This is a genomic window from Kitasatospora griseola (genome assembly GCF_014648555.1).
GTDB classification, from domain to species: domain Bacteria; phylum Actinomycetota; class Actinomycetes; order Streptomycetales; family Streptomycetaceae; genus Kitasatospora; species Kitasatospora griseola.
The window spans coordinates 90,345-132,847 of record NZ_BMRI01000008.1 but is presented as its reverse complement, the minus strand read 5'-3'; the positions used below and the strand labels follow the sequence as shown (position 1 = coordinate 132,847).

General features: G+C 74.1%; 33 protein-coding genes, 1 pseudogene and 1 riboswitch. Of the genes and pseudogenes, 13 read left to right on the top strand and 21 right to left on the bottom strand.

Annotation, left to right across the window (positions count from 1 at the left end):
* Positions 1 to 1,961: pseudogene (locus IEZ12_RS12975) on the top strand (hypothetical protein); the annotation flags it as partial.
* Positions 1,962 to 1,968: 7 nt separating this feature from the next.
* Here the strand turns inward: IEZ12_RS12975 and IEZ12_RS12970 are convergent.
* Entirely contained in the window at positions 1,969 to 2,358 is a 390-nt protein-coding gene (locus tag IEZ12_RS12970; protein ID WP_189272178.1) for an Imm1 family immunity protein, read from the bottom strand.
* Positions 2,359 to 2,424: 66 nt separating this feature from the next.
* The gene (locus tag IEZ12_RS12965; RefSeq protein WP_189272177.1) at positions 2,425 to 2,832 is read right to left on the bottom strand and encodes a carboxymuconolactone decarboxylase family protein; all 408 of its coding nucleotides are present in this window, start codon (positions 2,830 to 2,832) and stop codon (positions 2,425 to 2,427) included.
* Between the two features lie 431 nt (positions 2,833 to 3,263).
* Here IEZ12_RS12965 and IEZ12_RS12960 point away from each other — a divergent pair, with 431 nt between their 5' ends.
* On the top strand, positions 3,264 to 4,898 hold the full coding sequence (locus IEZ12_RS12960) for an ABC-F family ATP-binding cassette domain-containing protein (RefSeq protein WP_189272176.1): 1,635 nt from the start codon (positions 3,264 to 3,266) through the stop codon (positions 4,896 to 4,898).
* A gap of 492 nt (positions 4,899 to 5,390) precedes the next feature.
* Positions 5,391 to 7,037 (top strand): ABC-F family ATP-binding cassette domain-containing protein, encoded by a 1,647-nt coding sequence (locus IEZ12_RS12955; RefSeq protein WP_189272175.1) that lies wholly within the window; start codon positions 5,391 to 5,393, stop codon positions 7,035 to 7,037.
* A gap of 62 nt (positions 7,038 to 7,099) precedes the next feature.
* Here IEZ12_RS12955 and fabG read toward each other — a convergent pair whose 3' ends face one another.
* The 3 genes from fabG to IEZ12_RS12940 are packed head-to-tail and all read right to left on the bottom strand — an operon-like array spanning position 7,100 to position 10,285.
* The gene (gene fabG / locus IEZ12_RS12950; protein WP_189272174.1) at positions 7,100 to 7,858 is read right to left on the bottom strand and encodes a 3-oxoacyl-ACP reductase FabG; all 759 of its coding nucleotides are present in this window, start codon (positions 7,856 to 7,858) and stop codon (positions 7,100 to 7,102) included.
* A 35-nt stretch (positions 7,859 to 7,893) separates the two neighbouring features.
* The gene (locus IEZ12_RS12945; protein WP_100584816.1) at positions 7,894 to 9,081 is read right to left on the bottom strand and encodes a thiolase family protein; all 1,188 of its coding nucleotides are present in this window, start codon (positions 9,079 to 9,081) and stop codon (positions 7,894 to 7,896) included.
* 55 nt (positions 9,082 to 9,136) lie between these two features.
* Positions 9,137 to 10,285, bottom strand: a complete 1,149-nt coding sequence (locus tag IEZ12_RS12940) for an acyl-CoA dehydrogenase family protein (RefSeq protein ID WP_189272173.1) — start codon at positions 10,283 to 10,285, stop codon at positions 9,137 to 9,139.
* Positions 10,286 to 10,421: 136 nt separating this feature from the next.
* Between IEZ12_RS12940 and IEZ12_RS12935 the strand changes: the two genes are divergently transcribed.
* Positions 10,422 to 11,051, top strand: coding sequence for a TetR/AcrR family transcriptional regulator (locus tag IEZ12_RS12935; RefSeq protein WP_189272299.1), 630 nt, complete (start codon positions 10,422 to 10,424; stop codon positions 11,049 to 11,051).
* Between the two features lie 298 nt (positions 11,052 to 11,349).
* Complete coding sequence (locus tag IEZ12_RS12930) at positions 11,350 to 12,081, top strand: MIP family channel protein (protein WP_043911319.1); 732 nt, start codon at positions 11,350 to 11,352, stop codon at positions 12,079 to 12,081.
* A gap of 146 nt (positions 12,082 to 12,227) precedes the next feature.
* Here IEZ12_RS12930 and IEZ12_RS12925 read toward each other — a convergent pair whose 3' ends face one another.
* From IEZ12_RS12925 to IEZ12_RS12880, 10 genes are all read right to left on the bottom strand, one after another.
* Positions 12,228 to 13,415 carry an aminoglycoside phosphotransferase family protein gene (locus IEZ12_RS12925; protein ID WP_229847490.1) on the bottom strand — a complete coding sequence of 396 codons (1,188 nt, stop codon included), beginning with the start codon at positions 13,413 to 13,415 and terminating at the stop codon, positions 12,228 to 12,230.
* Positions 13,416 to 13,488: 73 nt separating this feature from the next.
* Positions 13,489 to 14,478: an L-histidine N(alpha)-methyltransferase gene (egtD, locus tag IEZ12_RS12920; protein WP_189272172.1), complete on the bottom strand. Its 990-nt coding sequence runs from the start codon at positions 14,476 to 14,478 to the stop codon at positions 13,489 to 13,491.
* Entirely contained in the window at positions 14,475 to 15,251 is a 777-nt protein-coding gene (gene egtC / locus IEZ12_RS12915) for an ergothioneine biosynthesis protein EgtC (RefSeq protein WP_189272171.1), read from the bottom strand. The genes egtD and egtC overlap by 4 nt, the downstream gene beginning before the upstream one ends.
* Positions 15,251 to 16,579 carry an ergothioneine biosynthesis protein EgtB gene (gene egtB / locus IEZ12_RS12910; protein WP_189272170.1) on the bottom strand — a complete coding sequence of 443 codons (1,329 nt, stop codon included), beginning with the start codon at positions 16,577 to 16,579 and terminating at the stop codon, positions 15,251 to 15,253. Before egtB ends, egtC begins: the two co-directional genes overlap by 1 nt.
* Complete coding sequence (gene egtA / locus IEZ12_RS12905) at positions 16,573 to 17,835, bottom strand: ergothioneine biosynthesis glutamate--cysteine ligase EgtA (protein ID WP_229847489.1); 1,263 nt, start codon at positions 17,833 to 17,835, stop codon at positions 16,573 to 16,575. The genes egtB and egtA overlap by 7 nt, the downstream gene beginning before the upstream one ends.
* Before the next feature lie 359 nt (positions 17,836 to 18,194).
* Positions 18,195 to 18,443, bottom strand: a complete 249-nt coding sequence (locus IEZ12_RS12900) for a hypothetical protein (protein WP_189272168.1) — start codon at positions 18,441 to 18,443, stop codon at positions 18,195 to 18,197.
* Between the two features lie 137 nt (positions 18,444 to 18,580).
* Positions 18,581 to 19,123 (bottom strand): HEAT repeat domain-containing protein, encoded by a 543-nt coding sequence (locus tag IEZ12_RS12895; RefSeq protein ID WP_189272167.1) that lies wholly within the window; start codon positions 19,121 to 19,123, stop codon positions 18,581 to 18,583.
* Between the two features lie 67 nt (positions 19,124 to 19,190).
* Complete coding sequence (locus tag IEZ12_RS12890) at positions 19,191 to 19,841, bottom strand: hypothetical protein (RefSeq protein ID WP_229847488.1); 651 nt, start codon at positions 19,839 to 19,841, stop codon at positions 19,191 to 19,193.
* Positions 19,842 to 20,059: 218 nt separating this feature from the next.
* On the bottom strand, positions 20,060 to 21,310 hold the full coding sequence (locus IEZ12_RS12885; RefSeq protein WP_229847487.1) for an MFS transporter: 1,251 nt from the start codon (positions 21,308 to 21,310) through the stop codon (positions 20,060 to 20,062).
* A gap of 162 nt (positions 21,311 to 21,472) precedes the next feature.
* On the bottom strand, positions 21,473 to 22,654 hold the full coding sequence (locus IEZ12_RS12880) for a winged helix DNA-binding domain-containing protein (RefSeq protein ID WP_189272165.1): 1,182 nt from the start codon (positions 22,652 to 22,654) through the stop codon (positions 21,473 to 21,475).
* Positions 22,655 to 23,169: 515 nt separating this feature from the next.
* On the opposite strand from IEZ12_RS12880, the gene IEZ12_RS12875 reads away from it, so the two are divergent.
* The 5 genes from IEZ12_RS12875 to IEZ12_RS12855 all read left to right on the top strand — a co-directional run bounded on the left by IEZ12_RS12875 (position 23,170) and on the right by IEZ12_RS12855 (position 30,113).
* On the top strand, positions 23,170 to 25,053 hold the full coding sequence (locus IEZ12_RS12875) for a glycoside hydrolase family 6 protein (protein ID WP_189272164.1): 1,884 nt from the start codon (positions 23,170 to 23,172) through the stop codon (positions 25,051 to 25,053).
* A 217-nt stretch (positions 25,054 to 25,270) separates the two neighbouring features.
* Positions 25,271 to 26,077 carry an SAM-dependent methyltransferase gene (locus IEZ12_RS12870; RefSeq protein ID WP_189272163.1) on the top strand — a complete coding sequence of 269 codons (807 nt, stop codon included), beginning with the start codon at positions 25,271 to 25,273 and terminating at the stop codon, positions 26,075 to 26,077.
* Entirely contained in the window at positions 26,074 to 28,395 is a 2,322-nt protein-coding gene (locus IEZ12_RS12865; protein ID WP_229847486.1) for a putative bifunctional diguanylate cyclase/phosphodiesterase, read from the top strand. Before IEZ12_RS12870 ends, IEZ12_RS12865 begins: the two co-directional genes overlap by 4 nt.
* Before the next feature lie 42 nt (positions 28,396 to 28,437).
* Complete coding sequence (locus IEZ12_RS12860) at positions 28,438 to 29,352, top strand: NADP-dependent oxidoreductase (RefSeq protein WP_189272162.1); 915 nt, start codon at positions 28,438 to 28,440, stop codon at positions 29,350 to 29,352.
* Positions 29,349 to 30,113 carry a VOC family protein gene (locus IEZ12_RS12855; protein WP_189272161.1) on the top strand — a complete coding sequence of 255 codons (765 nt, stop codon included), beginning with the start codon at positions 29,349 to 29,351 and terminating at the stop codon, positions 30,111 to 30,113. The genes IEZ12_RS12860 and IEZ12_RS12855 overlap by 4 nt, the downstream gene beginning before the upstream one ends.
* Before the next feature lie 204 nt (positions 30,114 to 30,317).
* On the opposite strand, the gene lnt is transcribed toward IEZ12_RS12855, so the two are convergent.
* Together lnt and cobN are read right to left on the bottom strand one after the other, a co-directional pair.
* The gene (lnt, locus tag IEZ12_RS12850; RefSeq protein ID WP_189272160.1) at positions 30,318 to 31,877 is read right to left on the bottom strand and encodes an apolipoprotein N-acyltransferase; all 1,560 of its coding nucleotides are present in this window, start codon (positions 31,875 to 31,877) and stop codon (positions 30,318 to 30,320) included.
* A gap of 199 nt (positions 31,878 to 32,076) precedes the next feature.
* The gene (gene cobN / locus IEZ12_RS12845) at positions 32,077 to 35,685 is read right to left on the bottom strand and encodes a cobaltochelatase subunit CobN (protein ID WP_189272159.1); all 3,609 of its coding nucleotides are present in this window, start codon (positions 35,683 to 35,685) and stop codon (positions 32,077 to 32,079) included.
* A gap of 177 nt (positions 35,686 to 35,862) precedes the next feature.
* Positions 35,863 to 35,993: riboswitch (cobalamin riboswitch) on the bottom strand.
* A 193-nt stretch (positions 35,994 to 36,186) separates the two neighbouring features.
* Between cobN and IEZ12_RS12840 the strand changes: the two genes are divergently transcribed.
* Genes IEZ12_RS12840 through IEZ12_RS12830 form a run of 3 tightly spaced genes read left to right on the top strand, consistent with a single transcriptional unit; the run spans position 36,187 to position 39,706 of the window.
* The gene (locus IEZ12_RS12840; RefSeq protein ID WP_229847485.1) at positions 36,187 to 37,527 is read left to right on the top strand and encodes a ferredoxin-like domain-containing protein; all 1,341 of its coding nucleotides are present in this window, start codon (positions 36,187 to 36,189) and stop codon (positions 37,525 to 37,527) included.
* A complete protein-coding gene (locus IEZ12_RS12835) occupies positions 37,524 to 38,150 on the top strand; it encodes a precorrin-8X methylmutase (RefSeq protein WP_100584798.1) in 627 nt (208 codons plus the stop codon). The genes IEZ12_RS12840 and IEZ12_RS12835 overlap by 4 nt, the downstream gene beginning before the upstream one ends.
* Entirely contained in the window at positions 38,147 to 39,706 is a 1,560-nt protein-coding gene (locus IEZ12_RS12830) for a precorrin-2 C(20)-methyltransferase (RefSeq protein WP_189272158.1), read from the top strand. The genes IEZ12_RS12835 and IEZ12_RS12830 overlap by 4 nt, the downstream gene beginning before the upstream one ends.
* A 25-nt stretch (positions 39,707 to 39,731) precedes the next feature.
* Here the strand turns inward: IEZ12_RS12830 and IEZ12_RS12825 are convergent, their stop codons facing one another.
* The 4 genes from IEZ12_RS12825 to IEZ12_RS38320 form a co-directional block, all read right to left on the bottom strand.
* Complete coding sequence (locus IEZ12_RS12825) at positions 39,732 to 40,472, bottom strand: cobalt-precorrin-6A reductase (RefSeq protein ID WP_189272157.1); 741 nt, start codon at positions 40,470 to 40,472, stop codon at positions 39,732 to 39,734.
* A 141-nt stretch (positions 40,473 to 40,613) separates the two neighbouring features.
* Positions 40,614 to 41,024: a RidA family protein gene (locus IEZ12_RS12820; RefSeq protein WP_043911358.1), complete on the bottom strand. Its 411-nt coding sequence runs from the start codon at positions 41,022 to 41,024 to the stop codon at positions 40,614 to 40,616.
* 32 nt (positions 41,025 to 41,056) lie between these two features.
* Positions 41,057 to 41,815, bottom strand: coding sequence for an IclR family transcriptional regulator (locus IEZ12_RS12815; protein WP_189272156.1), 759 nt, complete (start codon positions 41,813 to 41,815; stop codon positions 41,057 to 41,059).
* Positions 41,812 to 42,503: PfkB family carbohydrate kinase (locus tag IEZ12_RS38320; RefSeq protein WP_229847484.1), on the bottom strand; the 692-nt coding region annotated here is incomplete at its 5' end. The genes IEZ12_RS38320 and IEZ12_RS12815, both read right to left, overlap by 4 nt.

Sequence of the window (42,503 nt, the reverse complement as noted above, 5' to 3'; positions counted from 1 at the left end):
GCACCGGCTGGACGGGCATGATCCCGGTGATCACCGCCGACATGCCGCCGCCCGGCACGGCCGTCCCGGCACCCGTCGCGGCGTCAACTCCCGCACCCGCGCCGGTACCCGCGCCCGCGCCCGCCCGCGGCATCGGCCAGGGCCTGCGCGGCCGGATCCTGGTGATCGAGGGCGGCTACGGCGGCGGCCGCCGCTGGGGACGCGGCGGCACCGCGCACGCCTCCGTGCTGTCCGCCGCGCTGGCCGGCGTCGCCCCGCAGATCCTGCTCTCCGCCGACCAGGTGGACGCCGTCCACCTGCCCGGGGCCAACGACCCGCAGACCGTGCTCGCCCACCTGCGCGCCGCCGCCCGCCACCCCGGGCCGCTGCTGATCCACCTCGGCGGCCACCTGGTCACCGACCGGCGCGGCGACCAGATGTACCTCTCGCTGCGCGAGAACAAGGCCTCCGAGAGCCTGCCCTGGTCCGCCCTCGCCACCGAACTGCGGCACCGCGGAACCGAGTTCGACACCCTGGTGATCGGCGACCTGAGCGCCGACCCGGTGCTGTGGCCGCACCTGGTCTCCGCCGCCGGCCAGCAGCTGAGCGAAGGCGTGCCGCTGTGGGCCGTCGTCAACCACGACCCCGACCAGCTCGGCACCTTCACCCGCGCGCTGATCGAGACCCTGCACCGCGGCCGCCCCGGCGCCGACCAGTTGCTCACCCCCGAACTGGTCCGCCAGCAGGTCCACTCGGTGCTGCGCGCCGACACCGTGGTGATCGCCGCGCACCCCGGCGACCGGCCGTGGTTCCGCAACACCTCCCGGCAGATCGGCCCCACCGACCCCGCCGCCGGCCGGCCGACCGCACCCCCCGCCGCGACCCCGGCCGCCCCGCCCGCCGCGCGCCCCGCCGAACCGGCCCGGCCCCGGCTCGCCCCCGGCTGGACGCCGCGCGCCCTGGTCTCGCTGCGCAAGCCCGGCGTGCCCGCCACGCCCGCCCGCCGCCGAATGATCGTCTCGCTGGTGCGCGGCGTCCCGATGGTCCCGGTGGACACGCCGCTGGTCGACCTCGGCAAGGACCGCCCCGCACCGGACGCGGCACCCGAGCCCACCGTCCGGCTCGGCAAGGACCTCCCGGCGGCGGCCGCCGCACCGGCGGTCGAATCCGCCGAGTCCGCGCCCGCCCCGGCCGAGTGGTACGCCGTGGACTTCGCCAAGGCCGCACCCGCGCCCGCACCGGCCGGACTGCTCGAACGGTCCGAACCCGCCGCGGCGGAACCCCGGTTCGACCCGCTGGCCGCGACCGTCCCGATCACCGGCGACGCCCTGGCCGCCACCCTGCCGCTGCCCGACCCCGGCGCGACCGTCCCGACCGTGCCGCTCGACAAGCCCCAACCACCGCTCCGGCACGACCCGTTGGCGGCGACCGTGCCACTGGACAAGCCGTCGGTCCGGCACGACCCGCGGGTGGCCGCCGTCCCGCTGGAGAAGAACGCCGCCGCTGCCCCGTCCGGCCCGGCCGAACAGGCCCCGCCGACCCACTACTTGGAGGCCATCGGCGAGATCGTCCGGGCCGCCGAGGCAGGCGACCACGACACCGCCGCGACGCTCGCACTCGCCCTGGAGAACAAGGCGGTCGCCGCGCACGGCACCCTCGCCCCGGTGGTGCTCCAGGTCCGGCAGGTCCGCGCACACGTCTCCCGGGTGGCCGGACTGCCCCTGCTGGCCGCCGAGTTGTACCGCCAGGTGGCCGCCGCGCTGCTGCAGGTCGAAGGCCCCGAGCACCCCGAGACCCAGCGCGCCGCCACCAACGCCGAAGCCTGCTGGCGCGCCGTCAAGGACCCGACCGAGGCGATCCGGATCGCGCCCGAGATCATAGAGCTCCGCGCCCACCTGCCCGGCCCCGACGGCCGCAAGCTGCGCGCCTCCGAACGCTACCTCCAGCAGCTCGTCAACGCGAAGGCGGCGGCGGGCAGTTGATGTCCACTCACTGATCCATGGACCACGGCGCGTCCGGCGGCGGCGCGCCGGTGTCCAACAGGTGCCGGACGAGGCGCAGCGCCCGGTCGAGCGGGACGGTGTCCTCGTCCGGGTACTCGTCGTGCTGGCCGTTGGCGAGCAGGTAGCCGTCGCTCCAGCCGTCCGCGCCCGGGTCGACGGCGTGCCCGCCCGGGTCGCCCGGCCCGTCCAGCAGCATCACCATCGCCCGCTCGCCGTTGCAGACCACCGCCAACTGCCGCCCGCGCGAACTGTGCAGCCAGTTCTCCAGCCGGCCCGCGCCGATCCGTCGCCGCAGCTCGGCGACGGCGTCCTGCCGGTCGGCCGCGGTGGACGCGTGATCGGCGAACTCCCAGCGCTCGGCGTGCTGATGGGTCATGCGGGCGGTCTCCCTCCGGGCGCGGCGGCGCGGTCCCGAACCGCCCACGCTACCGGGAGGCCGGGCTCAGTCCGCGTCGACGGGCAGCAGGCCGCGCTCGGCGAAGACCCGCTTCGCCGCGAGGGTGGCGTTGACGGCCCGGGGGAAGCCGCAGTACGCGGCGGCGTGCAGCAGGGCCTCGACGATCTGACGCGGGGTCAGGCCGACGTTCAGCGCGGCGTTCACGTGGACCTCGACCTCGGGCTCGCAGCCGCCGAGCGCGGTCAGCATGCCGAGCGTGACGAGTTGCCGGTCGCGTGGCTCCAGCGCCGGACGGGAGTAGATCTCGGCGAACCCCCAGGCCGCGATCTGGTGCGCCAGCTCGGGGGAGACGTCCGTCAGCGCCGCCACCATCCGCTCGCCCGCCTCGCCGTCGATCCGCCCGAGGACCCGCATGCCCCGCTCGAAACGCTCACGGCGGTCGTCCGTGGTCATGGCCCGGCTCCCTGCGTGGTTCGACGATCGGGCGGCTCGACGGCCCGAAGGCCACCGTAGGGTCCGGCCGGGCCGCACCGGGCGGGCCGCGCCGACGCGACCCCCGGCCGGCCCAGCGGAGGACCGGCCCTGCGGGGCCCGGTCGGGTCGACACCTGCCCGAATCAAATGCTGCGACGTCCGGCGCAAGGAGGCGCTACACTCGCCGCGACACCGTTGGTACGCGATGCGCGGGTACGCGATTCGCGTGAGCAGAGGGACAGAGACGTGGCGGGTGACGACGACATCTCCGGGTGAGATCCGGATCTGACGGCCACCGGGCCGGCGCACAGGAGCGCTGCCGGAGTGGTCCGTTTCGTCGTCCCCTTTTTCGCCCGTCCCCCGGGGCAGTGGCTGTTCCCTGCCCTCCAGCACCTTCGAGGTCTCTTCACCATGTCCGACGCTGCCGTCGTCTGCTCCAACCTGTCCTTCTCCTGGCCGGACGACACCCCCGTCTTCCACGACCTGTCGTTCAGCGTGCCCACCGGCCGCACCGGCCTGGTCGCCCCGAACGGCTCCGGCAAGTCCACCCTGCTCCGCCTGATCGCCGGCCAACTCAAGCCCACCGCAGGGTCGGTGACCGTCTCCGGCACCCTCGGCTACCTGCCGCAGACCCTGCCGCTGACCGGGAACCTCACGGTCGCCGAGGTGCTCGGCATCGCCGAGGTGATCCGCGCCCTGGACGCCGTCGAGTCCGGCGACGTCGCCGAGGCGCACTTCGCCACCATCGGCGACGACTGGGACATCGAGGAGCGCACCCGCGCCCAACTCGACCGCCTCGGCCTCGGCCACCTCGCCATGGACCGCAGCCTGAGCACGCTCAGCGGCGGCCAGGTGATCTCCCTCGGCCTCGCCGCCCAACTCCTGCGCCGCCCGGACGTGCTGCTGCTCGACGAGCCCACCAACAACCTCGACCTGACGTCCCGCCACCGGCTCTACGACGTGCTGTCCGATTTCAACGGCTGCCTGCTGCTGGTCAGCCACGACCGTGCGCTGCTCGACCGGATGGAGCGGATCGCCGAACTCGGAAACGGCGAACTGCGCCTGTACGGAGGCGACTTCACCGCCTACGAGGAGGCCGTCCGGGGCGAGCGGGAGGTCGCCGAGCGCAACGTCCGCAACGCCGAGCAGACGCTGAAGCGGGAGAAGCGCGAGGCCCAGCAGGCCCGGGAGCGCGCCGACCGGCGGGCCAGCAACGCCGCGAAGAACCTGAAGAACGCCGGCCTGCCGAAGATCTTCGCCGGAAACATGAAGCGCGGCGCGCAGGAAGCCGCCGGCCGCTCGGGCCAGGTGCACGCCGCCCGGGTCGACGAGGCCAAGGCCCGCCTCGACGAGGCCGGGCGGGCGGTGCGCGAGGAGCAGCGCCTCAGCCTGGAACTGCCCGACACCCAGGTGCCCGCCGGCCGCACCCTGTTCCACGGCACCGGCCTGCAGGCGCGCCTCGACGGCAGCGAGGTGTTCGCCCCCGGCGGCGTCGACCTGGTCGTCCGCGGCCCCGAACGGATCGCGCTGACCGGCCCCAACGGCGCCGGCAAGACCACCCTGATGCGGCTGATCACCGGCGCGCTCACCCCGGACGGCGGCGAACTGCGGCGCGGCGAAGGCCGGATCGCGTACCTGTCGCAGCGCCTGGACCTGTTGGACGAGAACCGCACCGTCGCGGAGAACTTCGCCGAGTTCGCGCCCGAGCGCCCCGAGGCCGAGCGGATGAACCTGCTCGCCCGGTTCCTGTTCCGCGGCCCCCGCGCGCACCTCCCGGTCGGCGTGCTGTCCGGCGGCGAGCGGCTGCGCGCCACCCTGGCCTGCGTGCTGTGCGCCGAACCCGCACCGCACCTGCTGCTGCTCGACGAGCCCACCAACAACCTCGACCTGGTCGGCGTGGGCCAGTTGGAGAGCGCCCTGAACGCCTACAAGGGCGCGTTCGTGGTGGTCAGCCACGACGAACGGTTCCTCGCCGAGATCGGCGTCGACCGCCGCCTGCGCCTGGCCGACGGCGTTCTCGCCGAAGCGGCGGCCCCCGCGATCTGACCGACCGGCCCGCGACACCTGCCCGGGCAGGCCACCGGCCGTCCGGGCAGGTGTCGCGAGCGGGCCGCGGGGAGGCTGCCCTGCCGGTTCCCGTGGATTGCGGCAGCGTGCCCGGCGGGCTGCACGTCGCGGACCACGGGGGAGTTCGGCGGGGCTCGACCAGCCGAGGGTGTGGGCGAGGTCGAGCCACCTGGGCGGGGTCGGACCGGCGAGCTGCTCGGCGTGGCTCCGTGATCGATGGGGTGCTTCAACCCTGCTTCAACCACGGGCGTCCGCACCCCAGTTGACGATCCCGGGGCGGCGGTGGGCCGCACCGTGCGGCCGTCCCGCCGCGTCCCGCGGCCCGGGTGGCGGCTCGCCGCCGACCGCGCCGCCGCCGACCGCGCCGTGCCCCAACGAGCCCCGGCTGTCGCCGAGTCGGCCCGTCCGATCCCGGCCCGGGCCGCTCGCCCGCTCGAAGCGAGCCGCCAATGACTTCAAGGGAGTTACCCCATGACCCAACCTGCCCTGATCGCCCACGACCTGGTCCGGGTCCTCGGCGGCCGCCGGATCCTCGACGGCCTGTCGCTGACCGCCGCACCCGGCCGCCGTCTCGGCCTGATCGGCGAGAACGGCTGCGGCAAGTCCACCCTGCTGCGAGTGCTGGCAGGCGTGGACGAGCCCGATGCCGGGCGCGTCGACCGCCCGGCCGACCTCGGGTACCTGCACCAGGAGATCCCGTTCGACGCCGCCACCACCGTCGCCGCCGTACTGGACGACGCCCTGCGCGAGGCCCGTACCGACCTCGCCGAACTCGACCGGCTCGGAGCCGACCTCGCCGAACTCCCGGACGGCGACCCGCGCCTGCCCGACCTGCTGGCCGCGTACGGCGCGCGGCTGGAGCAGGCCCAGGACCGGGAGGCCTGGGACGCCGACCGCCGCGCCGCCCTGCTGCTCGACGGTCTCGGCCTGGCCGCCGCCGCGCCGCAGCGCACTCTCGGCTCGCTGTCCGGCGGGCAGCGCGGCCGCCTCGCCCTGGCCGCCCTGCTGGTGCGCCGCCCCGCGGCCGTCCTGCTCGACGAGCCGACCAACCACCTCGACGACGGCGCCGCGGCCTTCCTGGAGGAGCAACTCCGCTCCCTGCCGGGCACGGTGGTCGTCGCCAGCCACGACCGGGCGTTCCTCGACGCGGTCTGCACCGACCTGCTCGACCTCGACCCGGCGGCGGACGGCCCGGTCCGCTTCGGCGGCGGCTACCGGGCCTACCTGGACGCCAAGCGCGCCCGGCGGCACCGCTGGGAGCGCCGGTTCGCCGACGAGCAGCGGGAGTTGGCGGAGCTGCGGCGCTCGGTGGAGGTGACCGCGCACCGGGTCGCCCCGGACCGCGGGCCCACCGACAACGAGAAGATGGGCTACGGCCACCGGGCCGGCCGGGTGCAGCAGCAGATCTCCCGCCGGGTGCGCGACGCCGCCGGCCGACTCGCCGACCTGGAACGCCGACAGGTGGCCGAACCGCCCGCCCCGCTGCGCTTCGTCCCGGACACCCTCACCACCGGCCCGGACGCCCCCGCCACCGGCTCGGAGCAGGAGGCGCCCGACCCGCTGGTGACGTTGCACCGGCTCCGGGTACCCGGACGGCTCGCACTCGACGCCCTGGACGTGGCCGCGGACGAACGCCTGCTGATCACCGGCGGCAACGGCACCGGCAAGTCCACCCTGCTCGCCGTCCTGGCCGGCCGCCTCGACGCGACGGGACGGGTGCACCGGAGGCCCGACCTGACGGTGGGTCTGCTCACCCAGGACACCGCGTTCGAACGGCCCGACCGCACCGCCCGCGACACCTACGAGCTGGCGCTCGGCCCCGACCGCGCCGAACGCGTCCCGCTGGCCTCGCTCGGTCTGCTGGCCGCCGCCGACCTCGACCGCCCCGTCGGGTCCCTGTCGGTCGGCCAGCGCCGCCGCCTCGCCCTCGCCCTGCTGGTGGCCCGCCCGCCGCAGCTGCTGCTGCTCGACGAACCCACCAACCACCTCTCCCCGGTGCTCTGCGACGAACTGGAGGAGGCCATGGGCGCCAAGGGCCCGGGCGCGATCGTGGTAGCCGCCCACGACCGCTGGCTGCGCCGCCGCTGGCAGGGTCGCGAGATCAGCCTGAACCCCTGACGCACCGCCGACCCGGCCCGGACTCCCACGAGTCCGGGCCGGGCCGGCCTGCGCCAACAGACCTACCGCGCGCCGCCGTTGACGTACAGCGTCTGCCCGCTCACGTACGACGCGTCCTCGCTCGCCAGGAACGCCACCACCGAGGCGACCTCCTCCGGCAGGCCCACCCGCCGCAGCGGGGTGCGCTGCGCGACCTCCGCCTGGTGCGCCTCCGGCGTCGCCCCGACCCGCTCGGCCGTCGCCGCCGTCATCGAGGTCGCGATGTAGCCCGGCGCGACCGCGTTCACGTTCACGTTGTACGGACCCAGCTCGATCGCCAGCGTCGCCGTCAGGCCCTGGATGCCGGCCTTCGCCGCCGCGTAGTTGGCCTGGCCGCGGTTGCCCAGCGCCGATCGCGAGCTCAGCGACACGATCTTGCCGTACTTCTGCTGCACGAAGTACCGCTGCGCGACGTGCGAACAGTTGTAGGCGCTGGTCAGATTGACCGACAGCACCAGGTCCCAGTCGCTCTTCGGCATCTTGAAGAACAGGTTGTCGCGGGTGATCCCGGCGTTGTTCACCAGGATGTGCACCCCGCCCAACTCCTCGACCACGGAGGCGAACACGGCCTCCACCGCCTCGTAGTCGGCCACGTCGCAGCCGAACGCCCGCGCTGTGCCGCCCGCCGCGACGATCTCCTTGACGGTGCCCTCGGCGCGCTCCGCCGTCAGGTCGACCACGGCCACCGCCGCGCCCTCCTCGGCCAGCCGCCGCGCCGTCGCCGCCCCGATGCCCTGCGCGGCGCCGGTCACCACCGCCACCTTGCCGTCGAACCTGCCCACAGTCACACCTTTCCGATGGTTCGTCATGAATGAAGTCAGTCCCGCTCGACCAGCACCGCGGAGCCCTGGCCGACGCCCACGCACATGGTCGCCAGGCCGCGCCGGGCGCCGGTGCGGCGCATCCGGTGCAGCAGCGTGGTGAGGATCCGGGCGCCCGAGCAGCCCAGCGGGTGGCCCAGGGCGATCGCCCCGCCGGACGGGTTCACCAGCTCCGGGTCGATGCCCAACTCGCCGACGGAAGCCAGCGCCTGGGCCGCGAACGCCTCGTTGAACTCGGCGGTCTCCACGTCCTGCAGCTTCCAGCCGCCGCGCTCCAGCACCCGCCGGGTCGCCGGGACCGGCCCGATGCCCATCACGTCCGGGTGCACGCCCATCGACGCGCCCGCCACGTACCGCCCCAGCGGCTCCAACTCCAGCTCCGCGAGCGCTCGTTCGCTGACCAGCAGCAGCGCTGCCGCGCCGTCGTTCATCGGCGAGGCGTTGCCCGCGGTGACGGTCCCGCCCGCCCGGAACACCGGCTTCAGCGCGGCCAGCTTCTCGGCCGTGGTGTCGGGACGGATCGACTCGTCGCGCTCCACCAGCACCCCGTCCGGGCGCTCGACGGCCAGCAGTTCGGCGTCGAAGTGGCCCGACTCCCGTGCCTGCGCGGCCAGTCGGTGGCTGCGCAGCGCGAACGCGTCCTGCGCCTCGCGGTCGATGCCGTAGCGGGCCGCGACCTCCTCGGCGGTCTCGCCCATCGACAGCACGCCGTGCAGCTCGCGCATCCGCGGGTTGGTGAGGCGCCAGCCGAGCCGGGTGTCGAAGGTCTCCAGCTTGTGCGGCAGCGCCTCGTCCGGGCGGGGCAGCACGAACGGGGCCCGGCTCATCGACTCGCAGCCGCCCGCGACCACCACGTCCGCCTCGCCGGACCCGATCGCCCGGGCCGCCGTGGTGACGGCCTCCATCCCGGACGCGCACAGCCGGTTGACGGTCGCGCCCGGCACCGAGTCGGGCAGGCCGGCGAGCAGCACCGCCATCCGGGCCAGGTTGCGGTTGTCCTCGCCGGCCTGGTTGGCGGCGCCCCAGTACACGTCGTCGATCCGTGCCGGGTCCAGCCCCGGCACCTGGTCGAGCAGTCCGCGCAGCACCGCCGCCGACAGGTCGTCGGGTCGGACGGCGGACAGTGCGCCGCGCAGCCGACCGATCGGGGTGCGGCGGGCGGCGGCGATGAAGACCGGAAGCACTTCGTCGAGCTCCTGTTCGTGACGGTCGGCCGACCGGTGCGCTCGTGACGCACGGTCAGAAGGCGTTGACCCCGGTGAGGGAACGCCCGATGAGCAGCTTGTGGATCTGACTGGTGCCCTCGTACAGCGTCATCACGCGGGCGTCGCGCAGGTACTTGCCGACCGGGTACTCGTCGATGAAGCCGTACCCGCCGAACACCTGCAGCGCGTTGTTCGCCGACCGCACCGCCGCCTCGGAGGCGAACAGCTTGGCGACCGAGGACTCGGTGGCGAACGGCAGGCCGCGGTCGACCAGGTCGGCCACCCGCCAGGTCAGCAGCCGCGCCGCGGCCACGTCCACCGCGATGTCGGCCAGCAGCTCCTGAACCAACTGGTGGTGGGCGATGGACTTTCCGAACTGCTCGCGTTCGCCGGCGTAGCGGACCGCCGCGTCGAGGGAGGCCTGCGCGATGCCGACGCAGCCCGCCGCGACCGACATCCGACCCTTGGCGAGCGCCGCCATCGCCACCGTGAAGCCCTTGCCCTCCGCGCCGAGCCGGGCACTGTCGGGCACCCGGACCGCGTCGAAGGACAGCTCGGCGGTCGCCTGGCCGCGCAGGCCCAGCTTGCCGTGGATCGGCGTGCGGGTGAACCCGGGCGTGTCGGTGGGCACCAGGAAAGCGCTCACCCCCCGGTGTCCGGGTTCGCCGGTGCGGGCGAACACCAGCGCCACCTCGGCCCACGTCCCGTTGGTGATGAACATCTTCGAACCCGAGATCAGCCAGTGGTCGCCGTCCCGCACCGCCCGGGTGGTCAGGTTCGCCGCGTCGGACCCGGTGCCGGGCTCGGTCAGCGCGAAACACGCCAGCGCCTCGCCCGAGCACAGCCGCGGCAGCCACTGCCGCTTCTGCTCCTCCGTGCCGAACGCGTTGATCGACTTGGCGACCAGGCCCAGCGAGACCGACACCACCCCGCGCACCGAGGAGTCGCCGCGCCCGAGCTCCTCCAGCACCAGGCAGTACGCCAGGTGGTCGCCGCCGCTGCCGCCGTACTCCTCCGGCAGGGTCAGGCCGAGGAAGCCCAGCGCGCCGAGCTTCTTCACGATCCCCAGGTCGATCGACTCCGCCCGGTCCCACTCGGCGGCGAACGGCACGATCTCCCGGTCGGCGAACCCGGCCGCCAACTCCCTGACGGCGGCCTGCTCCTCGGTCAGCTCCAGGTCCACGCGGCGACCCCTCGACAGTCCCAATAAACTAGCGGTGCAAGTTTTACGGCGACTGTAGCCCGCCCCCGCCCCGCACGGAAGAGGCTGCCTGCGACAATGGGCCGGTTCCGTCGGCCCGCGACCCGAGGAGGCCAAGATCGCCCGACCGCGCACCCCCCTGCTCAGCCGGGACCGGATCGTCGCCGCCGCACTCGCCCTGGTCGACACCGAGGGACTGCCCGCCCTCTCCACCCGCCGCCTGGCCGCCGAACTCTCCGTCAGCGGACCGTCCCTCTACAACCACTTCGCCACCAAGGACGAACTCCTGGACGCCGTGGTCGACAGTGTGATGGGCGAGGTCGACCTCACCATGTTCGACGCGCCGGACGACTGGCGCACCGCCCTGCGCGACTGGGCCCGCTCCTACCGCGCCGCCCTGGCCGCCCACCCCCACCTCGTCCCCGTCCTCGCCCAGGGCCCCGGCCGCCGCCCCAACGCGCTGCGCCTCGCCGACGCCGTCTTCGGCTGCCTGGTCGACGCCGGCTGGCCCCGCGGCCAGGCCACCCGGATCGGCGCCCTGATGCGCTACTTCGTCACCGGCTCCGCCCTCGGCTCGTTCGCCGCCGGCTTCCCCGAGGACGCCGCCCTCTACACCGCCGACTACCCCCACCTCGCCGACGCCCACCGCCTCGCCGAACACCGCCGCACCATCGACGAAGGCGCCTTCGAAACCGGCCTCGAAGCCCTCCTCGACGGGCTCGAACTCCGCTACCGCAAGCTGAGTTGACGGGCGCCGGTGGAACGTGCCGCGGATGCCCTCCAGGGCCGTCCGGGCCGATGGTCTGACGTTCCGACAGCAGCTCACTGCCCAGCCCGTCCCTGTCTGTCCGTTTTACTTCCGTTTTGCATAATGCTCTCCGTTTCCGTACGGTTTCATCCGTTCGGAGCAATTCGGCAGGCGGACGCGCCGTGAACACGGCGTTGCGCCGTCCGGCCGACATGCGGTCGCTCGAACGGTCGACCATGGTTGGCCGGACGTGGGCGGCACCGGTCCGCCTGCCCTGACGGTCAGGAGGACCAGGCGTATGGGTGGAACGGACAGGCGGGCGGTGATCGGCGAGTTCCTCGGGACGCTGCTGCTGGTTCTGCTGGCGGTGGGCGCCGCGGTGCTCGCGGGCGAGGCGATCGGCCCGGTCGGCATCGCGCTGGCGTTCGGCTTCGTACTGCTCGCGCTGGCGTACGCGCTCGGACCGATATCCGGCTGCCACGTGAACCCGGCGGTGACGCTCGGCTTCCTGCTGGCCCGCCGGATCGACGGGCGCACCGCGGTGTCGTACTGGATCGCGCAGGTGCTCGGCGGCATCGCCGGCGCGGCGCTCGTCCTGGTGCTGGCCAAGCAGGTGCCGGGGCTGGAGACCCACGGCAAGCTCGGCACCAACGGCTGGGGCGACCGCTCCGAGGTGCACATCAACGCCGGCGGCGCGTTCCTGACCGAGGTCGTCCTCACCTTCCTGCTGGTGTACGTGGTGCTGGCGGTCACCCACCGGCTGGCCGCGGTCGGCTTCGACGGGCTGCCGATCGGCATCGCCCTGGCGGTCGTCCACCTGGTCGGCATCCCGCTCACCGGCACCTCGGTCAACCCGGCGCGCAGCCTCGGCCCGGCGCTGTTCGCAGGCGGCGACGCGCTCTCCCAACTGTGGTTGTTCCTGCTCGCCCCGCTGGTCGGCGGCGCACTGGCGGCGGGCATCCACCTGCTGACCCACCCGCAGCCGAACCTTCCGGTCGCGGAGGCCCTGGCCACCGACGCCCGGGTGTAGTACCCGACACGACGGCCGAAGCGGCGGCCGGGACCGTGATGAACGGTCCCGGCCGCCGCTTCGGCGTCGGATGCTACGGGGCCCCCGGTCGGGCACGCGGCTCGACGTCGCTCACCGGGCGGCCCCGCACTCCGGAGGGAAAGCGTTTACCGCAGGGCGCGGCGCAGGGACGCCGCCGGGTCGCCCGCGTGGTACGGGCGCTCGCTGGGCTCGATGCCGTCCAGGAACTCCTGGTAGCGCAGCGCGTAGTGGAGGTGCATCAGCGGGGTGGCCGGCTTCAGCGCGCGCAGCGGGTCGCTGCCGGGGACGAGGGCCTGCCAGGCGGCGGCCCAGCGGGCCCGGACCTGGGCGGCGCGCTCGGGGGAGAGGAACGGGTCGGGGCGCAGGCCGTCGAGGGCCGGGTGGCTCCACACCGCGTCGGAGAAGTCCAGGACCACCCCGCGCTCGCCGTCCCAGCGCCAGTTGCCCGGGTGGCAGTCGCCGTGCACCAGCGTCAACGGCAGCCCGCAGTCCGCGAGTTCGTCGACCAGCGCGGGAAGCCGGTCGGCCAGTGCCAGGGCCCGGTCGTACTCCTCGGCGGTCAGCTCCGGCCGCAGCCGCTCCAGCAGCGCCGGGAACAGCTCCGCCAGCGCCGCCGGCGAGCGGTCGGTCAACCCGCCCGGCCCGTCCGCGGCAGCGGCCGCCTGCACGGCCGCCCACCGGTCGACGACACTCAGCATGCCGTCCTCCGGCAGCCCCCAGCAGTCCACGCCCGGCACGTCCGCCATCAGCATCCGGCGACCGTCCGCCGCCAGCACCTGCGGCACCAGCCCCGGATCGGCCTTCGCCACCCGGGCGATCACTTCGGCCTCGGCCACCGCGAACGGCGGAGTGCTCTTCAGCCAGGCCGCGCCCGCACCGGTCGGGAAGCGGGACAGCGCCGACAGGTTCCAGCTGCGCAGTTGCTCCACCGGGCCGGACCGCGGCCGCCCCAGCGCCGCCAACTCGCCGTCCGCCCAGGCCCACTCCGCGGCCAACCCGTCCGCCGACGCCCATGGCAGCCGCAGCGGCTGCTCGTCCAGCTCCACTGCGGGGGCGGCGGCGAGCGGCCGCGAGGGACGCTCCAGCGCCTGCGCCAGGTACACCACGTCACCGCAGCTGCCGGTCTCCCCGCCCTCCACGGAGAGCATCCGCAACAGCGCCACCGGCGCCCCGGCCGCCTCGGCGGCCGCCCGCACCACCTCGCCGATCTCCGGCCAGTAGGGCGAGGAGGTCGTGAAAGGCCCCACTGCGCCGAGAAGTTCACCCTGCCATGCGATCAGGACGGTCGCCGTCCGCTGTTCAGTGTTCTGCACCCCGGCATTGTCCGGACACAGCGGCCCGCCCGCCAGCGAATTACCGCCGACGGGCGGGCCCGGCAGTCGCCGCTCAGTCCGAGGCGTCCGTCATCGGCCGCGACAGCGACAGCCCGAACCGGCCCTCCGCGTCCGTCCACCAGTCGCTCAACTTCAGCCCCGCGGCGAACAGTTCACGCTCGATCCGCTCCCGGCGGAACTTCGCCGACACCTCCGTGTACAGCTCCTCGCCCTCCTCGAAGTGCACCGCGAGACCCAACTCCGTGATCTTCACGCTCTGCGCCCGCAGCGAGCGCAGCCGCATCTCGATCCACTCCTGCTCGGGATCCCAGAGCGCGACGTGCGCGAACTGCGCGGGGTCGAAGTCCGCGTCCAGCTCCCGGTTCAGCACGGACAGCAGGTTCCGGTTGAACGCCGCCGTCACCCCCGCCGCGTCGTCGTACGCGGCGACCAGCACCGCCGGGTCCTTCACCAGGTCGGTGCCCAGCAACAGGGCGTCGCCCGGCAGCAGTTGGGCCCGCAGGCCGGACAGGAACGCCGCCCGCTCGGCCGGCACCAGGTTGCCCAGCGTGCCGCCGAGGAACACCACCAGCCGCGGGCCGCCGCCCTCCTCCGGCAGGCCGAGACCGGTGGTGAAGTCCGAGAGCACCGCGGAGACGTCGAGCCCCGGGTACTCCTCGATCAGCGACGTGGCCGCCGACTCCAACGCGCTCTCGCTGACGTCGACCGGCACGTACCGCTCCAGGGTGCCGTGCCCGCGCAGCGCGTCCAGCAGCAGCCGGGTCTTCTCCGAGGAGCCGGAGCCCAGCTCGACCAGGGTGCGGGCCCCGGTCGCGGCCGCGATCTCCCCGGCCCGCACGGTCAGGATCTCCCGCTCCGCGCGGGTCGGGTAGTACTCGGGCAGCCGGGTGATCTCCTCGAACAGCTCGGAGCCCCGGGCGTCGTAGAACCACTTCGGCGGCAGCCGTTTGGGCTGCCCCGTCAGACCTGCGCGCGCATCGGCGCGCAGCGCCCGGTGCAGGTGGTCGGCGGGCAGCAGGCGGGTCAGCCGGTATCCGGTCACAGCGGGGCGTCCTCTCGGCTACGCGGCCCGGTCGGGGCCAGGGGGGTGAGCGTGCTGCCGGCCGCGTCGGCCACCAGCAGGCAACGGTCGGGGACTTCGGACCAGCCCGGCCCGTCGTCGAACGGCTCGGAGGCCACCAGCAGCGAACCGTCCGCGTCCCGCCGCCGGAACAGCGTGTCCCCCCAGGCGGTCGCGGCCAGGCTGCGGCCGTCGGTGGCCAGCAGGTTGATCCGGGCATCGGCCAACTCGGACGCCGCCAGGCACACTTCGGCCAGCGCCTTTCCCAACTCGACGCCGCTGCGCAGCCGGTTCAGCACCACCGCCCAGAGCAGCGCCGAATCGGTGCGCGCCTCCAGCTCCAACAGCTCACCGGTCGGGATCAGTTCGGCCAGCGGCTCGAACGCGCCCGGCCAGCCCGGCAGCGCCCCGTTGTGGCTGAACAGCCAGCGCCCGGCGGCGAACGGCGCTGCCGCCTGCGGGCCCGGCGCGCAGCCCGGGGTGGCCGAGCGGACCGCGCCGAGGATCGCGTGCGAGCGCACCACCCGGGCCAGGTCCGCCAGGTCGCCGTCGGCCCAGATCGGCCCCTCCCGCCGGTAGCGGGCCGGCCGCTCGTCGCCCTCGGCGTACCAACCCACCCCGTAGCCGTCCACGTTGACGGTGCCGTGGCGCTGCAACCGGGGCGCCCAGGACTGCCGCAGCGGCCCGAACGGCGGATCCAGCAGCACCGTGCGCAGCGCCACTGGCTTTCCCAGATAGGCGAAGTGACGACACATCAGGCCTCACCCGCGCCCTCGGCGTCACGGGCGGTGCGGAACCCGGAGAAGATCTGCCGCCGGATCGGGTAGTCCCAGTTGCGGAAGGTGCCCCGGCAGGCGACCGGCGCCACCGCGAAGGAACCGCCGCGCAGCACCTTGTACTCGGGCCCGAAGAACACCTCCGAGTACTCCCGGTACGGCCACGCCCGGAATCCCGGGTAGGCGGCGAAGTCGCTCGCCGTCCACTCCCACACGTCGCCGATCAACTGCCGTGCCCCGTACGGAGACTCGCCCTGCGGGTAGGCGCCGACCGGGGCCGGGCGCAGGTGGCGCTGGCCCAGGTTGGCGTGCTCCGGGCCGGGCGGCTCGTCGCCCCACGGGAAGCGGCGGGAGCGGCCGGTCGCCGGGTCGTGCCGGGCCGCCTTCTCCCACTCCGCCTCGGTCGGCAGCCGTCGTCCCGCCCATCGCGCGTACGCGTCCGCCTCGTACCAACTGACGTGCAGCACAGGCTCGTTCGGCGGCACCGGCTCCAGGTGGCCGAACCGGCGGCGCAGCCACTGTCCGCCCTGCTCGGTCCAGAACAGCGGCGCCGTCAGGTCGGCGGCCATCCGGTGCTCCCAGCCGGCCGGAGTCCACCAGCGGGGCTCCCGGTAGCCGCCGTCCGCGATGAACGCCTGGTAGGCGGAGTTGGAGACCGGCGCGGTGTCCAGCCAGAACGCCGGCAGGTCCACCCGGTGGGCCGGTCGCTCGTTGTCCAGCGACCACGGCTCGGTGTCGGTGCCCATGGTGAACGGTCCGGCGGGGACCAGCACTTCGGGGCGCAGGACGCCCTCGGCGGCGGGCGGGGGAGGGGCGTCCAGGACCGCCGGGCCGGTGCGCAGCTGGTGGGTGATCAGCATCGTCTCGTCGTGCTGCTGCTCGTGCTGCGCGATCATCCCGAACGCGAACCCGGCGTCCAGCAGCGGCGCACCCTCCAGCGGGGTGGCGGCCAGCAGGTCCAGCACCCGGCCGCGCACCTCGTGCGCGTAGGCGCGGGCCTGGTCGGGCGGCAGGAGCGGCAGGCTGGGCCGCTCGGAGCGCGGGTGCTCGAACGCGTCGTACAGCGGGTCGATCTCCGGGTGCATCGGGTCGCGGCCGCCGACATTGCGCAGCAGCCACAGCTCCTCCTGGTTGCCGATGTGCGCCAGGTCCCAGACCAGCGGCGACATCAACGGCGAGTGCTGGGCGACCAGTTCGGCGTCCTCCACGGCGCCCGTGAGCAGTGCGGTGCGCTCCCGGGCGGCCAGCAGTTCGGTGGCGATCAGCTCGCGCAGTACGGCGGGGTCGGTGCGGTCGGCGTTCAGCACGAGGAGTCCTCCTGCAGCGCGGGCGCCGCACCGAAGCGCAGCGCGGCCAGCTGGTCGTCGGCGGGGCAGCGGCCCCGGGCCGGGTAGCGTTCGGCGAACTCCAGGACGGCGGAGCGCAGTTGGCCGTCGCGGCGGGACAGCGCCCGGTCGGCGGCGGCGAAGCAGGCCAGCGCGGCCGTGCGCAGCTCCGGGTCGGCCATGCCGAGCGCGGCGGCGCGCCGCCACAGGCCCGAGCGGGGCGCGCGCGAGCCCGCGTGGCCGAGCCGCTCCAGCGCCTCCAGGGCCTCCTCGGCGGCCAGTGGATCGTCCATCAGCGCGGAGACCAGCGCCAGCGGCACCCGCCATCCCTCGCCCGGCTGGGCGTCGATCATCCGCAGCTCCAGATGGCCGCGCGGGCGCACCGGCGGGAACAGCGTGGTGCGGTGGTAGTCCAGGTCGGCCAGCGCGGCGCCGCGCTCGCCGCCGCCGCGCAGCCAGTCGCGGAAGGTCAGTCCGGCCGGCGCGTCCCACGGCAGGCCGTCGGTGCGGCGCACGCACAGCACCGTGGCGTCCAGCACGTACCGGGTCCACGCCTCGCGCGGATCGGCCAGCGGCGGCGGAGCGAGCGTGCGGGAGGGGTCCATCCGGGACCAGATCAGCTGCCGGGTCGACTTCCAGCCCGTCGGGCGGCCCTCCAGCAGCGGCGAGTTGGCGAACGCGCCGACCAGCACCGGGCCCAGCAGGTGGGCGAGTCGCCAGCGGTCGAGGTAGGTCCGCTCGGTGCCCGCGTCGACGCAGACCTGTACCGAGGCGGTGCCCGTCATCATGATCCGGCCCCACGGGCCGCCGCGGTCGAAGTAGCGTTCCATCGCGCGGTACCGCTGGTGGGTGGCCTGCATCTGGCGCTCGCGGTCCAGCGGATCGGTGCCGGTGCCCGTCAATCGCAGGCCCTCGGCGGCTAATGCCGCCCGCAGCACCGCCTGGTCGGCGCTCAGACCTGCCGCGCAGGCGGCCGGGTCGGGGGCGGGCGGGGAGCTCAGCTCGACCTGCCCGCCGGGTTCGTACGTCAGCCGCGAGCCGGCCGGAAACACCGGGCCGTCGGCCGACTCGGGCAGCACCGCCAGCGCGGACGCCACCCGAGCGGGGTCCACCGGAGCGGTCGGACATCGGTCGTCGTGGACGAACCACTCCGCCTCCACCCCGACCAGCGCCGGGGGCCCGATCTTGAAGCAGATGGCGCCCAGGTGTCGTTCGGCCGACGCCTCGGTCAATTCCATCAATGCGGTTACGCTCTGTGTCGAACCGACCAGCCGATCGGCCTGCGGTGGACGTAGAGATGTCACCGGACTCACCATCCCTCGGTACGTGACTATGGCCCGGTTGTTCCTGCTCAGTCTGCCCCGGAGCAAACCTCGACGCCGCTCGGCCCGCAGTCGCGCAGGTCAAGCGGGTGAGAGCGGTGCGGGGACGATCCGACGGCAGGGCGGGATCCGGCCAAGGGCGGGCGGAATGGGATGAAATCGCCCACCAGTTCGACTTGACCCTGTGTGAGCGGCTGTGCGGACGGCCCGGCCGTCGGCCGGACCGGTCGCAGGAGTGGCCGCCGGTGCGGCCGACGGCGTGGCCCGCCGCAGGCTCAGCAGTCGAGGCCCAGGGCGTCGGGAAGGCCCCGGATCCAGGCGGCCCGATCCGGTTCCGCCGCGGCGATGCGCTCCAACCCGTCGACGAACCGCCGGTGCGCCGCCGCGTCCATGCCGCCCAGCTCGTGGGCGACCCCCTCCAGCGTGCTCAGCGCCAACCGGGCGTCGTGCCCCACCGCGACGAGGTCCTCCAAGGTCGCCAGCGCCGTCAGGAGAGCCCGGACCACCTCGTCCCCCTGAGCCACGGCCGCCTCCTCCACCCGAGTGATCACGGAGGCGATGCTGCCATCCGCACCGGACGCCCGGGACGGCGGGGCCCGGGCCGGGCGTCCGAGGACGCGCACCGGCGGTTCGACCGGGCCCCGGGCGGGCGGCCGGCCGGCTACCGCGGCGGGCGCGGCGCCGTCCGCCGGTGGATCGACCCGCCGGGGGCGTACCAGCCCGCCTTCTTCCGGACGGCCGGGCTCGGGTCGTCGGCACGGGCCGCCTCCAGGGCGGCGACGGCGCGGGCCTCGGTGTGGACGAACTTGCCGACCAACTCGGCGGCCCGCACCCGGACCCGCGGATCCGGGTCGGAGGCCAGGTGCCGCAACGCGGGCTCGATGACCCGCTCCGCGCCGGGCGCGCACGTGTCGCCCTTGCACCGGTCGCAGGCCAGGGCGTGGAACGCCGCGATCCTCACATCGGCGTCCGGATCGTCGGCCATGGTGATGAGCCGCCCCATGGAGTCGGTGTCGACGAGATGGTCCAGCAGGCGGCAGCACCCCTCGCGGACGGCCGCGTTCCCGTCGGACAGGCCGGCCCGGATGGCGCCCAGCGCGTCGTCCTTGCGCAGCAGCAGCTCCCGGTAGGCCGCCACGGCGCGCTGCGGGTCGCCCAGGCACGAGACCAGGGCTTCGTTGTCGGTCCTGACGAATCCCAGCATGGCGCCAGTGTCCGCCCCAACGGCCGCGCCATCAAAGGGATTTCACCGCGTGGACACGGGGGAGGGGTCAGGACAGCTCGGGGTCCGGGTGGGCCGGGGTGCGGTCGGCGGCCTTGAGGCAGGCGATGGTCCGCTCGTGGGTGTCCCCCACCCGGTCGACGACCTGGACCCGGATGTAGACCTCGTCGACGACCTGCATGGCGTGCTCGGTGAACCAGCCGAGGAAACGCCTCCCCTGGGCCGGGAGCGGCACACCCGAGGTGAGCACCACGAGCATGAAGTCCTTCCGCTGCTCCAGGCCCGCAGCGGAGATCTCCGCGATCGCGTGCAGCGCCGTCCCCCAGGCGCCCGGCACCCGGGGTGGAGCGCCGTCGGCGGGCGGCCGGAACGCGACCAGGTAGCTGATCTCCGAGATGACGGCGACGTCCTGGGCGGCGTTCGTCAGATGGCACGCCCAGGCCCGCTGCCCCAGCGGGGCCATGCCGTCCACGGCTCGCCCGGAGTGCCCGAGCGCGGGCCTGACCGTCCTCGCGTACTGGGCGCGCGCGAGGGACGCGCCGAGTGCGGCGAGCGCCGCCGTGGTCGCGCTCTGGATGTCGAGGAGCTTCAGCTTCCACGGCCAGGTGTTCTGCAGATGGTCCGACAAGTTGTCGTGGATCACGCTGTACGCCAGCAGCGCCAAGGCCACCGCGGCCGAGGTGTTCAACAGTCTGGACAACAGCGTGTTCCTGCGGACGACTCGCTGCTCGCTCTCCATCAGGCCCCCAGTCCCGGCCGGCGACCCGATCCCCCGAACGGCGGGCGCCGGCGACTCCAGGGTCCCCGACGGGCGGCCCGAAGGGAATCAACCGGCCAAGAAAATCAGCGCAGTTGAAGCATCGTGAAGCCGCCGTGGCCCGGGCCGGGGCAGGCCGGACGCGTCGCCGGCCCGGGGCGTCAGGTGCCCGGCACCCGCCGCAGCTCACGGATCGGGCGGCTCAGCAGGAGCGCCGAAGCCACCAGCAGCGCGGCCAGCGCCACGGCGGTGAGCACGGTGCTCGGGCCGAACGCCTCGGCGGCCGGGCCGGCGAGCGCACTGCCGATCGGGAGCATGCAGACCGAGCCCGCGACCTCGTACGCGTGGATCCGGTTGAGCACCTCGCCGGGGACCTGGGTCTGCACACTGGTCGCCCACATCACACCCCAGAACGTGACGCCCGTGCCCACCAGCACCTGGGCCACGGCCAGCACCGGAACGTGCCAGCCCAGGACGATCCCCAACGGGTAGAGCGGAAAGGCGAGCAACGCCACGGCGCCCGCCGCGAGCGGCCGCCGGGGCTTGAGCCGGATCGCCAGCAGCCCGCCGCACACCGTTCCGACCGCGAAAGCACAGCTGAGCAGCCCGAACAGGGCCGATCCGTACACCGGGACGAGCACACCGGCGGCGACCGGCAGCAGCGGCCCGGTGGAGAGCATCGTGTAGAACATCCAGATCACGATGGTGCCCCACAGCCACCGGCGGGAGCGGAACTCCCGCCAGCCGATCGCCAGGTTCCGCCAGAGACTGTCCCCGGGCGGCGGAGCGGAGACCGGGCCCAGCCGCAGCGCGAACAGCCCGCAGGCGCTGATGCCGTAGGTGACGGCGGCGATGACCATCACCCAGCCGGTCGCGGCCGCGCCCACCAGCAGACCCGCCAAAGCCGGGCCGAGCAGCGCGGTCAGCGCCTCGGACGTCCGCAGCACACCGTTGGCCCCCTGCACGTCGCGGGCGACCAGCGGGACGGTACTGGCGGCGCCGGGCTGGAACATCGCGGCTGCCGCGCCGGCCGCCGCCATCAGCGCGTACAACTGCCAGAGCCGCTCGATGCCCTGGAAGAACAGCAGGGCCATCAGAGCGCGGGTGACCAGATTGGTGAGGTCCGCGCCGATCATCATCCGGCGGGCCGTGAACCGGTCGGAGAGCACACCGCCGAACAGCACCAGGCCGGCGAACGGCGTCGTCATGAAGGCCAGCGCCAGACCGACGCTGCCCAGCCCGTGGCCCGCACCGATCAGGCCCGCGGAGACCGCCACCGGCAGCATGGTGTGCCCCAGCAACCCGGCGCTGCGAGCGACGAAGTAGTACCGGAAGTTGCGCGACCAGATCGCCGGCCCGGCAGTGGCGGCGGCGGGGCCGAAGAGCGGGGGCTGCAGCTCGGAGTGCGTCACGGGAAGCAGTCTTGGCGCCGACCGGGCGGGATTTCCAGTCGCCACGGGTCACGATCCGGCGGTGGGCGGAAGCCGATCGCCACCGCACCGCAGCGGACCGGATCCGATCGCAGGTCAGGCGCCGTGCCGGGCCGGTGGAACCGGTCCGGCACGGCCGGGGGCTCACGAGGTGAGACGGCGCTCCAGCGGGGTGCGGAAGCGCGGGGTGACGCGGGCGTCGCCGAGGACGCCGCGCAGGACGGCGGCTTCGGCGGAGATCGCGCCGCGGGCCTCGCGGCCGGGGTCGTCCAGGAGGTCGAGGACCACCTCGCCGTCCGAGCGCTGGGCCCAGCCGCCGACGATCCGGCCGTTCCACCAGACCGTCGGGCCGAGGTTGCCGGAGCGGTCGATCAGCTCGGGGCGGTGGGCGGGGGAGAGGTACCAGTCGCGGTGCTTCATGCTCATCGCGGTCGGGTCCAGGGCGGGCAGCAGCGCCGCCCACGGGGCCGGCTCCGGGACGGGGTCGAGATCGTCGGGGAGGACGAAGCCTGCTGCGCCGCCCGCGAGTTCGACCTCGACGGCGGCGCAGCCGGCCAGCGCCGCGCGCACCTCGCGGACACCCCAGCCGGTCCACCACACCACGTCGTCCTCGGTCGCCGGGCCGTGGCTCGCCAGCCAGCGCCGCGTCAACTCGACCTGAGCGGCGGCGCGTTCGGCGGCGGACGGGGCGGTAGGGGCATCCGGACCAGGGGCCCAGCGGTGCCGGCTGCTGGTCCAACTGCCCTGCGGGCGGCGGCGGACGATGCTGCCCTCCATGCCCAGCAGCCGCAGCAGCCGCATCCCGACCGGCTGCTCGGCCTGGTAGGAGGTGCCCGCGCCGTACTCGATCGTCTCCCGCAACTGCGGTACGGCATCGCTGAGTTGGGCTCCGGTCAGCTCGGTGGGCGAGTCGGTGAGGGCGGCCCGGACGGCTGCCTCCACCCCGGCCGTCCACACGGCGTCGCGGCCGGAGGCGGCGAAGTCCTTGAGCAGGCGGGCGCGTTCGCGGGCCACCACCTTCGCGGTGGTGGAGGCGTACACGGTCGGGGCGAGCGCGGCGGGGATCGCGAACAGCGTGCTGCGCATGCCGTGGTGACGCAGCACGGTGCGGTCCTGGTAGAGAGCCCGCTCGGTGTCGGCGATGCCGGGCGTGGCGAGCCGGGCCGAGACGGCGAGGAAGACCGTGGCGGGGTCGGTGGCGTGTACGGCGACCAGGTCGTCCACCACCTGCTCGGCCCGGTCCGCCCGGGTGCCGGGGGCGAGGCGGTGCCGCCTGGCCAGCCGGGCGCGGCGCTGGTCGTCGTCGAACTGCGGTCGGGCGGGCACGCGTTCCTCCTCGAACTCCGGGCACTCCGGGCCGCCCAGCCTGCCACGCCGCACCGTCACCCCGCGCCCGCCGCACGGACGGCCCGCAGCACCGACAGCCCGCCACGCCCGTCACACCGGCCCGGCAACCCTGCGACTCTGCGACGTGAAAGTTTCACCCGGGTGGCCGGCCTGCCCCGGGGGTGCGGCGGGGAGGGTCTCGCGCGGGGCGGCAGGGCGGTGAACTGCGCGGCCGGGCACGGGGCCGCTGGAAGCATTGCGGGAGCGCTCCCACGGTTTTTGCGCAACTCCTTGACGACACATCAAGGCCATGGCTTCATATCGGTTGTTCCCAGGCCGAGTTCACCTCTGCCCGGGGACAAATTTTGGGAGCGCTCCCATCCCCAGGGAGGCTCCGCCGAGTCCGTCCCCCACCCGAAAGGACTCCCGTCACTGTGTCGGCCAACCTGACGCGCCGTCTTCGGACGGCGGCAGCGGCCGCGGCGCTCGGCGCCGCGACCGTACTGCCCATTGCCATGTCGACCCCCGCCGCCCACGCGGCGGCCCGTGTGGACAACCCCTTCGTCGGCGCCGGGGTGTACGTGAACCCCGAGTGGTCCGCCAACGCCGCCGCCGAGCCGGGCGGTTCGGCCGTCGCCAACCAGCCCACGTTCGTCTGGCTGGACCGGATCGCGGCCATCAACGGCGTCAACGGCGGCATGGGTCTGCGCGACCACCTGAACAAGGCGGTGCAGCAGGCGGCCGGCAAGCCGTTCGTCTTCCAGGTCGTCGTCTACGACCTGCCGGGCCGCGACTGCGCTGCCCTGGCCTCGAACGGCGAGCTCGGCCCCACCGACCTGCCGCGCTACAAGAGCGAGTTCATCGATCCGATCGCCTCGATCCTGGCCGACCCGGCCTACGCGAACCTGCGGATCGTCACCACGATCGAGCTCGACTCGCTGCCGAACCTGGTGACCAACGCGGGCGGCACGGCCACCGCCACGCCCGCCTGCGACACCATGAAGGCCAACGGCAACTACATCAACGGCGTCGGCTACGCGCTCGCCAAGCTCGGCGCCATCTCCAACGTCTACAACTACGTGGACGCCGGTCACCACGGCTGGCTGGGCTGGGACTCCAACCTGCAGCCGACCATCGACACCATCAAGCAGGCCGCCACGGCGTCCGGCTCGACGCTCGGCAACGTCCAGGGCTTCGTCGTCAACACCGCCAACTACGGTGCGCTGCACGAGCCCAACTTCACCGTCGGCGACTCGGTGAACGGCACCACCGTGCGCCAGTCGAAGTGGGTGGACTGGAACAACTACGTCGACGAGGCGTCCTTCGCGAAGGCCTGGCGGGCCAAGGCCGTCGCGTCCGGCTTCAACGCCAACGTCGGCATGCTGATCGACACCTCGCGCAACGGCTGGGGCGGCGCCAACCGCCCGGCCGGACCGGGCCCGAAGACCTCGGTCGACGCGTACGTCGACGGCGGCCGGATCGACCGCCGCTTCCAGACCGGCAACTGGTGCAACCAGTCCGGCGCGGGCCTCGGCGAGCGTCCCAAGGCCGCCCCCGAGGACGGCATCGCCGCGTACGTGTGGGTGAAGCCCCCGGGCGAGTCGGACGGTGCGAGCTCGGCCGTCTCGAACGACGAGGGCAAGGGCTTCGACCGGATGTGCGACCCGACGTACACCGGCAACCCGCGCAACAACAACAACATGTCGGGCGCGCTGGCGAACGCCCCGCTGGCCGGCCACTGGTTCTCCGCCCAGTTCCAGGAGCTGATGCGGAACGCCTACCCGGCGCTCGGCTCGTCCGGCGGCAGCGACACCACCGCGCCGACCGCGCCCACCGGTCTCGCCGCGACCACCACCGCCAACAGCGTCGCGCTGACCTGGAGCGCCGCCACCGACAACGTCGGCGTCACCGGCTACGACGTGTACCGCGACGGCGCCCTGGTCGGCTCCACCGCCGGCACCTCCTACACCGACACCGGCCTCACCGCCTCCACCGCGTACTCGTACACCGTCAAGGCGCGCGACGCGGCGGGCAACGTCTCCCCGGCGTCCGCGGCGCTGGTCGCCACCACCAAGGCGTCCGGCGGCGGCACCGGCTCCGGCTGCACCGCGAGCTACAAGGTCACCAACGACTGGGGCGCGGGCTTCAACGCCGACGTCACCGTCACCGCCGGCAGCACGGCGATCAAGACCTGGAAGGTCAGCTGGAACTACGGGGGCAACCAGCAGATCACCAACCTGTGGAACGGCCAGCTCGCCCAGTCCGGCCAGGCCGTGAGCGTCACCAACCTGGCCTACAACGGGACGGTCGGCGCCGGCGCCAGCACCTCCTTCGGCTTCGGCGCCACCTACTCCGGCGCCAACGCCCTGCCCACCCTGACCTGCACCGCCACCAGCTGACGACGCAGGAACGCAACCCGGCCGCCGTCCGCCCGCAGACCCTGCGGGCGGGCGGCGGCCCCGTTGCCGGGCGGCAGGGCCCCCGAAGTCGCGCGACCGGCGGCGACCGGCGCGGCCGCTCGGACGAGGTGGCTTGCCGAGCGGATCGGAAGTATAGGAAGATCTTTATGTCCTGTTGCCATTTTTCGACCGATTGCCCGCCGGAAGGGGTGCCGTCATGGCGCGTCCGAACTGGGTGCCTGCGGGGACCGACCTCGACAAGCCGAACGCCGCCCGGGTGTACGACTACTACCTCGGCGGTTCGCACAACTTCGAGGTCGACCGGCAGATGGCCCGCAAGGCGATGGAGCTCTGGCCCGACCTGCCGAAGATCATGCGGGCCAACCGGGCGTTCCTGCACCGAGCCACTCAGTACGTGGCCGCCGAGGGCATCAGCCGTTTCCTCGACATCGGCTCCGGCATCCCCACCTTCGGGGCCGTCCACGAGGTCGCCCGCGAGTACCAGCCCGACGCCCGCGTGGTCTACATCGACCTGGACCCGGTCGCCGTCGCGCACAGCCGCCTGATCCTCGCCGACGACGACCTGTGCCAGATCGTCGACGCCGACCTGCGCAACACCGACGACCTGCTCGCCCGCCCCGAGGTCGAGGACCTGCTCGCCCCCGGCGAGCCCGTCGCCGTCATCCTCAACGCCGTGATGCACTTCGTCACCGACGACGACGAGCCCGAGAAGATCCTCGCCAAGCTCCGCGAAGCCCTGCCCAGCGGCAGCGCCCTGGTCCTCTCGCACGCCTCCCTCGAGGGCCGCCCCGACCAGGCCGGATCCCACCAGGACCTGTACCGGGCCACCCCCACCCCGCTCACCATGCGCAGCCGCGAACGGATCACCTCCTTCTTCGAAGGCTTCGACCTGGTCGAGCCCGGCGTGGTCTACCTGCCCGAATGGCGCCCCGACGAGGCCGACGCGGTCGACCCGCACCCCGAGCGGATGACCGGGATGGCCGGCGTCGGACGCCTGTCATGAACGAGGCGGCCGCCCCGGACAACGGGTTCCGTACCGCCTGGGCCGCCATGCTGCGCACCGGACACGGGGCGGCCGTGCGCCCCGGCGTCCTCAACCCGTTGATCACGCGGACCGCCGAACTGCTGCGCCGCGCCGCCCTGGAACACCCGTTCCGCCCGGAACTCGCCGGGCAGGTCGGCGCGCTGCTGATCGACAACCACTTCACCGACCCCCAACTGCTCTCCGACGCCGTCCAGTTGATCCAGAGCCGGTCCGTCCCCGACGGGCGCGGCCCGGCGCTGTCCGGCGCCTTCGCGGCCGGCTGGGCGGCGGCGCTGCGCGAACGCACCCTGCGCGAGCAGGAGGCGATCCGGCTGGCCGCCGACACCGCCCGCCAGGAGGTCGAGCGGGCACTGCGGGTCTCCGAGGCCCGCTTCCGCGCCCTGTTCGAATCCGCGGCGATCGGCATCGGCCTCGGCGACACCGACGGCAACATCCTGGCCGTCAACCGGGCCCTCGGCGAGATCTTCGGCGGCGGCCCCGAGGACATGCAGGGCGTCCGGGTCAACGACCTGATGCACCCCGAGGACACCCCCGGCGTGTGGGAGGCCTACGAGGAGCTGATCAGCGGCAAGCGCGAGTACTTCCAGTTCGACAAGCCGTACTACCGGCGCGACGGCGAAGTGGTGTGGACCCACCTGACGGTCTCGCTGATCCGCGACGACGACGGTTCGCCGCTGTACCAGGTGGCCATGCTGGAGGACGTCACCGACCGCTACCGGCTGCAGGAACGGCTGCGCCACCAGGCCACCCACGACCCGCTGACCGGCCTGCCCAACCGCGCCGCGTTCTTCGAACGGCTGGAGCGCCTCTTCGAGTCGCCGGAGCCGGACGCCCGGTTCGGCCTGTGCTACGTCGACCTGGACGGCTTCAAGGTCGTCAACGACAGCCTCGGCCACGACATGGGCGACCAGCTGCTGTCCGTGGTCGCCCGCCGGCTGGAGTCCGCGCTCAGCCCGCTCGGCCACATGGTGGCCCGGCTCGGCGGCGACGAGTTCGTGGTGCTGCTGGAGAACTGCCGCGGCGAACAGGAGGCCGTCGCCGCCGCCAAGACCGTGCTCGCCGCGCTCACCAAGCCCGTGGTGATCGGCGACCACCGGCTCGCCGTCGGCGCCAGCGTCGGCGTGCTGGAACGCCGGATCTCCAGCACCACCCCCGGCGCGGCCGTCCGCGCCGCCGACCTGACGCTGTACCGCGCCAAGGAGGCCGGACGCGGCCGCTGGACGCTGTTCGACCCGAAGGAGAACGCGCGCGCCGTCAGCCGTTACGCGGTGTCCGTGCGGATGCCCGCGGCACTGGACCGCGGCGAGTTCTTCATCGACTACCAGCCGATGATCGACCTCGGCACCGGCGTGATGACCGGCGTCGAGGCACTGGTGCGCTGGCGCGACCCGCAGCTGGGCGTGCTCAGCCCCGAGGAGTTCGTCGGCGTCGCCGAGGAGACCGGGCTGATCATGCCGCTCGGCCGCTGGGTGCTGGAACAGGCCTGCGGGCAGGCCGCCGAATGGGTCGCCAGATTCGGCGACCGGGCGCCCCGCCTGAGCGTCAACCTGGCCGTCCGGCAGGCCCGCAACGCCGGCCTGGTCGGCGACATCGACCGGATCCTGCGCAGCACCGGACTCGACCCGTCGATGCTGCAGCTGGAGATCACCGAATCGACGGTGGTCGGCCCCGAGGACGAGGCCCTCAAGGCCCTGCACGCCCTGGTCGACATGGGCGTCTCGCTCGCCGTCGACGATTTCGGCACCGGCTGGTCCAACCTCGCCTACCTGCGCGACCTGCCGGTGTCCAACCTGAAGATCGCCGGCTCGTTCGTCGGCGACCTGCACGACCCCGCCAAGGACACCCACCTCGGTTGGCGGATCGTCAGCGGCCTGGTCTCGCTCGCCCACACCCTCGGCCTGTCCGTCACCGCCGAGGGCGTCGAGAGCCGCGCCGACGCCGAACGCCTGCGGCTGATGGGCTGCGACCTCGCCCAGGGCTGGCACTTCGGACGGCCGGTCCGCCCCGCCGAGATCGCCCGCCGGATCGCCGAGGGCGACCCCGACCGGACCGCCGAGATCGAGCCCACCACCGGCCCCGACGGCACCGAACGCCGACGCGCGCCCGAGGGCGTCCGCCAACTCCGGCGTCTGGCACGGAGTTCGCCCCCGAGTCGGAACCCGCCCCGCGGACCGACGGCGACTCCTGAGGTCCGGCGCCCCGCCCCCACCTCCCGGCCCGGCGCTCCCGTTCGGCCCACCCGTCCCCGGCTACCCGCCAGTACCCCGGCAAGCTGAAGGGCGTCGGCGGAACCGGAGAGCAGGAGGAGGCAGGACGCGATGGTGAAGGCATTCGGGTTCGTCGCGTACGGCGGGCCGGAGCAGCAGCAGTTCCTGGACCGGCCGCTGCCCGTGCCCGGCCCGGGCGGGGTGCGGATCGAGGTCAGGGCGGCCGGCGTCAACCCGGCCGACTGGAAGAAACGCGAAGGCTGGTTCGGGACGGCCGCCGAGCCGCCCCTGGTGATGGGCAGCGAAGCCGCGGGCGTGGTGACCGCCGTGGGGGACGACGTGGACGCCTTCGCCGTCGGCGACGAGGTGTTCGGCATCGCCCCCGGCGGGGCGTTCGCCGAACAGGTGCTGCTGTCGGCCCGCGCCACCGCCCGCAAACCCCCCACCGTCGGCTTCGACCAGGCCGCCGCCCTGCCCGTCGCCGCCGCCACCGCCTACGACGCGCTCCGGCAACTCGACCTGCACTCCGGTGAGACCCTGCTGATCGTCGGCATCTCCGGCGGCGTCGGCAGCGCCGCCACCCAGATCGCCCGCGCCCGCGGCATCACCGTCCTCGGCACCGCCGGAGCCGGCAGCGCCGACCACGTCCGCTCCCTCGGCGGCACGCCCGTCCGCTACGGCGACGGCGTCGCCGACCGCCTGCGCGAGGCCGCCCCCGACGGCGTCGACGCCGTCCTCGACCTGGTCGGCGGCGCCGCCGTCCGCGACGTCGCCGGGGCGCTGCGCCGACCCGGACGGCTGGTCTCCACCGCCGACCGCGCCACCATCGAGGACCTCGGCGGCGCGTACGTGAAGCGCGACGGCACCGCCGCCGTGCTCACCGCCCTCGCCGACCTGGTCGCCGCCGGGACGCTGAACGCGCAGATCAGCGCCAGGTACCCGCTGGAGCACGCGGCCGAGGCGATCGCCGAGGTCGAGTCCGGACACGCCCGCGGCAAGCTGATCCTGGAGATGAACCGCCCGTGAAGACCACCGACTCGAAGCCCGGCGCGCCCTGCTGGGTCGAACTGTCCACCAAGGACCCGGTCGCGGCCAGGACCTTCTACCACGAACTGTTCGGCTGGCGCACCGAGGCCGTCCCCGAGGAGAAGGCGATGGGCTACACCCGGCTGTACGTCGGGGACCGACTCGCCGCCGGCCTGGTCGGGTTGATGAAGGAGGGCCAGCCCACCGCGTGGAACATCAGCTTCCACGCCCCCGACGTCGACGCCACCGCGGAGAAGATCACCGCCGGCGGCGGCAGCCTGATCGTCCCGCCGACGGACGCCCTCGACTGGGGGCGGTTCACCGTCGTCCGCGACCCCGCCGGCGCGGTCTTCTCCGCCTGGCAGCCCCGGAACCGGCGCGGCTGTGAGGTGATGAACGAACCCGGCTCGCTCGGCTGGATCGAACTCGCCACCCGCGACCCGCGGGGCGCCGTCGTGTTCTACCGCGAGGTCTTCGACTGGACCGTCACCGTCGGCGAGATGTACACCCAATTCGGCCTGGGCGGGCGGGACTTCGGCGGCATGATGGACATGGCCGACCAGTTCCCGCCCGAAGTCCCGCCGTACTGGATGCCGTACTTCGCAGTCGCCGACGTCGACCTGAGCGCCGAACGCGCCGCGCTCCTCGGCGCCACCGTCACCCTGCCGCCCACCGACGTCCCCGACGGCCCGCGCCTCGCCGTGCTGCGCGACCCGCAAGGGGCGGCGTTCGGCATCCACGTGGCGTACGAGGAGAGCTGAGCTCGAACAACTCTGCGATCCGGCAGGGGAGTTCGGGCTCCCGGACGACGGCGGGTCGGCGGGCGGCGCGGGCGGCACGGGAGCCGAGCACCGCAACGCCCGGAGTCGGTAGGGGAGTTCGGGCTCCCGGACGACGGCGGGTCGGCGGGCGGCGCGGGCGGTACGGGAGCCGAGGACCGCAACGCCCGGAGTCGATAGGGGAGTTCAGACCCGCGCCGACGGCAGGTCGGAGGACGGCGGGGCGGCCGGAGCGGACGGTCGGCGGCGCTCGCGCAGCCGGGGCAGCAGGCCCGCCGCCCCGGCCGCCGCCGTCACCGCCAGCGCCGACAGCGGCACCCAGTCGCCCAGCCGGACGTACCACGTCCGGGCCGTCGGATCGGCCCGCGACAGGTGGACCGTCACCGCGCCCGACTCGCCCGTGGTCAGCCGCGCCAGCCGGCGGCCCTGCGAGTCGTACGCCACCGACTCGCCCGTCAGCGCCGCCTGCACCACCGGGCGGCCTGTCTCCGCCGCGCGGATCGCACCCAGCGAGGCGTGCTGCGCCGGCGCCCAGGTGGACTGGAAGGTCGAGGTCGCCGACTGGTAGACGATCAGCTCGGCGCCCTGCCGGGACGCGGTGCGCGACATGTCGGGGAACGCCGACTCGAAGCAGATCAGCGCGCCGACCGGCAGCGGGCGGCCGCCCTGGCCCACCACCGGCAGCAGGTGCACCGAACGGCCCGGGGCCCGGTTCTCGCCCGCCGCCGAACTCACCCCCGCGATCCAGCCCAGCAGCGGACGCAGCGGAATGTACTCGCCGAACGGCACCAGCCGGATCTTGCGGTACCGCGCCACAATGCCCGAGGAATCCACCAGCACCGCGTCCTTGGAGATCCGGCCGTCCGCCTTCCGGGCGTCCTCGCCGACCAGCAGCTGCGCGCCCGTCGACTGCGCCAGCGCGGTCAGCCGGTCGAGGGTGGCGCCGTCCCGGTCGAGGTCGGCGGTGGTGGAACTCTCACCCCACACCACCAGGTCCACCGGGCGGCCCGCCAGCGAGCGGGTGATCCGGACGTTCGCCTCCAACCGGGCCCGCTCGTCCGTGGTCTGGCCCGCCTGCACCAGCGCCACCGACGCCGAACCGCGGGTCGCCGGCGCGGGCTGCGCGGCGAACGCCACCGGGCCCGACACCACCGCGACCAGCGCGGTCGCCGCCGCCAGTGCCCGCAGCCGCACCTCGCGGGCCAGCACCAGCAACGTCAATGCCGTGTTGACCGTGACGAGGGCCCAACTCACCAGCCACACCCCGCCGACCGAGGCCAGGCCGAGCACCGCCGGATGCTCCCACTGGGACGCGCCCAGCAGCGCCCACGGCCCGCCCAGCGCATGCCAGGACCGGGCGAACTCGGCGCTCACCCACACCGCCGGGACGACCACCAGCGCCGCCGCCGACCGGCGGAGCGTCAACTCGCCGTGCAGCAGCCACCACACCGCCACGCCCACCGGCGCCTGCAGCACCCCGAACACCACCGCCAGCAGCGGCAGCGCCGGGCCGATCGACGGGATCAGCCAGTACATGGCGGTCAGGATGAACCCCGCGCCGAACCACCAGCCGCGCACCGCGGCCTCGCGCGCCGTGCCCGCCGCCCGCATCAGCAACAGCCCCGGCACCAGCGCCACCCAGGCCAGGGCGGCCAGGCCGGCACCCGGGAACGTCAGGACGGGCAGCGCGCCCGCGACCAGCGCGCCGTAGCGCGCCGGGCGGGTCAGGGCGGTTCGCAGGCTCATGCGGAAATTGTCCGCCCGGGCGGGCCGGAAGACACCCCTTCGCGATCATCGGCACGTCAAGTGTCGTCCGACGTTCACCTCCGGCCCCGGCCGGGGCCCGACGTTCACCTCCGGCCCCGGCCGGGGCCCGACGTTCACCTCCGGCGTGCGTCGGGACCCGGCCCGGTTTCGAGCCTCGGCCCGGTGGCGGGCTCCGCCGTCACTCGCCTTCCAGGTCGCCCTCGGTCTCCAGGAAGACCTGCCGCAGCTCGGCCAGCAGCGCCGGGTCCGGCTCCGCCCACAGGCCGCGCTCGGCGGCCTCCAGCAGGCGTTCCGAAATGCCGTGCAGGGCCCACGGGTTGGCCTCGGCGAAGAACTCGCGGTTGACCGGGTCGAGGACGTACTCCTCGGTGAGCTTCTGGTACATCCAGTCCGCGACCACGCCGGTGGTGGCGTCGTAGCCGAACAGGTAGTCCACCGTCGCGGCCATCTCGAACGCGCCCTTGTAGCCGTGCCGGCGCATCGCCTCCAGCCAGCGCGGGTTCACCACCCGGGCCCGGAACACCCGGGCCGCCTCCTCGGTGAGGGTGCGGGTGCGCACCGTCTCCGGGCGGGTCGAGTCGCCGATGTACGCCGCCGGGCTGCTGCCGGTCAGCGCGCGCACCGTGGCCACCATGCCGCCGTGGTACTGGAAGTAGTCGTCGGAGTCGGCGATGTCGTGCTCGCGGGTGTCGGTGTTCTTCGCCGCCACCGTGATTCGGCGGTAAGCGCTTTCCATCTCCTCCCGGGCCGGTCGCCCGTCCAGGTCCCGGCCGTACGCGTAGCCACCCCACACCGTGTACACCTCGGCCAGGTCCGCGTCGGTGCGCCAGTCCCGGCTGTCGATGAGCTGGAGCAGGCCCGCCCCGTACGTCCCCGGGCGGGAGCCGAACACCCGGACGGTGGCCCGGCGTTCGTCACCGTGCTCGGCCAGGTCCGCCTGCACGTGGGCGCGGACGAAGTTCTGCTCCGCGGGCTCCTCCTGGCGGGCCGCCAGCCGCACCGCGTCGTCCAGCAGCGCCACCACGTGCGGGAAGGCGTCCCGGAAGAAACCGGAGATGCGCAGCGTCACGTCGATCCGGGGCCGGCCCAGCTCGGCGAGCGGGATCGCCTCCAGGCCGGTGACCCGGCGCGAGGCGTCGTCCCAGACCGGCCGGACGCCCAGCAGGGCGAACGCCTCGGCGATGTCGTCGCCGGCGGTGCGCATCGCCGAGGTGCCCCACAGCGACAGGCCCACCGACGGCGGGAACTGGCCGTCGTTGTCGGCCCGGTACCGCTCGATCAGGGAGGCGGAAAGCGCTTGCCCGGTCTCCCAGGCGAGCCGGCTCGGCACCGCCTTCGGGTCCACCGAGTAGAAGTTCCGACCGGTCGGCAGCACGTTGACCAGCCCGCGCAGCGGCGAACCCGACGGCCCGGCCGGCACGAACCCGCCCTGCAGCGCGTGCAGCACCGCGTCCAACTCGTCCGTGGTGGACGCCAGTCGCGGCACCACCTGGGCGGCCGCGAAGGACAGCACCTCGGCGACGGCGGCGGGCAGACCGGCCGCGACCTTCGCCACCGCGGCCGGGTTCCAGTCCTCGGCCTCCATCGCCTCCACCAACGCCCGCGCCTGCGCCTCGGCGGCGTCCGTCGCCCCCAGCGTCAGCGCCGCCTCGTCCAGGCCGAGCGCCTCCCGCAGCCCCGGCAGCGCGCTGACGCCACCCCAGATCTGCCGCGCCCGCAGGATCGCCAGCACGATGTTGACCCGGTCGGCGCCGCTCGGGGCCTGGCCGAGCACGTGCAGGCCGTCGCGGATCTGCGCGTCCTTCACCTCGCACAGCCAGCCGTCCACGTGCAGCAGGAAGTCGTCGAAGCCGTCGTCCTCCGGCCGCTCGTCCAGACCGAGGTCGTGGTCCAGCCTGGCGGCCTGGATCAGCGTCCAGATCTGCGCCCGGATCGCCGGCAGCTTCGCCGGGTCCATCGCCGCGATGTTCGAGTGCTCGTCCAGCAGCTGCTCCAGGCGCGCGATGTCGCCGTACGAATCGGCGCGGGCCATCGGCGGCACCAGGTGGTCGACCAGCGTGGCGTGCGCCCGGCGCTTGGCCTGGGTGCCCTCGCCCGGGTCGTTCACCAGGAACGGGTAGACCAGCGGGAGATCGCCGAGCGCCGCGTCCGGACCGCACTCCGCCGACAGCGCCGCCGTCTTGCCCGGCAGCCACTCCAGGTTGCCGTGCTTGCCCAGGTGCACCACCGCGTGCGCACCGAACCCGCCGTCCTCCTGCGCCGCCGCGATCCAGCGGTACGCCGCCAGGTAGTGGTGGCTCGGCGGCAGGTCCGGGTCGTGGTAGATCGCCACCGGGTTCTCGCCGAACCCGCGCGGCGGCTGGACGAGGACCAGCAGGTTGCCGGAGCGCAGACCCGCCAGCACGAGGTCGCCGTCCGGGTTCTGCGAACGGTCCACGTACAGCTCGCCCGGCGCCGGACCCCAGTGCTCCTCCACCTGCTCGCGCAGCGCCGCCGGGAGCGTGGCGTACCAGCGCCGGTAGTCGGCGGCCGGGATGCGCACCGGGTTGCGGGCCAGCTGGTCCTCCGTCAGCCACGCCTGGTCGTAGCCGCCCGCCTCGATCAGCGCGTGGATCAGCGCATCGCCGTCGTGCTGGTGCTCGGTCTCGGTGTGCAGACCGGGCACGCTGTCTCCCAGGTCCATGCCCTCCGCGCGCAGCCGCTCCAGCAGCCGGATCGCCGACGCCGGGGTGTCCAGGCCGACCGCGTTGCCCACCCGGGCATGCTTGGTCGGATAAGCGGACAGGACCAGCGCCAGGCGGCGCTCGGACGCCGGAGTGTGCCGCAGCCGGGCGTGCCGCACCGCGATGCCCGCCACCCGCGACGCACGTTCCGGGTCCGCCGCGTACACCGTAAGCCCGTCCTGGTCGACCTCCTTGAAAGAGAACGGAACGGTGATCAGCCGGCCGTCGAACTCCGGGACGGCGACCTGCGTCGCCGTGTCCAACGGCGACAGCCCGTCGTCGCTGCCCTCCCACTGCGCCCGCGACCAGGTCAGGCACAGCGCCTGCAGGATCGGCCGGTCCAACGCCGCCAACGCGCCCGCGTCCCAAGCCTCTTCGTCACCACCGGCCTGGGCGTCGGCCGGCCGGGTGCCGCCCGCTGCCAGCACCGTCGTCACGATCGCGTCGGCCGCGCCCAGCTCCGCCAGCAGCTCCGGCTCCGCACCGCGCAGCGACGCGCAGAAGTACGCCCGGGCCTGCGCGCCCTCCGCCTCGATCGCCCGGCAGAGCGTCTCCACGAACGCCGTGTTGCCGCTCATGTGGTGCGCCCGGTAGTACAGCACCGCGACGGAAGGCCCCTTTGACGAGTGCACGGTGCGCTCCAGCGGACCCCAGGACGGGGCCGACGCCGGCGGCGCGAAACCGTGACCGGTCAGCAGCACCGTGTCCGACAGGAACGCGCCCAGCTCCGCCAGGTTCGCCGGACCGCCGTGCGCCAAGTACGCGTGCGCCTCCGCGGCGATGCCCGCCGGGACCGTCGACAACTCCATCAACTGGGCGTCCGGCGCCTGCTCGCCCGTCAGCACCACCACCGGACGCGACCCCGCGAGCAGCGCGTCCAGACCCTCCTGCCAGGCCCGGCGCCCACCCAGCAGCCGCACCACCACCAGCTCGACGCCGTCCAGCAGTTCGGGCAGCCCGGCCGGATCCAGCCGGGCCGGATTGCCCCACCGGAACCGCACCGGACCGTTCGACGCCCGGGCACTCAGCAGGTCCGTGTCGGACGTGGACAGCAGCAGGATCATGCGAAAGCCCTCCCGGGCGTCTCGGACAGCGCGGACAACCCGGTCGTGGGAGCACAGGTGCGATCGAGGACGCGGAAGAGCCCGACGGGGACAGAGCCCACGGGCACCCGCCAGGATGCGGGCATGCGACAGCGCATGGCACGGACCTTCCTCGGGGTCCTCGCCCCGGGCAGTGGAGGACGGCCGGAGTTCCTGGCTCCCACGGCTCACTGAGCCGCGGTCACAGTGGCGGGACCGCACCGGATTCTCACCGGACTTCCTCCGCTGTGCCGTCGCTGGCAGCGGACACCCCGAAAGGCGCCCGGGACGCCTCGAAAGGCACCCGCCAGCATCGTACGGGTTGACGGCGCATCGGGGGAGTGTGACCTGCGACGCGCCCCCGATCCGATCCGCGCCGACCCCGGAACCCCGCGCTGAGCTGGGCATTCACCGGGCCCACGACATCGGGGGCAGACACTCGGGGCAGTGGCGCGACCCGCCGCCATGGGTATGCTCGCCGCCATGCCACCCACACCCGACGCCTTCGCGGCACCCTTCGTCGGGCCCGACCGAGGCCGCGCCGACGCCTGCCCCGGCGCGCTCCGCCTGCACCTCGCCGAGGACGGCCACCTCGCCCGACTCCGGCTGCCGGGCGGCTACTTGACGCACCGTCAGCTACTGGCGCTGGCCGACGCGGCCGACGCACTCGGCGACGGCGAGGTCGAGATCACCTCCCGCGGCAACCTCCAACTGCGCGGCCTGCGCGAGCAGTGCGCCGCCGACCTCGCCGAACGGCTGCGCACCGTCGGCCTGCTGCCCTCCGACACCCACGAACGCGTCCGCAACATCGCCGCCTCGCCCCTGGCCGGCCTGGACGGACGCGGCCGATCCGACGTCGATCTGCCGCACTGGGTACGGGAGTTGGACGCCGCTCTGTGCGCCGCGCCGTGGGCCGCCCAGCTCTCCGGCAAATTCCTGTTCGCCCTCGACGACGGCCGCGGCGACATCGCCGCCCTCGACGCCGATGTGACCTTGATCGCAGTCGGCGACGGGCGCGCCCTGCTGCGCCTCGGCCGCGCCCGCACCGGCACCGTCGTCGACCGCCCCGTGCCCGCCGCGCTCGCCGCCGCCCGGCACTTCCTCGACCTGGCCGCCGGACGCGCCTGGCACCTGCGCGAAGTGCAGGCCGAGCTGCCCGACGGCGAGGTGGCGCTGCCGCGCTTCGCCGGCGAACGGCCGCTGCTGGGTGCGGTCGGTGACGCCGCCTCGGTCGGGCTGCGGTTCGGGCGGGCGAGCAGCGCGCAGTGGCGGCTGCTGGCGGACGCGCTCGGACCGGACGGTGCGGGTGGCGGCGGAGGCGGGAGCGTGCGGCTCACCCCGTGGCGCGGCGTCGTCGTGCCCGGGGCCGGGGCCGAGTGGCTGCCGCGGCTCGCCGACGCGGGCTTCCGGGTGGAGTCCGGCGGCCCCTGGGAAGGCGTCAGCGCCTGCACCGGCCTGCCCGGTTGCGGGAAAGCGCTTGCCGACGTCCGTGCGCAGGCCGCCCGTGCGATCGCCGCCGCCCCCGCCGAAGGCCTGCCCGTGCACTGGTCCGGCTGCGAACGCCGCTGCGGGCACCCCGCCGGACGCTGGGTCGACGTGCTGGCCACCGCCACCGGACACCGCGTCACCGTGGACGGCCGCGTCCGCGAGACGACGTGGCCGGGAGCGTCCGGGCCGGGGACGGCGGGGGAGGACACGGCCGGGAACGGCCCGACCGGGGACGGCCCGACCGAGAACGACACGACCGAGAACGACACGACCGAGAACGACCTCGCCGAGGCAGTCGCCGAGGCGCGCAATGCCGACTGGCGGAGGACCGCATGATCGACTACGAGAAGGACGGCGCGGCCATCTACCGCCAGTCCTTCGCCACCATCCGCGCCGAGGCCGACCTCGCCGCGCTGCCCGCCGACGTGGCCCAGGTCGCGGTCCGGATGATCCACGCCTGCGGCATGACCGACCTGGTCGAGGACCTGCTGTGGTCGCCGAACGTGGTCGCCGACGCCCGGCGCGCCCTGCACGCCGGTGCGCCGATCCTGTGCGACGTCAACATGGTGGCCAGCGGGGTGACCCGCAAGCGGCTGCCCGCCGACAACGAGGTGATCTGCACCCTCACCGACCCGTCGGTGCCCGAGTTGGCCCGCGCGATGGGCACCACCCGCAGCGCCGCCGCGATGGAACTCTGGCTGCCCCGCCTGGAGGGCGCCGTGGTCGCCGTCGGCAACGCGCCCACCTCGCTGTTCCGCCTGCTGGAGCTGATCGAGGCCGGTGCGCCCCGACCCGCCGCCGTGATCGGCGTCCCGGTCGGCTTCATCGGCGCCGCCGAGTCCAAGCAGGCCCTGGCCGAACACCCGGCCGCACTGGAACACCTGGTGGTCCGGGGCCGCCGGGGCGGCAGCGCGATAGCCGCTGCCGCAATCAACGCGATTGCGAGCGAACAGGAATGACGGACCGTCAGGAAACCTCTCCGGCGATCACCGGCCGGCTCTACGGCGTCGGCGTCGGACCGGGCGACCCGTCGCTGATCACGGTGCGTGCCGCCGAACTCATCGGCCGGGCCGACGTCATCGCCTACCACTGCGCGCGGCACGGCCGTTCGCACGCCCGGGCCATCGCCGAGCGCTATCTGACGGGCGGTCAGCTGGAGGAGCGGCTGATGTACCCCGTCACCGTGGAGACCACCGACCACCCCGGCGGCTACCGGGGCGCGCTGGACGACTTCTACCAGGAGGCGTCGGAGCGGCTCGCCGCCCACCTCGACGCCGGGCGCACCGTCGTTGTCCTCGCCGAGGGCGACCCGCTGTTCTACGGCTCGTACCAGCACATGCACAAGCGCCTCGCACACCGCTACCCCACCGAGGTGGTGCCCGGCGTCACCTCGATCAGCGCCGCCGCCGCCCGCCTGGGCACCCCGCTGGTGGAGGCCGAGGAGGTGCTGACGATCATTCCCGGCACCCTGCCGGAGGAGGAGCTGACCGCGCGCCTCGCCGCCACCGACTCCGCCGTCGTCATGAAGCTCGGCCGGACCTTCCCCACCGTGCGCCGCGCCCTGGAACGGGCCGGACGCCTGGACGAGGCCCGGTACGTCGAGCGCGCCACCATGGACGGCGAACGCACCGGCCTGCTCGCCGAGATCGACGCCGACAGCGTGCCGTACTTCTCGGTCGCCGTGCTGCCCAGCCGGGTCGCCGCCCTCGACTCCGACGGGCAGCCGTTCGAGGCGCTCGCGGCCCCGGCCGAACAGCCGTCGCAGACCGGCGAGGTGGTGGTGGTCGGGACCGGCCCGGCCGGGCCGCTGTGGCTGACGCCCGAGGCGCGCGGGGCGCTCGCCGGCGCGACCGACCTGGTCGGCTACACCACCTACCTGGACCGGGTGCCGGTCCGCGCCGGGCAGGTCCGGCACGGCTCCGACAACAAGGTCGAGGGCGTACGCGCCGAATTCGCCCTGGAGTTGGCGCGTCGCGGCCGCCGGGTCGCGGTCGTCTCCTCCGGCGACCCTGGCGTGTTCGCGATGGCCACCGCCGTCCTGGAGGCCGCCTGCGAAGACCCCTACCGGGACGTCCCCGTGCGCGTCCTGCCGGGGATGACCGCCGCGCACGCCGCCGCGTCCCGGGCCGGTGCGCCGCTCGGCCACGACTACGCGGTGATCTCGCTCTCCGACCGGCTCAAGCCGTGGGAGGTGATCGCCCGTCGACTGCGCGCCGCCGCCGAGGCCGACCTGGTGCTCGCGCTGTACAACCCCGGCTCCAAGTCGCGCACTACGCAGGTGGGTTCGGCGCGCGACCTGCTGCTGGAGTACCGCGACCCGGCGACCCCCGTGGTGCTGGCCCGGGACGTCGGCGGCCCCACCGAGCGGGTCCGCACCGTCGCGCTGGCCGAACTCGACCCCGCCGACGTCGACATGCGCACCCTGCTGCTGATCGGCTCCACCCAGACCCAGTGGGTGCAGCGCGACGGCGGGCGCGACGTGGTGTGGACGCCGCGCCGCTACCCGGAGGCCTGACGCTCCGTCAGTTCCGCCAGTTCGTTCAACCCGCCAGCTGGCGCAGCCAGTCGACCGCCCCGGCGACGTCCGGGGCGGTCTGCACGCCCTGCGGGGCGGCCGGGCGCTGGACGACCACCACCGGCAGGCCGAGCTCGCGGGCGGCGGTCAACTTGGGGGCGGTGGCGGCGCTGCCGCTGTCCTTGGTGACCAGCACGTCGATGCGGTGCGCCCGCAGCAGCTCGCGCTCGCCGTCGAGGGTGAACGGCCCACGTTCCAGCAGGACTTCGACCGCCGTGGGCATCGGCGACACCGGCGGCTCGACCGAACGCGCCAGGAACCACAGGGCGTTCAGGTGCGCGAACGCGGCGATGCCCTGCCGTCCGGTGGTAAGGAACACTCGGGCGCCCAGCGCGGGCAGCGCCTCGGCCGCGGCGGCCAGACTCGGCACCGGATGCCACCGATCGCCGTCCTGCGGCAGCCAGCTGGGACGGCGCAGCGCCAGCAGCGGCGTCCCGGTCTCGGCGGCGGCCAGGGCCGCGTTGCGGCTCATGGTCTCGGCGAACGGGTGCGTGGCGTCGATCAGCACGTCCACCCGGTGCCCGCGCAGCCAGGCCGCGAGCCCGGCCGGGCCCCCGAACCCGCCGATCCGCACCTCCCCGGCGGGCAGCCGCGGCTGGGCCACCCGCCCGGCCAGTGAACTCGTCACCCGCAGAGCCCGGTCGGCGGCCAGCACCTCCGCCAGCCGACGGGCCTCACTGGTACCGCCGAGGATCAGGACGTGCATGGCGGACTCCCGGAGCCGACGCGATTCGGACACACCACCCTAACCGGGGCCGCCCGCACGCCGAGAGGCCCCCGGCGGTTCGGCCGGGAGCCTCTCGTGGGTGGCCGCGGCGGTCGGCCGGAGCCTGCTGCGGCAGCGGCGTCAGTCGGTGACGACGGCCTGGGCGTCGATCTCCACCAGCATGGGCTCCTGGGGGAGTTCGACGAAGACGGTGGTTCGGCACGGCTTGACGCCGCCCGGCTTGACGTTCTCGTCGATGAACGCGGCGTAGACCTCGTTCATCAGCGGGAAGTCGGCACGCTTGGTGAGGTAGACGCGGAACATCACGACGTCCTCGATGGTGGCGCCGCCGGCCTCGACGATGGCCTTGACGTTCTCCAGAGTGCGGCGGGTCTGGGCCTTCACGTCGCCGTGGTGGAGGTACTCGCCGGTGGCCGGGTCCTGCGGGCCCTGGCCGGAGACCTGCAGGATCGGGCCCTTGCGGACGCCCTGCGAGAACATCCAGGCCGGGGCGGGGGCGCCGTCGGTGCGGATCTCGGTCTTGTCGCTCATGTGCGGTGCTCCAAAAGGAAGATGACGATGCGTCAGGAGATATGCCCGCGGGCGGGGAGGCCCGCGTCGGCGGAGATCGCCCGGGTGCAGGCGAGCAGTTGGGGGAGCAGGTCGAGGACCTGCTCGTAGGGGAGGACGACGTCCGGGACGGAGATGGACGCGGCGGCGACCACCCGGCCGGAGGCGTCCCGGATCGGCGCGGCCACACAGTTGATGAACGCCTCGTGCTCGGCGTGGTCCTGCGCCCAGCCCTGCGCGGCGACCTGCTCCAGTTCGGCGAGCAGCGCGTGCGGGCTGGTGATGGTGTTGGGCGTGTGGACGGTGAACTCGATGGTGTCCACCACCCGGCGACGCTCGACCGGCGACAGGTCGGCCAGCAGGACCTTCGCCACGGCCGTGTTGTGCAGCGCCGCGCGCAGCCCGATCCGGGAGTACATCCGCACCGGGTGCCGCGAGTCGTACTTGTCGATGTAGACCACCTCGCCGCCCTCGTACGCGGCCAGGTGCACGGTCTGGCCGGTCGTCGCGTTCAGCTCCGCCAGGTGCGGGGCGGCGGTGCGCCGTATGCCGCGCTGCTCCAGGGCGAGGCTGGACAGCGCGAACAGGCCCGCGCCCAGGTGGTAGCGGTACTGGGCGTCGCGGTAGACGAACCGTTCCTCCTCCATGGTCTGCAGCAGCCGCAGCACGGTGGTCTTGTGCACGCCGAGGAGGTCGGCCAGCTGGTCCAGGGAGCGTTCGCCCTCGCCGAGTTCGGCGAGCAGGCGCAGGGCGCGGGTGACGGTCTGGCTCATGGGTGTCCCGATGTTCCGAGGGTTTCGAGGGCTTCGGGGAGGTTACGGGTTCCGGCGTCCGCGGGGGAGGCGGGTGCGGCGGAGGCGAGCGCGGGGGAGGTGATGCCGGACGCGGAGATCCGGGTCGCGGACCAGTCCCGCTCATCGGCGGCGAGCAGCGCGGCCACCGTGCGGGCGTCCGGGAGGGTGCCGTGGTCGGCGGGCGCGGTCAGCGCGCTCGCCGCCGCCAGGTGGCCCAGGCGCAGCCGGGAGCGCTGGTCGAGGCCGCGCAGGGTGCCGGCCAGGTAGCCCGCCGCGAAGGCGTCGCCCGCGCCGGTGGGCTCGACCACCTCGACGTGCAGGGCGGGCTCGGTGACCGAACCGCCGTTGCGGTCGAGCGCGGTGACGAGGTGTCCGGAGTCCTTGACGACCAGCACGGAGGGAGTGGGAAAGCGCTTTCTGAGTGCGGTCGGGTCGCCGGTGCCGAACGCGTCCTCGGCCTCGTCCGCGCCCAGCAGCAGCACGTCGGCGGCGTCCAGCAGGGCCGGGAGCACCGACGGGTCGCGGCTGCGCCACAGCGCGGGGCGCCAGTTGAGGTCGAAGGAGACGAGCCGGCCGGGGCGGCGGCGGGCCAGCAGGGCGCGGACCAGCTCCAGGCAGTCGTCGGAGAGGGCGGGGGTGATGCCCGTCAGGTGCAGCAGCGGGGCGC

Coding starts and splice junctions, on each gene's coding strand:
- IEZ12_RS12970 (WP_189272178.1), bottom strand. CDS start 2,358: ATGACCCATCAGCACGCCGAGCGCTGGGAGTTCGCCGATCACGCGTCC.
- IEZ12_RS12965 (WP_189272177.1), bottom strand. CDS start 2,832: ATGACCACGGACGACCGCCGTGAGCGTTTCGAGCGGGGCATGCGGGTC.
- IEZ12_RS12960 (WP_189272176.1), top strand. CDS start 3,264: ATGTCCGACGCTGCCGTCGTCTGCTCCAACCTGTCCTTCTCCTGGCCG.
- IEZ12_RS12955 (WP_189272175.1), top strand. CDS start 5,391: ATGACCCAACCTGCCCTGATCGCCCACGACCTGGTCCGGGTCCTCGGC.
- IEZ12_RS12930 (WP_043911319.1), top strand. CDS start 11,350: ATGGGTGGAACGGACAGGCGGGCGGTGATCGGCGAGTTCCTCGGGACG.
- egtC (WP_189272171.1), bottom strand. CDS start 15,251: ATGTGTCGTCACTTCGCCTATCTGGGAAAGCCAGTGGCGCTGCGCACG.
- egtA (WP_229847489.1), bottom strand. CDS start 17,835: ATGGAATTGACCGAGGCGTCGGCCGAACGACACCTGGGCGCCATCTGC.
- IEZ12_RS12895 (WP_189272167.1), bottom strand. CDS start 19,123: ATGCTGGGATTCGTCAGGACCGACAACGAAGCCCTGGTCTCGTGCCTG.
- IEZ12_RS12875 (WP_189272164.1), top strand. CDS start 23,170: ATGTCGACCCCCGCCGCCCACGCGGCGGCCCGTGTGGACAACCCCTTC.
- IEZ12_RS12870 (WP_189272163.1), top strand. CDS start 25,271: ATGGCGCGTCCGAACTGGGTGCCTGCGGGGACCGACCTCGACAAGCCG.
- IEZ12_RS12865 (WP_229847486.1), top strand. CDS start 26,074: ATGAACGAGGCGGCCGCCCCGGACAACGGGTTCCGTACCGCCTGGGCC.
- IEZ12_RS12860 (WP_189272162.1), top strand. CDS start 28,438: ATGGTGAAGGCATTCGGGTTCGTCGCGTACGGCGGGCCGGAGCAGCAG.
- lnt (WP_189272160.1), bottom strand. CDS start 31,877: ATGAGCCTGCGAACCGCCCTGACCCGCCCGGCGCGCTACGGCGCGCTG.
- cobN (WP_189272159.1), bottom strand. CDS start 35,685: ATGATCCTGCTGCTGTCCACGTCCGACACGGACCTGCTGAGTGCCCGG.
- IEZ12_RS12840 (WP_229847485.1), top strand. CDS start 36,187: ATGCCACCCACACCCGACGCCTTCGCGGCACCCTTCGTCGGGCCCGAC.
- IEZ12_RS12835 (WP_100584798.1), top strand. CDS start 37,524: ATGATCGACTACGAGAAGGACGGCGCGGCCATCTACCGCCAGTCCTTC.
- IEZ12_RS12830 (WP_189272158.1), top strand. CDS start 38,147: ATGACGGACCGTCAGGAAACCTCTCCGGCGATCACCGGCCGGCTCTAC.
- IEZ12_RS12825 (WP_189272157.1), bottom strand. CDS start 40,472: ATGCACGTCCTGATCCTCGGCGGTACCAGTGAGGCCCGTCGGCTGGCG.
- IEZ12_RS12820 (WP_043911358.1), bottom strand. CDS start 41,024: ATGAGCGACAAGACCGAGATCCGCACCGACGGCGCCCCCGCCCCGGCC.
- IEZ12_RS12815 (WP_189272156.1), bottom strand. CDS start 41,815: ATGAGCCAGACCGTCACCCGCGCCCTGCGCCTGCTCGCCGAACTCGGC.